The organism is Ornithinimicrobium kibberense, from assembly GCF_006519705.1.
GTDB classification, from domain to species: domain Bacteria; phylum Actinomycetota; class Actinomycetes; order Actinomycetales; family Dermatophilaceae; genus Ornithinicoccus; species Ornithinicoccus kibberensis.
The window spans coordinates 1-55,433 of record NZ_VFXM01000015.1 but is presented as its reverse complement, the minus strand read 5'-3'; the positions used below and the strand labels follow the sequence as shown (position 1 = coordinate 55,433).

The 55,433-nt window shown below is 73.8% G+C and carries 58 protein-coding genes (1 of these 58 running past the window's edge); 47 read left to right on the top strand and 11 right to left on the bottom strand.

Annotated elements, in window-relative coordinates:
* The 7 genes in view from FJR00_RS13145 to FJR00_RS13115 are tightly spaced (at most 51 nt apart) and all read left to right on the top strand, a layout consistent with a single transcriptional unit that may run on beyond the window.
* A protein-coding gene (locus tag FJR00_RS13145; RefSeq protein WP_141339115.1) for a hypothetical protein crosses the window boundary here: on the top strand, positions 1-206 show its 3' portion. 115 nt of this gene lie to the left of the window's left edge; only the last 206 of its 321 coding nucleotides appear in the window; its start codon lies beyond the left edge, outside the window; the stop codon is at positions 204-206.
* A 3-nt stretch (positions 207-209) separates the two neighbouring features.
* Positions 210-1,262 (top strand): LLM class F420-dependent oxidoreductase, encoded by a 1,053-nt coding sequence (locus tag FJR00_RS13140; protein ID WP_141339114.1) that lies wholly within the window; start codon positions 210-212, stop codon positions 1,260-1,262.
* Between the two features lies 1 nt (position 1,263).
* Complete coding sequence (locus FJR00_RS13135) at positions 1,264-1,992, top strand: MSMEG_4193 family putative phosphomutase (RefSeq protein ID WP_141339113.1); 729 nt, start codon at positions 1,264-1,266, stop codon at positions 1,990-1,992.
* A gap of 10 nt (positions 1,993-2,002) precedes the next feature.
* The gene (locus FJR00_RS13130; RefSeq protein ID WP_141339112.1) at positions 2,003-2,554 is read left to right on the top strand and encodes a DUF3090 family protein; all 552 of its coding nucleotides are present in this window, start codon (positions 2,003-2,005) and stop codon (positions 2,552-2,554) included.
* Between the two features lie 16 nt (positions 2,555-2,570).
* A complete protein-coding gene (locus tag FJR00_RS13125; protein WP_083664021.1) occupies positions 2,571-3,443 on the top strand; it encodes an SCO1664 family protein in 873 nt (290 codons plus the stop codon).
* Positions 3,444-3,494: 51 nt separating this feature from the next.
* Entirely contained in the window at positions 3,495-4,793 is a 1,299-nt protein-coding gene (gene mshC, locus FJR00_RS13120; protein WP_141339111.1) for a cysteine--1-D-myo-inosityl 2-amino-2-deoxy-alpha-D-glucopyranoside ligase, read from the top strand.
* Positions 4,790-5,212 carry an ectoine synthase gene (locus FJR00_RS13115; protein WP_141339110.1) on the top strand — a complete coding sequence of 141 codons (423 nt, stop codon included), beginning with the start codon at positions 4,790-4,792 and terminating at the stop codon, positions 5,210-5,212. Before mshC ends, FJR00_RS13115 begins: the two co-directional genes overlap by 4 nt.
* A gap of 7 nt (positions 5,213-5,219) precedes the next feature.
* On the opposite strand, the gene FJR00_RS13110 is transcribed toward FJR00_RS13115, so the two are convergent.
* The gene (locus tag FJR00_RS13110) at positions 5,220-5,957 is read right to left on the bottom strand and encodes an HAD family hydrolase (protein ID WP_237770052.1); all 738 of its coding nucleotides are present in this window, start codon (positions 5,955-5,957) and stop codon (positions 5,220-5,222) included.
* A gap of 59 nt (positions 5,958-6,016) precedes the next feature.
* Between FJR00_RS13110 and FJR00_RS13105 the strand changes: the two genes are divergently transcribed.
* Positions 6,017-6,874, top strand: a complete 858-nt coding sequence (locus FJR00_RS13105; protein WP_141339109.1) for a PAC2 family protein — start codon at positions 6,017-6,019, stop codon at positions 6,872-6,874.
* On the opposite strand, the gene FJR00_RS13100 is transcribed toward FJR00_RS13105, so the two are convergent.
* Positions 6,803-7,678 carry a RecB family exonuclease gene (locus FJR00_RS13100; protein ID WP_141339108.1) on the bottom strand — a complete coding sequence of 292 codons (876 nt, stop codon included), beginning with the start codon at positions 7,676-7,678 and terminating at the stop codon, positions 6,803-6,805. The two genes, FJR00_RS13105 and FJR00_RS13100, sit on opposite strands and share 72 nt — an antisense overlap.
* A 68-nt stretch (positions 7,679-7,746) precedes the next feature.
* Between FJR00_RS13100 and FJR00_RS13095 the strand changes: the two genes are divergently transcribed.
* The 11 genes from FJR00_RS13095 (at position 7,747) to FJR00_RS13045 (ending at position 19,437) form a co-directional block, all read left to right on the top strand.
* Entirely contained in the window at positions 7,747-8,862 is a 1,116-nt protein-coding gene (locus FJR00_RS13095; protein WP_141339107.1) for a site-2 protease family protein, read from the top strand.
* 9 nt (positions 8,863-8,871) lie between these two features.
* The gene (locus FJR00_RS13090; RefSeq protein ID WP_238330486.1) at positions 8,872-9,900 is read left to right on the top strand and encodes a tRNA (adenine-N1)-methyltransferase; all 1,029 of its coding nucleotides are present in this window, start codon (positions 8,872-8,874) and stop codon (positions 9,898-9,900) included.
* Positions 9,897-11,549 carry a proteasome ATPase gene (gene arc / locus FJR00_RS13085; protein ID WP_141339106.1) on the top strand — a complete coding sequence of 551 codons (1,653 nt, stop codon included), beginning with the start codon at positions 9,897-9,899 and terminating at the stop codon, positions 11,547-11,549. The genes FJR00_RS13090 and arc overlap by 4 nt, the downstream gene beginning before the upstream one ends.
* Before the next feature lie 10 nt (positions 11,550-11,559).
* Positions 11,560-11,919 (top strand): DUF3054 domain-containing protein, encoded by a 360-nt coding sequence (locus FJR00_RS13080; RefSeq protein ID WP_075957524.1) that lies wholly within the window; start codon positions 11,560-11,562, stop codon positions 11,917-11,919.
* Positions 11,920-11,929: 10 nt separating this feature from the next.
* A complete protein-coding gene (locus FJR00_RS13075; RefSeq protein ID WP_141339105.1) occupies positions 11,930-14,056 on the top strand; it encodes an MFS transporter in 2,127 nt (708 codons plus the stop codon).
* A complete protein-coding gene (locus FJR00_RS13070) occupies positions 14,053-14,628 on the top strand; it encodes a TetR/AcrR family transcriptional regulator (protein WP_141339104.1) in 576 nt (191 codons plus the stop codon). The genes FJR00_RS13075 and FJR00_RS13070 overlap by 4 nt, the downstream gene beginning before the upstream one ends.
* A 9-nt stretch (positions 14,629-14,637) precedes the next feature.
* The gene (dop, locus tag FJR00_RS13065) at positions 14,638-16,206 is read left to right on the top strand and encodes a depupylase/deamidase Dop (RefSeq protein ID WP_141339103.1); all 1,569 of its coding nucleotides are present in this window, start codon (positions 14,638-14,640) and stop codon (positions 16,204-16,206) included.
* Between the two features lie 12 nt (positions 16,207-16,218).
* Positions 16,219-16,416: a ubiquitin-like protein Pup gene (locus FJR00_RS13060; protein WP_141339102.1), complete on the top strand. Its 198-nt coding sequence runs from the start codon at positions 16,219-16,221 to the stop codon at positions 16,414-16,416.
* 5 nt (positions 16,417-16,421) lie between these two features.
* Complete coding sequence (pafA, locus tag FJR00_RS13055) at positions 16,422-17,828, top strand: Pup--protein ligase (protein WP_141339101.1); 1,407 nt, start codon at positions 16,422-16,424, stop codon at positions 17,826-17,828.
* A gap of 126 nt (positions 17,829-17,954) precedes the next feature.
* A complete protein-coding gene (locus FJR00_RS16385; RefSeq protein ID WP_141339100.1) occupies positions 17,955-18,986 on the top strand; it encodes an FKBP-type peptidyl-prolyl cis-trans isomerase in 1,032 nt (343 codons plus the stop codon).
* 52 nt (positions 18,987-19,038) lie between these two features.
* Entirely contained in the window at positions 19,039-19,437 is a 399-nt protein-coding gene (locus FJR00_RS13045) for an FKBP-type peptidyl-prolyl cis-trans isomerase (RefSeq protein WP_141339099.1), read from the top strand.
* Positions 19,438-19,646: 209 nt separating this feature from the next.
* Here FJR00_RS13045 and glsA read toward each other — a convergent pair whose 3' ends face one another.
* Genes glsA through FJR00_RS13030 form a run of 3 tightly spaced genes read right to left on the bottom strand, consistent with a single transcriptional unit; the run spans position 19,647 to position 22,339 of the window.
* The gene (gene glsA, locus FJR00_RS13040; protein ID WP_202876670.1) at positions 19,647-20,582 is read right to left on the bottom strand and encodes a glutaminase A; all 936 of its coding nucleotides are present in this window, start codon (positions 20,580-20,582) and stop codon (positions 19,647-19,649) included.
* Positions 20,583-20,591: 9 nt separating this feature from the next.
* The gene (locus FJR00_RS16560; protein WP_141339098.1) at positions 20,592-21,230 is read right to left on the bottom strand and encodes a hypothetical protein; all 639 of its coding nucleotides are present in this window, start codon (positions 21,228-21,230) and stop codon (positions 20,592-20,594) included.
* A complete protein-coding gene (locus FJR00_RS13030) occupies positions 21,227-22,339 on the bottom strand; it encodes a DUF3866 family protein (protein WP_141339097.1) in 1,113 nt (370 codons plus the stop codon). The genes FJR00_RS16560 and FJR00_RS13030 overlap by 4 nt, the downstream gene beginning before the upstream one ends.
* Before the next feature lie 114 nt (positions 22,340-22,453).
* Between FJR00_RS13030 and FJR00_RS13025 the strand changes: the two genes are divergently transcribed.
* Genes FJR00_RS13025 through FJR00_RS12995 form a run of 7 tightly spaced genes read left to right on the top strand, consistent with a single transcriptional unit; the run spans position 22,454 to position 30,744 of the window.
* Positions 22,454-23,470: a helix-turn-helix transcriptional regulator gene (locus FJR00_RS13025; RefSeq protein ID WP_141339096.1), complete on the top strand. Its 1,017-nt coding sequence runs from the start codon at positions 22,454-22,456 to the stop codon at positions 23,468-23,470.
* A complete protein-coding gene (locus tag FJR00_RS13020; RefSeq protein WP_141339095.1) occupies positions 23,470-24,450 on the top strand; it encodes a helix-turn-helix transcriptional regulator in 981 nt (326 codons plus the stop codon). Before FJR00_RS13025 ends, FJR00_RS13020 begins: the two co-directional genes overlap by 1 nt.
* A gap of 48 nt (positions 24,451-24,498) precedes the next feature.
* On the top strand, positions 24,499-24,837 hold the full coding sequence (locus FJR00_RS13015) for a Sec-independent protein translocase subunit TatA (RefSeq protein WP_075957535.1): 339 nt from the start codon (positions 24,499-24,501) through the stop codon (positions 24,835-24,837).
* A gap of 29 nt (positions 24,838-24,866) precedes the next feature.
* Positions 24,867-25,691: a twin-arginine translocase subunit TatC gene (gene tatC, locus FJR00_RS13010; protein WP_237770055.1), complete on the top strand. Its 825-nt coding sequence runs from the start codon at positions 24,867-24,869 to the stop codon at positions 25,689-25,691.
* Positions 25,688-26,596: a diacylglycerol/lipid kinase family protein gene (locus FJR00_RS13005; RefSeq protein WP_141339094.1), complete on the top strand. Its 909-nt coding sequence runs from the start codon at positions 25,688-25,690 to the stop codon at positions 26,594-26,596. The genes tatC and FJR00_RS13005 overlap by 4 nt, the downstream gene beginning before the upstream one ends.
* Before the next feature lie 9 nt (positions 26,597-26,605).
* Positions 26,606-29,506, top strand: a complete 2,901-nt coding sequence (locus tag FJR00_RS13000) for a DEAD/DEAH box helicase (protein WP_141339093.1) — start codon at positions 26,606-26,608, stop codon at positions 29,504-29,506.
* Positions 29,507-29,535: 29 nt separating this feature from the next.
* The gene (locus tag FJR00_RS12995) at positions 29,536-30,744 is read left to right on the top strand and encodes an acetyl-CoA C-acetyltransferase (protein WP_141339092.1); all 1,209 of its coding nucleotides are present in this window, start codon (positions 29,536-29,538) and stop codon (positions 30,742-30,744) included.
* 13 nt (positions 30,745-30,757) lie between these two features.
* Here the strand turns inward: FJR00_RS12995 and FJR00_RS12990 are convergent, their stop codons facing one another.
* Positions 30,758-31,702 (bottom strand): 5'-3' exonuclease, encoded by a 945-nt coding sequence (locus FJR00_RS12990; protein WP_141339091.1) that lies wholly within the window; start codon positions 31,700-31,702, stop codon positions 30,758-30,760.
* A 33-nt stretch (positions 31,703-31,735) separates the two neighbouring features.
* Between FJR00_RS12990 and FJR00_RS12985 the strand changes: the two genes are divergently transcribed.
* The 5 genes from FJR00_RS12985 to ybaK are packed head-to-tail and all read left to right on the top strand — an operon-like array spanning position 31,736 to position 34,692.
* The gene (locus FJR00_RS12985) at positions 31,736-32,098 is read left to right on the top strand and encodes a hypothetical protein (RefSeq protein ID WP_141339090.1); all 363 of its coding nucleotides are present in this window, start codon (positions 31,736-31,738) and stop codon (positions 32,096-32,098) included.
* Between the two features lie 9 nt (positions 32,099-32,107).
* The gene (locus FJR00_RS12980; protein WP_075957541.1) at positions 32,108-32,566 is read left to right on the top strand and encodes an Lrp/AsnC family transcriptional regulator; all 459 of its coding nucleotides are present in this window, start codon (positions 32,108-32,110) and stop codon (positions 32,564-32,566) included.
* 14 nt (positions 32,567-32,580) lie between these two features.
* Complete coding sequence (locus tag FJR00_RS12975) at positions 32,581-33,270, top strand: phosphatase PAP2-related protein (RefSeq protein ID WP_141339089.1); 690 nt, start codon at positions 32,581-32,583, stop codon at positions 33,268-33,270.
* Positions 33,271-33,278: 8 nt separating this feature from the next.
* On the top strand, positions 33,279-34,172 hold the full coding sequence (locus tag FJR00_RS12970; protein ID WP_075957543.1) for a hypothetical protein: 894 nt from the start codon (positions 33,279-33,281) through the stop codon (positions 34,170-34,172).
* Positions 34,173-34,197: 25 nt separating this feature from the next.
* Positions 34,198-34,692: a Cys-tRNA(Pro) deacylase gene (gene ybaK / locus FJR00_RS12965; RefSeq protein ID WP_141339088.1), complete on the top strand. Its 495-nt coding sequence runs from the start codon at positions 34,198-34,200 to the stop codon at positions 34,690-34,692.
* Positions 34,693-34,712: 20 nt separating this feature from the next.
* Here the strand turns inward: ybaK and FJR00_RS12960 are convergent, their stop codons facing one another.
* Complete coding sequence (locus FJR00_RS12960; RefSeq protein WP_141339087.1) at positions 34,713-36,173, bottom strand: KamA family radical SAM protein; 1,461 nt, start codon at positions 36,171-36,173, stop codon at positions 34,713-34,715.
* Positions 36,174-36,257: 84 nt separating this feature from the next.
* Between FJR00_RS12960 and kdd the strand changes: the two genes are divergently transcribed.
* From kdd to FJR00_RS12910, 10 genes are all read left to right on the top strand, one after another.
* Complete coding sequence (kdd, locus tag FJR00_RS12955) at positions 36,258-37,352, top strand: L-erythro-3,5-diaminohexanoate dehydrogenase (protein WP_141339086.1); 1,095 nt, start codon at positions 36,258-36,260, stop codon at positions 37,350-37,352.
* A complete protein-coding gene (locus FJR00_RS12950) occupies positions 37,349-39,007 on the top strand; it encodes an amidohydrolase (RefSeq protein WP_202876669.1) in 1,659 nt (552 codons plus the stop codon). The genes kdd and FJR00_RS12950 overlap by 4 nt, the downstream gene beginning before the upstream one ends.
* The gene (gene kamD, locus FJR00_RS12945) at positions 39,008-40,657 is read left to right on the top strand and encodes a lysine 5,6-aminomutase subunit alpha (protein WP_238330485.1); all 1,650 of its coding nucleotides are present in this window, start codon (positions 39,008-39,010) and stop codon (positions 40,655-40,657) included. It begins immediately after the preceding gene.
* Positions 40,654-41,406, top strand: coding sequence for a lysine 5,6-aminomutase subunit beta (kamE, locus tag FJR00_RS12940; RefSeq protein WP_075957546.1), 753 nt, complete (start codon positions 40,654-40,656; stop codon positions 41,404-41,406). The genes kamD and kamE overlap by 4 nt, the downstream gene beginning before the upstream one ends.
* Positions 41,403-41,816, top strand: coding sequence for a 3-aminobutyryl-CoA ammonia lyase (gene kal / locus FJR00_RS12935; protein ID WP_141339085.1), 414 nt, complete (start codon positions 41,403-41,405; stop codon positions 41,814-41,816). The genes kamE and kal overlap by 4 nt, the downstream gene beginning before the upstream one ends.
* Before the next feature lie 353 nt (positions 41,817-42,169).
* On the top strand, positions 42,170-43,780 hold the full coding sequence (gene lnt, locus FJR00_RS12930; RefSeq protein WP_238330484.1) for an apolipoprotein N-acyltransferase: 1,611 nt from the start codon (positions 42,170-42,172) through the stop codon (positions 43,778-43,780).
* A complete protein-coding gene (locus FJR00_RS12925; protein ID WP_141339083.1) occupies positions 43,777-44,607 on the top strand; it encodes a polyprenol monophosphomannose synthase in 831 nt (276 codons plus the stop codon). Before lnt ends, FJR00_RS12925 begins: the two co-directional genes overlap by 4 nt.
* Positions 44,604-45,167, top strand: a complete 564-nt coding sequence (locus FJR00_RS12920) for an FxsA family protein (RefSeq protein WP_238330483.1) — start codon at positions 44,604-44,606, stop codon at positions 45,165-45,167. The genes FJR00_RS12925 and FJR00_RS12920 overlap by 4 nt, the downstream gene beginning before the upstream one ends.
* A gap of 200 nt (positions 45,168-45,367) precedes the next feature.
* Positions 45,368-45,724: an RNA polymerase-binding protein RbpA gene (locus FJR00_RS12915; RefSeq protein WP_075957548.1), complete on the top strand. Its 357-nt coding sequence runs from the start codon at positions 45,368-45,370 to the stop codon at positions 45,722-45,724.
* Positions 45,725-45,876: 152 nt separating this feature from the next.
* Positions 45,877-46,059 carry a CsbD family protein gene (locus FJR00_RS12910; RefSeq protein ID WP_141339082.1) on the top strand — a complete coding sequence of 61 codons (183 nt, stop codon included), beginning with the start codon at positions 45,877-45,879 and terminating at the stop codon, positions 46,057-46,059.
* A 113-nt stretch (positions 46,060-46,172) separates the two neighbouring features.
* Here the strand turns inward: FJR00_RS12910 and FJR00_RS12905 are convergent, their stop codons facing one another.
* The 3 genes from FJR00_RS12905 to FJR00_RS12895 form a co-directional block, all read right to left on the bottom strand.
* Positions 46,173-47,654: an AI-2E family transporter gene (locus FJR00_RS12905; protein ID WP_141339081.1), complete on the bottom strand. Its 1,482-nt coding sequence runs from the start codon at positions 47,652-47,654 to the stop codon at positions 46,173-46,175.
* Between the two features lie 106 nt (positions 47,655-47,760).
* Positions 47,761-48,618, bottom strand: coding sequence for a D-hexose-6-phosphate mutarotase (locus FJR00_RS12900; RefSeq protein WP_141339080.1), 858 nt, complete (start codon positions 48,616-48,618; stop codon positions 47,761-47,763).
* A gap of 10 nt (positions 48,619-48,628) precedes the next feature.
* Positions 48,629-49,015 carry a single-stranded DNA-binding protein gene (locus tag FJR00_RS12895; RefSeq protein ID WP_141339079.1) on the bottom strand — a complete coding sequence of 129 codons (387 nt, stop codon included), beginning with the start codon at positions 49,013-49,015 and terminating at the stop codon, positions 48,629-48,631.
* Positions 49,016-49,126: 111 nt separating this feature from the next.
* Between FJR00_RS12895 and FJR00_RS12890 the strand changes: the two genes are divergently transcribed.
* Both FJR00_RS12890 and FJR00_RS12885 read left to right on the top strand, forming a co-directional pair.
* Positions 49,127-49,873, top strand: coding sequence for an NUDIX hydrolase (locus FJR00_RS12890; protein WP_141339078.1), 747 nt, complete (start codon positions 49,127-49,129; stop codon positions 49,871-49,873).
* Positions 49,874-49,916: 43 nt separating this feature from the next.
* On the top strand, positions 49,917-50,735 hold the full coding sequence (locus FJR00_RS12885; RefSeq protein WP_141339077.1) for a class I SAM-dependent methyltransferase: 819 nt from the start codon (positions 49,917-49,919) through the stop codon (positions 50,733-50,735).
* A 17-nt stretch (positions 50,736-50,752) separates the two neighbouring features.
* Here FJR00_RS12885 and FJR00_RS12880 read toward each other — a convergent pair whose 3' ends face one another.
* Entirely contained in the window at positions 50,753-51,106 is a 354-nt protein-coding gene (locus FJR00_RS12880) for a hypothetical protein (protein WP_141339076.1), read from the bottom strand.
* A gap of 91 nt (positions 51,107-51,197) precedes the next feature.
* On the opposite strand from FJR00_RS12880, the gene FJR00_RS12875 reads away from it, so the two are divergent.
* The 4 genes from FJR00_RS12875 (at position 51,198) to FJR00_RS12860 (ending at position 55,321) form a co-directional block, all read left to right on the top strand.
* Positions 51,198-52,088, top strand: a complete 891-nt coding sequence (locus tag FJR00_RS12875; protein ID WP_141339075.1) for a hypothetical protein — start codon at positions 51,198-51,200, stop codon at positions 52,086-52,088.
* A gap of 278 nt (positions 52,089-52,366) precedes the next feature.
* Positions 52,367-53,473 (top strand): tyrosine-type recombinase/integrase, encoded by a 1,107-nt coding sequence (locus FJR00_RS12870; protein WP_141339074.1) that lies wholly within the window; start codon positions 52,367-52,369, stop codon positions 53,471-53,473.
* On the top strand, positions 53,470-53,802 hold the full coding sequence (locus tag FJR00_RS12865) for a helix-turn-helix domain-containing protein (RefSeq protein ID WP_141339073.1): 333 nt from the start codon (positions 53,470-53,472) through the stop codon (positions 53,800-53,802). The genes FJR00_RS12870 and FJR00_RS12865 overlap by 4 nt, the downstream gene beginning before the upstream one ends.
* 13 nt (positions 53,803-53,815) lie before the next feature.
* Positions 53,816-55,321, top strand: coding sequence for a recombinase XerD (locus tag FJR00_RS12860; RefSeq protein WP_141339072.1), 1,506 nt, complete (start codon positions 53,816-53,818; stop codon positions 55,319-55,321).
* Positions 55,322-55,433: the final 112 nt, after the last annotated feature.

The window sequence follows — 55,433 nt, the reverse complement described above, 5'->3', positions numbered from 1 at the left end:
AACGGGTGGCCGAGGCGTTCGCCGCCTACGACGACGCGCTGATGGACGCCTACGGGGAGGTCACCCCGCTGGAGGTCTACGACGAGGAGCTCGTCGACGACGAGGACGACGACGACGAGGACGACGACGACGAGGAGGACGACGGCGAGCCCTACCTGGGCCTGGACGACGAGGAGTACGACGTCGACCCCACGCCGCGGGGCTGAGCGGTGCGGCTGGGCCTGAGCTGCGGATTCTGGGGGCAGGGCCGCGACGAGGAGAACCTCGCCCTCGTCGAGCGGGCCGACGAGCTGGGGGTCGACGTCTTCTGGGCGGCGGAGGCCTACGGCCCTGACGTCGTCAGCGTCCTGGCCTGGGTCGGGGCCCGGACCCGGCGGATCGGGCTGGGCGCGGGGGTGATGCAGATCCCCGCCCGCGCCCCGGCCGCGACGGCGATGACCGCCGCGAGCCTGGACAGCCTCTCCGGTGGACGGTTCCGGCTCGGGCTGGGCGTCAGCGGCCCCCAGGTCTCCGAGGGCTGGCACGGGGTGCGCTTCGACGCCCCGCTGGCGCGGACCAGGGAGTATGCCGACATCGTGCGGCTCGCGCTGTCGCGCCGCCCCGTCAGCCACCAGGGTCGGCACTTCGAGCTGCCGCTGCCGGACGGACCCGGCAAGCCGCTGCGGCTGGCGCACACGCACCGGCGGGAGATCCCGCTCTACCTGGCCGCGGTGGGCCCCCGCAACATGGAGCTGGCCGGGGAGATCGCCGACGGCTGGCTGGGGGTGTTCGTCTCGCCCGACCACTTCGTCGAGCAGCGCGCCTCCCTCGAGGCCGGGTTCTCCCGACGGCCGGGCGGCGGCCCACCGGAAAGCTTCGACACGAGCGCGACCGTGGCCCTGGCCACCGGGGACGACCTCGAGGAGTGCGTGCGCACCGTCAGCCCCTACCCCGCGCTCTACGTCGGCGGCATGGGCAGCCGCCGGCAGAACTTCTACCACCAGCTGGCCTGCCGGATGGGCTACGAGAAGGAGGCCGACCGGGTGCAGGAGCTCTACCTCGACCGTCGCTGGGGCGAGGCGGCCGCGGCGCTGCCCCCGCAGTTCGTCGACGACACCTCCCTCCTCGGCGACGTGGACCGGATCACCGAGCGCATGCGGCGCTACGCCGACGCCGGCATCACCACGCTCACCGTGGCCCCCTGGGGCAAGGACGCCACGGCCCGCCGCGAGGCCCTGGAGGTCGCCGTCGAGGCCCACGCACGGCTCGGACGGGCGGGCTGAGGTGGCGGTCTGCCTGCTCGTGCGCCACGGCCGGACGGAGGCCAACGCCTCCGGCGTGCTCGCCGGCTGGACCCCCGGCCTGGCGCTGGACACGACCGGACGGGAGCAGGCCGCCGCCGTGGCCGCCCGGCTGCGCACCACCGGGGTGGTCGCCGTCGTCGCCAGCCCGCTGCACCGGTGCCAGGAGACCGCCGAGGTGCTCGTGGACGGCATACCCGCGGATGCCCGCCCCCCGGTCCACACCGACGAGCGGCTCGCGGAGGCCAGGTACGGCGCCTGGACGGGGCGCCGGCTCGAGGACCTCGCCCGGGAGGACCTGTGGCGGCAGGTGCAGGACCGGCCGTCCACGGTGACCTTCCCCCCGCACCCGGAGCACGAGCACGAGTCGATGGCCGCGATGCAGGAGCGGGCGGTCGCCGCGGTGCAGGAGTGGGACGCGCGGCTCGAGGCCGAGCACGGGGCGGGCGCGGTCTGGGTGGCGGTCAGCCACGGCGACGTCATCAAGGCGGTGCTGGCGCACGCCCTGGCCACGCCGCTGGACGAGTTCCAGCGGATCGTCGTCGACCCGGCCTCGGTGAGCATCGTCCACCGCACGCCCCGCCGCCCGTTCGTGCTGCGCACCAACGACGCCGGGACCGGTCCGGTCGACCTGTCGGCGCTCCGGGCGGCCCTGGAGTCGCAGGGGGCCTCCGGCGACGCGGCGGTCGGTGGGGGAGCGGGGGCGACGTAGGGTTGTGACCATGCCCGAACACGTCTACGACCCGCCCGAGCGGTTCGTCGCCGGCAGCGTCGGCCCCCCGGGGCAGCGGACGTTCTTCCTCCAGGCCGGGGACGGGGACCGGCGGACCACGGTGTCCCTGGAGAAGGAGCAGGTCCGCCTCCTGGGCGTCTCCCTGGGCGAGCTGCTGGACGAGGTGTCCCCCGAGGAGGGGTCGGAGGACGCGGCGGCCCCGTTCGTCGACAACGCCCCGCTGGACGGGCCCTTCGACGACGACTTCCGCATGCAGCGTCTGTCGGTCGCCTGGGACGCCGGCCGGGAGCGCGTCGTGCTGGAGGCGTTCGACCGCCCCGAGGCCGAGGACCTCCTCGAGCTGGACCCCACGGAGGACTACCCGTGGACCGGTCGGGTCCCCCAGTCGCTGACCGTCGTCCTGGGTCCCGCCCGGGCCAGGGCGTTCGCGCTGCGCTGCACCGCGTCCCTGGAGGGCGGCCGACCGTCGTGCCCGTTCTGCGGGCAGCCGCTGGACCCCGGCGGGCACGTCTGCCCGCGGGCCAACGGCTACAAGCGCTGAAGGCCGGACCGTCCGGATGACCGCCCAGGTCGGGCCCGGCGGACGGGGCGGCGACGAGCCGGTCCCCGCCCCGCCGGACGACGAGGACGCGCAGGTCCTGGACCTGCTCTCGCGCAGCAGGATCGAGCTCGTCGGCCGCCTCGTCGAGGCCTCCAACCTCACCCTGCTGGTCGACCTGTGCGACGACGACGGCCGCCCCACGGGTCATCAGGCCGTCTACAAGCCGGACCGGGGGGCCCGTCCCCTCGCCGACTTCCCCCCCGGCACGCTCGCACGGCGGGAGGTGGCGGCATACCTGGTCTCCCGCGCCGGCGGGTGGGACGTCGTGCCGCCCACCCTGCTGCGCGACGGGCCCCTCGGCCCCGGCTCGGTCCAGGCGTGGGTCGAGCAGGACGCCGGGCGGCGGGCCGACCCCAGCGCAGGGCTCGTCGAGGTGCTGCCCGCCGACGTCGACGACCCCGCGTGGATGCCCGTCGTCCAGGGGGAGGACCAGACGGGCCGGCCGGTCGTCGTGGCGCACGCCGACCGGGCCGACCTGCGCGCGGTCGCCGTGCTCGACGTGGTCCTCAACAACGCCGACCGCAAGGCCGCCCACCTCACCGTGGACGTGCACGGCCGCCTCCGGGGCTTCGACCACGGCCTGACGCTGCACGCCGACGACAAGCTGCGCACCGTGCTGTGGGGATGGGCCGGCCAGGCGCTCGACGGGACCGACCGGGCCCACCTCGAGCGGCTGGTCGCGGCCCTGGACGAAGGCACCGGTGTGGAGCGGCTCCTCGCCGAGGACGAGGTGGGGGCCCTGCGGGCACGGGTCGTCGCACTGCTGGCGGCCGGGCACCTGCCCGCGCCGCCGGTCACCCGCTACCCGCTGCCCTGGCCGCTGTGGTGAGACGGGCGCCGTGGTGAGGGCCCGTCCCGCCGACGACTAGGCTGGCCCGTCGTGAACACCTGGACCGCCGACCCCGTGCCGACCGTCCCGACCGCCGAGCGCGGCGGACCCCTCGTCGTCCACGACACCGCCACCCACGGGCCGGTGACGCCGGAACCGGTGGACGGACGTGCGCGGATGTACGTCTGCGGGATCACCCCCTACGACGCCACCCACATGGGACACGCCGCCACCTACGTCACCTTCGACCTGGTGAACCGGGTCTGGCGGGACGCCGGCCTGGAGGTCCTCTACGTCCAGAACGTCACCGACGTCGACGAGCCCCTCCTGGAGCGGGCCGACCGCGACGGGGTGCACTGGGAGGACCTGGCCGCCCGCGAGATCGACCTCTTCCGCCAGGACATGGAGGCGCTGCGCGTGCTGCCGCCCGACCACTACGTGGGGGCCGTCGAGGGCATCCCCGACAACGTCACCGCGGTCACCAAGCTGCTCGACGACGGTGTCGCCTACCACGTGCCGGTGCCGGACGAGGAGCAGACCGTGCCGGGGGCGGAGCGCTCCGACGTCTACCTGGACCTGTCCACCCAGCCCACCTTCGGCGCGGTGTCCGGCTGGACCCGCGAGCAGATGATGGCCGTGTTCGCCGACCGCGGCGGGGACCCCGACCGGCAGGGCAAGCGCGACCCCTTCGACCCGTTGCTGTGGCGCGCCGGCCGGGTGGGCGAGCCCCACTGGGACGGTGGTCCTCTCGGGCAGGGACGCCCCGGCTGGCACATCGAGTGCTCCACCATCGCCCAGCGCTACCTCGGCCCCGGCTTCGACGTGCAGGGCGGCGGCGACGACCTGGTCTTCCCCCACCATGAGATGAGCGCCGTCGAGGGCACCGCGCTGCAGGACGGCGCCCCGTTCGCCCAGGCCTACGTGCACCAGGCGATGGTCGGGCTGGACGGCGAGAAGATGAGCAAGTCCAAGGGCAACCTGGTCCTCGTGTCCCGCCAGCGGGCCGCGGGGGTCGACCCCATGGCCCTGCGCCTGGTCCTGCTCGGCCAGCACTACCGGCGGTCCTGGGAGTGGACCGACGAGCTCCTGCACCGGGCCGAGGAACGGCTCTCCCGGTGGCGGGCGGCCGCCTCCGTCGCCCGCGCGGCGGACGCGGAGCCCGACGCGCAGGACCTCGACGTCGTGCGCGAGGTCCGCCGCCACCTGGCGGACGACCTGGACAGCCCGGCGGCCCTGCTGGCGGTCGACCGCTGGGCCGCCGCCGTCCTCGAGCGCGGCACCGGCTCCCTGCTGGTGCCCACCGCCGTCGACGCCCTGCTGGGCGTCCTGCTGACCGAGGAGGCCGCATGATCGTCCGCACCACGGCCGGGATCACCGGCACCGACCGGGACGTGACCAACGAGGCCGGGACCTGGCGGTCCAAGCGGATCGTCCTGGCCGAGGACCGGGCCGGCTTCTCGTTCCACGAGACGACCATCCCGGCAGGTACGCGCAACGTCTTCCACTACGCCCACCACGTGGAGGCGGTCTGGCTCGTGGAGGGCAGGGGGGTCCTGCGCGACCTCGACCACGGCGTCGAGCACGAGCTCGGACCGGGCAGCATGTACCTGCTCGACGGCCACGAGCGGCACGAGCTGGTCTGCGAGGAGCAGATGCGGATGCTCTGCGTCTTCTCCCCGCCCGTCACCGGGCGCGAGGTGCACGACGAGGAGGGGATCTACCCGCTCCTGCGGCTGCAGGACGACGGGTCGGTCGTCCGCGAGCGCTGACCCCCGGTCAGGTCCCGGCGGCCAGCAGCGGCAGCAGGTCCTCGGCCGTCACGTCGACGAGGCTGCCGAGCCGCACCGCCCCGGCCAGGCGGGGGACCTCCACGACGTTGGGGACCACGAGCGTCGGGACGCCGGCCGCGGTCGCCGAGGTCGCGCCGGTGGGGGAGTCCTCGAGCGCCACGCAGTCCTGCGGCTCCACGGCCAGCCGACGCGCCGCCTCGAGGTAGGGGTCGGGGTGCGGCTTGCCCCGCTCGACCTGGTCGCCGGTGACCACCGCGGCGAACGTGCCGGCCGGCAGGTGCTCGAGCAGGACGTCCGCCAGCGCCGTCCAGGACATGGTCACCAGGGCGCACGGGACGTCCTGGCGGCGCAGGTCGGCCAGCAGCTCCGGGGCGCCGGGCCGCCAGGGCAGGCCGGTCCGCATCCGCGCCGCGACCCCGGAGACGAGCGCGTCGACGACCTGCTCGCGGGTCCCGGTCACCGGCGTGCGCTCCAGCAGGACCTGGGCCGAGACCATGAGGTCGTTGCCCACCAGGCCCAGGGCCTCCTCGTGGCTCCAGGTGCCCCCGGCCGCCTCGACCAGCGCCGTCTCCTCCGCCATCCAGTAGGGCTCGGTGTCCACGAGCGTGCCGTCCATGTCCCACAGGACCGCGGCCGGCAGCGCCGGCTGCCCGGCCGGGTCCGACGACGGGACGGGCCCGGTCGCGGGGGTCGTCGGGGTCGCGGGGAGGGGAGAGCTCGGCACACCCCCACGGTAGCGGCCGTGGACGTAAGGTGGGCCAGGAGCCGAGGAGGAGCATGTCGATGATCGAGCTGCGCGAGACGGGCGACCTCGTCGACCCCGTCGTCATCGCGGCCTTCGAGGGGTGGAACGACGCCGGCGAGAGCGCCTCCGGCGTGATCGAGCACCTCGTCGAGGTGTGGGGGGCCGAGCTGGTCGCCGCCGTCGACCCCGAGGACTACTACGACTTCCAGGTCAACCGCCCCCAGGTGCTCGGGACGGACGAGGGGCGGGTCGTCCGGTGGCCCACGACGCGGGTCTTCCTCGCCAAGGACACCCCGTCCGGACGCGACGTCATCCTCGTCCACGGGATCGAGCCGTCCATCCGGTGGAGGCACTTCACCGCCGACATCCTCGGCCTGGCCCTGCACGAGGGCGCCCAGCTGCTGGTCCTGCTCGGGGCGATGCTGGCCGACGTGCCGCACACCCGGCCGATCCCGGTGGGCCTGTCCTCGGAGGACCGCGACCTGCGGTCCGCGCACGAGGACATCGAACCGAGCACCTACGAGGGGCCGACCGGCATCGTGGGCGTGCTCGCGGACGAGGCGCGGCAGGCCGACCTGCCGACCGTGTCCTGCTGGGCCGCGGTCCCGCACTACGCCGGCGGCCCGCCGTCGCCCAAGGCGTCCCTGGCCCTGCTGGGCCAGCTCGAGGAGCTGCTCGACTGCGTCATCGACGACTCCGGGCTGGCCGACGCGGCGCGCGCGTGGGAACGGGGGGTCGACGAGCTCGCGGCGACCGACGACGAGGTGCGCGACTACGTCCGCCAGCTCGAGGAGTCGCAGGACGCCGCCGACCTGCCGGAGGCGTCAGGGGACGCGATCGCCCGGGAGTTCGAGCGCTACCTGCGCCGGCGCGACGACGGCGGGCCCCTCGGCTGACGGCACCGGTGGCGGGGTGCCGCCCCACGCCGGGCAGAGCGCCCGGTGGGCGCACCACGAGCAGGCCCGGGACGGCCGTGGGCGCCAGTCGCCCGTCCGGCCGGCCAGGTCGATCGCGGCCCACAGCGCCCGGACCTTCCGCTCGGTGGCCAGCACCTCGCGCTCGGTCGGGTCGGTCCACAGCAGCACCCCGTCGCCCAGGTAGACCAGCTGCAGCCGGGACGGGAGCACCCCGGTGGAGCGCCACAGGGCCAGCGCGTAGAACCGCAGCTGGAACAGGGCGGGCACCTCGAAGGCGGGTGACGGTGCCCGGCCGGTCTTGTAGTCCACCACGCGCAGCCGCCCGTCCGGCGCCCGGTCGAGGCGGTCCACGTAGCCGCGGACGGTCAGCCCGGGCAGCGAGGCCTCGACGTAGAGCTCGCGCTCGGCCGGCTCCAGACGGCTCGGGTCCTCGAGGGTGAACCACCGCTCGACCAGGCGGGCGGCCGACCGGTGCCACCCGTCGAGGTCGGGGGCCGGCAGCGGTCCACCGCTCCCGGGCGTGACCTCGGCCAGGACCTGCGCCAGCTCCGGGTCCTCGCCCACCAGCTCCTCCCACGTGCCGGGCACCAGGCTGACCGCCTCCTCCACGGTGCGGCGGGAGGCGGGCAGGTCGAAGACGCGCTCGAGGACGGCGTGCACGAGCGTCCCCCGCGCCGCCGGGGCCGACGGCGGCTCGGGCAGGCGGTCCACGGTGCGGAACCGGTAGAGCAGCGGACAGGTCAGGAAGTCGGCCGCCCGGGAGGGGGACAGCGTGGGCTCCATGGCCCCGACCCTAGAGGGCCGCACCGACAGCCCAGCGCGCTGTCAGTCCGCACCCCTACCCTTGCGGGATGGCAGCGACGGTCGGCGGGTGGCGCATCGGCTCGGTGTCCGGCGTGCCGGTCTACCTGGGCCGCAGCTGGGTGCTCATCGCCCTCGTCATGGTCGCCCTGTTCGGCCCCTCGGTGCAGCGCAGCCTCCCGGGGCTCGGAGTGCTGGCCTACCTGGTGGCCGCCTCCTACGCCCTGCTCCTGCTGGTCTCCGTGCTCGCCCACGAGGCGGCGCACGCGCTCGTGGCCCAGCGGGTCGGCTACCGCGTGCACCGGATCGTCGCGGACTTCTGGGGCGGGCACACCGCCCACGACGGCGCCGGGGGCACCCCGGGAGGAAGTGCCGCCGTGGCGGTCGTGGGCCCGTTGGCCAACGCGGTGCTGGCCGTCCTCGGGTGGGGCCTGCTGCAGGTGCTCGACGGCGGCGTGCCCCTGCTCCTGGCCCTGGCCTTCACCTGGGCCAACGCCGTCGTCGCCGTCTTCAACCTCGTGCCCGCCCTGCCCCTGGACGGCGGGTTCCTGCTCGAGTCGCTGGTGTGGCGGGTCACCGGCGACCGGCACCTCGGGACGCTCGTGGCCGGCTGGGCGGGGCGTGGGGTGGTCGTCGTGGGCCTGCTCTGGGCGCTGTCGCCCCTCCTGCTGGAGGGCGAGCGGCCCAGCCTGTTCCGGCTCCTGTGGGTGCTGCTGCTGGCCGGCTTCATCTGGCAGGGCGCCAGCGTCGCCGTGGGCGCGGGCCGGCGCGGCATGACGGCCGCCCGGGTGCGCGTCGGGCAGGTGGCCCGACGCGTCGGGGTCGTGCGGCCGGACGTGCTGCTCGCCGAGCTCGACTGGCAGCGGGGCGGCCTGTGGCTGACCGAGGACCCTCGAGGGGGCGTCGACGGCATCGTCCACCCCGCCTCGGTCCGCCAGGTCCCCCAGGAGGCGTGGGCCTCCACCCCGGTCTCGGCGGTGGCCGTCCGGCTCCCCGACGGGTGGGCCGTGCGGATGGACCCGGACGCCCCGTTCGCGGACGTGCTCGCCGTGATGGGCAGCACGGGCTCGGGGGTGGTCGGGCTCCTGGCGGAGGACGGACGGCCCTGGGGGGCCGTGCTGGCCGGCGACCTGGACCGCACCGGGGCCCCGCGGCCGCGCTCGTAGACTGACCCGGTGAGCACCCCTGCGACCGGCGCCGACCTGCGCCGCGGCCCCTTCCGCCCCGGCGACCGCGTGCAGCTGACCGACCCCAAGGGGCGGCTGCACACCATCACCCTGGAACCGGGCAGGCAGTTCCACACCCACCGCGGGCACCTGCGGCACGACGACCTCATCGGCGCCCCCGACGGCAGCGTCGTGCGGCACAGCTCGGGCGCCGACTACCTCGCGCTGCGGCCCCTGCTGTCCGACTACGTGCTGTCCATGCCGCGCGGCGCCCAGGTCGTCTACCCCAAGGACGCGGGGATGATCGTCACCTACGCCGACATCTTCCCCGGGGCCACCGTCGTGGAGGCGGGGGTGGGTTCCGGCGCCCTGTCGCTGTCCCTGCTCCGCGCGGTGGGCGACTCCGGGCGCCTGCTGTCCATCGAGCGGCGGCAGGACTTCGCCGACATCGCCCGGGCCAACGCCCGTGCGTTCTTCGGCCAGGACCACCCGGCCTGGACCGTCACGGTCGGCGACCTCGTCGAGACGCTGCCGGACGCGGTCGAGCCGGGCACCGTGGACCGCGTCGTGCTGGACATGCTCGCCCCCTGGGAGTGCCTCGACGTCGTCGGCGACGCGCTGGCCCCCGGCGGCGTGCTCATCTGCTACGTCGCCACCGCCACCCAGCTCTCCCGCGTCGCCGAGGCCGCCCGCACGCACGGCGGCTGGACCGAGCCGCAGGCCTGGGAGTCGCTCGTGCGGGACTGGCACCTCGAGGGCCTGGCGGTCCGCCCGCAGCACCGGATGCACGGCCACACCGGCTTCCTGCTCACCGTCCGGCGGCTGGCCCCGGACACCACGCCCCCGCTGCGCAAGCGCCGCCCGGCCAAGGGGGCCTACGGGGAGGACTACGAGGCCGCCGACCCGGGGGAGTGGACCCCCGAGGACCTCGGCGAGCGGCCCGTGTCCGACAAGCGCCTGCGACGGACCCGCCGGGACGCCGAGGCGACCGCGGACCGCCGCGACCCCGCACCCCCCACCGCAGAGGAGCCCGAGTGAGCGAGCAGCCCTTCCGCGAGCGGCACCTGCAGCAGCAGGTGCAGTCCCTGACCTCGCGCCTGACCGACCTCAAGGCGCACAACGACCAGCTGGTCTCGACCCTGCGCACCGCCCGGGAGCAGATCGGCGGACTGCGTGAGGACCTGGACGCGCTGGCCCGTCCGCCCCTGACCGTGGGGCAGGTGCTCCGGCTCGTCGGGGACGGCACCGTCGACGTGGCGGTCGCCGGCCGGAAGGTGCGCACGCACGTGACCGCGGGCGTCTCCACCGAGGAGCTGCGCCCCGGCCGCGAGGTCCTGCTCAACGAGTCGCAGGCGGTCGTCGGCGTGGCCGGCTACGAACGCGCGGGCGAGGTCGTCGTGTGCAAGGAGCTGCTCGGGGAGGACCGTGTCGTCGTGCTCGTGCGGGGCGAGGACGAGCGGGTATGCCGTCGCGCCGGTTCCCTGCGCGACGAGCCGGTCCGCGTCGGGGACGGGCTGCTGCTCGACCCGCGCAGCGGCTTCGTCACCGAACGGATCCCCCGGCCCGAGGTGGCCGAGCTGGTCCTGGAGGAGGTGCCGGACATCTCCTACGACGACATCGGCGGCCTGGCCGGCCAGATCGAGCAGATCCGGGACGCCGTCGAGCTGCCCTTCCTGCACGCCGACCTCTACGCCGCGCACCAGCTGCGTCCTCCCAAGGGGGTGCTGCTCTACGGCCCCCCGGGCTGCGGCAAGACCCTCATCGCCAAGGCGGTCGCCGCCTCCCTGGCCCGGCAGTCGGCGCAGCGCCGCGGACGGGCCGACGACTCCTCCCGTGCCTACTTCCTCAACATCAAGGGTCCGGAGCTGCTCAACAAGTACGTCGGCGAGACCGAGCGGCACATCCGGTCCATCTTCCAGCGGGCCCGGGAGAAGTCCGCCGACGGCGACCCCGTGGTGGTCTTCTTCGACGAGATGGAGTCGCTCTTCCGCACCCGCGGCTCCGGGGTGTCCTCGGACGTGGAGACCACGATCGTGCCCCAGCTCCTCGCCGAGATCGACGGGGTGGAACGGCTCGACAACGTCATCGTCATCGGGGCCTCCAACCGGGAGGACATGATCGACCCGGCCATCCTGCGTCCGGGACGGCTCGACGTGAAGATCAAGATCGAGCGGCCCGACGCCGACGGTGCCCGGGACATCTTCACCAAGTACCTCACCCCCGACGTGCCCCTCCACGCCGACGAGCTGGCCGCCCACGACGGGGACCGGCGGGCCACCGTGGACGCGCTCATCGAGGAGGTGGTGGGGCGGATGTACGCCGTGCGCCCGGAGAACGCCTTCCTGGAGGTCACCTACGCCGGTGGTGACAAGGAGGTCCTCTACTTCAAGGACTTCGCCTCGGGCGCGATGATCCACAACATCGTCGACCGGGCCAAGAAGCTGGCGATCAAGGACCTCCTGACCGACGGCCAGGAGGGACTGCGGGCGGACCACCTGGACCGGGCCTACCTCGACGAGTTCAAGGAGAACGAGGACCTGCCCAACACGACCAACCCCGACGACTGGGCCCGCATCTCGGGCAAGAAGGGGGAGCGGATCAGCTACATCCGCACGCTCGTGGGCAGCAGCACCGGCACCTCGCCCGGCCGGGCGGTCGACCCCGAGCCCCCGGCCCACTACCACTGAGGGGCCGGTGATGAGACGGTTCGCGTTCTGGCTCGACCTGGGCGTCGTCCTGGTCCTGGCCGCGGGCGGCCGGCGCAGCCACGACCTGGACGGTTCGGTCCTGGGCGTCCTGGAGACGGCCTGGCCCTTCCTCGTCGGGCTGGCCGTGGGCTGGGTCGCGGTGGCCCGGCAGCCGCGGACCCGCCGGGTGTGGTGGCTCGACGGCACGGTCGTGACCCTCTCCACCGTCGTGGTCGGCATGCTGCTGCGGCTGGCGAGCGGTCAGGGGGCGGCGGCGGCCTTCGTGCTCGTGGCGACCGCGGTGCTCGCCGCGGGGATGCTGGGCTGGCGGGCGGTCGACGCCGCGCTGGAGGTGCGACGGGGCCGGTAGCATGGTGAACATGCGTTCACCCGGTGGCACCGAGCAGACGCGGTCGGCCCCGTCCACCGGACTGGTCATCACCGTGCTGGCCCTCTGCGGGACGCTCGTCTCGCTGCAGCAGACGCTCGTCCTGCCGCTGCTGCCGGACTTCCCCGAGATCCTCGGCACCACCAGCGACAACGCGTCCTGGCTGGTGACGGTCACCCTGCTCACGGCCGCGGTGGGCACCCCGATCGTCTCCCGCCTGGCGGACATGTTCGGCAAGAAGCTCATGCTGGTCGTCTGCATGGGGGCGGTGATCCTGGGCTCGGTCGTGGCCGCGCTCAGCACCAGCCTGGCGGTGGTGGTCCTGGGCCGCGGGCTGGCCGGCCTGGGGGCCTGCCTGGTGCCGGTGGGGATCAGCATCATGCGCGACCACCTCCCGGCCGAGAGCGTCGGCTCGGGCGTGGCGCTGATGTCGGCGACCCTGGGCATCGGCGGAGCCGTGGGGATGCCGCTGGCCGGGGTGATCTACGACAACTTCGACTGGCACACGCTGTTCTACGTCTCCGGCGGCTTCGCCGTGGTCATGCTCGTGGCGGTCCTGCGCGTCGTGCCCGAGTCGACCGTGCGCACACGCGGCCGCTTCGACTACGTCGGGGCCCTGCTGCTGTCGGTGGCGCTGACCTGCTTCCTGCTCGCCGTCAGCAAGGCCGGCAGCTGGGGCTGGGGCTCGCCGCTGACGCTCAGCCTGCTGGCCGCGGCCGGTCTGGTGCTGGCCGCCTGGGTGCCCTGGGAGCTGCGGGTGGGCCAGCCGCTGGTGGACATCCGCACCTCGACCCGGCGGACGGTGCTGCTGACCAACTCGGCCTCGGTGCTCGTCGGCTTCGCCATGTTCGCCAACTTCCTCACCTCCGTGCAGCAGGTGCAGATGCCCGCCAGCACCGGCTACGGCTTCGGCCTGTCGGTGGTGGAGACAGGTCTGTGGATGCTGCCCAGCGGCGTCCTCATGGTCGCGATGTCCCCCGTCTCGGCCCGGTTGATCCGCCTGTTCGGCCCGCGCCTGATCCTCATCGTCGGCGCGGTCGTCATGGCCGTCGGCTTCATCGGCCGGTCCCTGCTGCACGGCTCGGTGCTGGAGGTGATGGCCAGCGCGGCGGTGGCCTCGGTGGGCACGGCGATGGCCTTCGCCGCGATGCCGACCCTCATCATGCGGGCGGTCCCGCTCACCGAGACCGCCTCGGCCAACGGGCTGAACACCCTGCTGCGCTCCATCGGCACCTCCTCCGCCTCGGCCATGGTCGCGGCGGTCTTCGCCGCCGGGATGGTCGTCACCCCGTCGGGGGAGGCAGCGCCCACCTTCGGCGCATACCAGCTCGTCTTCTGGTCGGGCACCGCCGCGGCGCTCGGCGGGGCCCTCATCGCCGCCTTCATCCGGCGGCCGGCCCCGGTGGGCGAGCGGGCACCCAGCCGCACCGGCGTCCCGGCCCCGGCGGGGGAGCGCACCCACGTCAAGGTGGAGGGGGAACTGCCCGAGGTGCTCGTGCGCGGCCGGGTGCTGTCCCCGCAGGGACGGCCCCTGCGGCAGGCCGTGGCCACCGTCCTGCACACGGACGGGCGGCACGTCGACTGGGGCCGCACCGACAACGAGGGCCGGTTCGCGCTGGCCCTGCCCGAGGAGGGCCGCTACCTGCTCGTCGTGTCGGCCGACGGCTGGGCGCCGCAGTCGGGACTGGTGCACCTCGAGGCCGGGGAGACCGAGCCGGTCACGATGACGCGTCGGCTCCTGCTCTCCGGCCGGGTCACCGACGACGGGGTGCCCGTGGCCGGGGCGATGATCTCTCTCATCAAGCACTCGGGGGAGTACGTCGGGACGGCCTACGCCGAGGCCGACGGCGCCTACGAGATCGGGCTGCCGCCGCCGGGCCGCTACGTACTGACGGCCGTCGACCACGCCAGCGGACGGGCCCGCTCGCGCGCCCTGTCGGTGCTGTCGACGAGCACCACGCTCGACGTGGACCTGCGCACCGGCATCCCCAGGCCCTCCGAGCGGGTCCCCGCCGGTGCCCGCGGGGTCGGGACCGTGCTGCGGGGCAGCTCCGACGCCGGCCCCGCGTCGGCCCGCACGACGGACGCACCGACCCTGCCCTCGGGGACCCCGTCGTGAGCCGCCCCGGGGACGCGGCCGGCACCCGGGAGGTCGTCCTGCAGGTCGCCCGGCGGCTCTTCGGCGAGCGGGGGTACGCCGCCGTGACCATCCGGGAGGTGGCGGCGCAGGCGGGGGTGTCGGCCTCGATGGTCATGAAGGTCGCCGGGAGCAAGCAGCGGCTCTACGCCCTGGCCACCCCCGCCGAGCCGACGCCGCTGCCGCCCGACGTGCCGCTGGAGGGGATGGGCGAGCTGCTCGTCTCGCGCCTGCTGCAGCGCCGGGACGACGAGGCCGCCGAGCCGTGGCTGCGGGCCATCTACCTGCTCGTCGAGGCGCCCGACCCCGAGGCCGCCCGGGCCGAGTTCCGCGACCGCTTCCTGCGCCGGTTCCCGACCGAGGGGGACGGGCGCAGGCACGCCGACGAGGTGGCCTGCCTCATGCTGGGCCTGGCCGCCGGTGTCCGCGCCTTCCGGCTCCTCGACCCCGGGAGCACCGACAGGGAGGCGGTCGTGCGGGAGTATGGCGCACTCGTGCAGCAGGTGCTCGACCGGATCGACCTGGGTCGCACGGCGGGCGGGCAGGAAGCCTAGGGTGGCGACGTGAGCGTGCTGCGGGTCGTCGGGATCGAGACCGAGCTGGGGATCACCAGCACCCAGGTCGACGGGCAGGGGCGCTCGCTGAGCCCCATGGTGCTCTCCGGCCAGGTCGTGCGTGCCTACGCGGCCGGTGCCGACCCGGGGGCGGCGCTGCCGCCGACGGCCGGGTGGGACTACGCCGACGAGACGCCGCTGCGGGACGCCCGGGGCTACGAGATGGCCCGTGCGCTGGCCGACGTCTCCCAGCTGACCGACGTGGACGACCCGACGATCGCCACGACGGTCCTGTCCAACGGGGCCCGGCTCTACGTCGACCACGCCCATCCGGAGTACTCCTCGCCGGAGGTCACGTCCCCGCTGGAGGCGGTGCGCTACGACCGGGCGGGGGAGCTGGTCGCCCGGGGCGCCGTGCGCACCCTCGCCGAGCAGGGCGCCCAGGTGCGGCTCTACAAGAACAACGTGGACGGCAAGGGCGCCAGCTACGGCACCCACGAGAACTACCTCGTGCCGCGCAGCGTCCCCTTCGACCGGCTCGCCCGCCAGCTGCTCCCTTTCCTCGTCGCCCGGCCGGTGATCGCCGGGGCCGGACGGGTCGGTCTGGGCCAGGCCAGCGAGCGCCCCGGGTTCCAGCTGAGCCAGCGGGCGGACTACCTCGAGGCCCAGGTGGGCCTGGAGACCACGCTGCGCCGGCCTCTCGTCAACACCCGCGACGAGCCGCACGCCACCCCCGACCGTCACCGCCGGCTGCACGTCATCGTCGGCGACGCCACCATGGCCGACGTGACGACCTACCTGGCGGTGGGCTCCCTGTCGGCGGTGCTGCGTCTCGTCGAGACCTCTCCCGAGCTCGTGCCCGCGCTGGACCTGCGCGATCCGGTGCAGGCGGTCAAGGACATCTCGCACGACCCCACGTTGCGGACCACGGTGGAGACCGTCGACGGACGCCGGGTCACCGGCCCCGACCTGCTCGAGGCCTACCTGGAGGCGGTGCACCAGGCGGCCGGCTCCGGCCACGAGGCGTGGGCCGGGCCGGACGGGGCGGCCGGACCCGACCCCGCCACCGCCGACGTCCTCGACCGGTGGCAGGAGGTCCTCGACGACCTGCGGGACGACCCCGCCCGCTGCGCCGACCGCGTCGAGTGGGTCGCCAAGCTGACCCTCCTGGAGCGCTACCGCGAACGGGCCGGGGCCGGCTGGGGCGACCCCCGGCTGGCGGCGATGGACATCCAGTGGCACGACCTGGACCCCGAGCGTGGCCTGGCCCAGCGGCTGCGCGCCGCGGGCCGGCTGGAGCGGCTGGTGCCGCAGGAGCTGGTCGAGGCCGCGGTCGCCGAGCCGCCGGCCGACACGAGGGCCTGGTTCCGGGGCGAGTGCGTGCGCCGCTACGGCCCGTACGGCGACGTCCCGGCGGCCTCCTGGGACTCCGTCGTCATGCTGGACGAGGCAGGACGCCGCCACCGGGTCCGCACGCCCGAGCCGACCACCGCCACCCGGGAGCGGATCGGGCCGCTGCTGGAGCGGCATACCCGCACCGCCGGCCTGCTCACCGAGCTGGCCTCGGAGACCGTCTGAGAGGATCGGGACATGTCCGAGCAGCAGAAGTTCTCCCGTCGTCGCGACGACGACGCGCCCGAGCCGGAGACCCCGGCCCCCTCCGCCCCGCAGGTGCAGGGCGTCCGGCGCGACGAGGAGCTGGACTCCCTCCTCGACGAGATCGACGGGGTCCTGGAGACCAACGCCCAGGACTTCGTGCACGGGTTCATCCAGAAGGGCGGCCAGTAGCCCCCGTGGACGCCCGGGTGATGGGGATCGAGACCGAGTTCGGGGTCAATGCGACCTTCCGGGACGGTCCCCGCCTCGCGCCCGACGAGGTCGCCCGCTACCTCTTCCGCAAGGTCGTCGCCTGGGGGCGCTCCAGCAACGTCTTCCTCGTCAACGGCTCCCGGCTCTACCTCGACGTCGGGTCCCACCCTGAGTACGCCACCGCCGAGTGCACCGACCTGCTCGACCTGGTCGCCCACGACAAGGCCGGCGAGCTCATCGTCCAGGACCTCGCCGACGACGCCGAGCAGCGGCTGGCCGAGGAGGGGATGGACGCCACCGTCTACGTGCTGAAGAACAACGTGGACTCCCGCGGCAACTCCTACGGCTCGCACGAGAACTACCTCGTGCGCCGCACGCCCCGGCTGGAGCGGATCACCGACCCGCTCGTGCCCTTCCTCGTCACCCGGCAGCTGGTCAGCGGCACCGGCCGGCTGCACGTCGTGGGGGAGCGGGCCACCTTCCTGGTCTCCCAGCGTGCCGACCACGTGTGGGAGGGCCTGTCCTCGGCGACGACCCGGTCCAGACCGATCATCAACACCCGCGACGAGCCGCACGCCGACGCCGAGCGGTACCGCAGGCTCCACGTCATCGTCGGCGACTCCACGATGAGCCAGACCACGACGATGGTGCGCGTCGGCATGGTCGACCTGGTGCTGCGGATGGTCGAGGCCGGCACGATCGTGCCCGACATGGCCCTGGCCAACCCGGTGCAGGCCATCCGTGAGGTCAGCCGGGACCGGACCGGCCGGCGTCCGCTCGCGCTGGCCCGGGGCGGCACCATCAGCGCCCTCGACATGCAGACCGCCTTCCTGGCGCTCGTCCGCCGCTACGCCGAGGGCGCGGGCCTGGCGGACGTCAGCCCGCACCGGGAGGTCCTCGAGCTGTGGGAGCGCACCCTCCGGGCGGTGGAGACCGACGACCTGTCGCTGGTCGACACCGAGATCGAGTGGGTCATGAAGAAGACGCTCCTGGAGAGGTATGCCGCCCGGCACGGGCTCGAGCTGCACGACGACCGGCTCCAGCAGCTGGACCTCGCCTGGCACGACGTCCACCCCCGACGGGGCGTTCTGTCGGTGCTCGAGCGGCAGGGCCGGGCGCGGACCGTCGTCACGCCGGACCGTGTCGCCCGCGCCATGCACGAGCCGCCGCGGACCCGGGCCTGGCTGCGGGGGGAGTTCGTGCGGGCGGCCCAGGAGCACCGGCGGGACTTCACCGTCGACTGGGTGCACCTGAAGCTCAACGACACCGCGCAGCGCACCGTGGTCTGCAAGGACCCGTTCTCCGCGGTCGACGCCCGGGTGGACGAGCTGATCGAGTCGATCCGCCGGGCCGGCCCGCCCCGGAACGCGCCCACCGTCCGCGGGGTGTAGCCGGGCCGCCCCAGGGTGCTCCCACCGGGCACCCAGGTTGGGATGGTTACGCTTGCCCGGTTGCACCGGTCGCGCGGCCCTCCCGCCGCGGGCCCCCGACGAACCCGAGACTGTGAAGGAACGCGCGTGCGCTCTCCCCGACTGCGGATGGTGGCCCTGGCCGCCGCCCCGCTGCTGCTCCTGTCCGCCTGCTCCACGGACGGGGGGACCGACGGCGCCGACCAGAGCGACGACGCCGCTGCCACCTCGGCCGCCCCGACGGGCGACGTGTCCGAGCTGGCGGTCGACACCTCCGGCGACGCGCCCCAGATCACCCGGGACGGTGAGCCGATGGCCGAGGGCGAGCTGCCGTTCGGCGTCGCCGAGACCCAGGTCGAGGAGGTCGAGGCCGGTGACGGGGACGAGGTCTCCGAGGGCGACGAGGTGCGTGTGCGCTACCTCACGGTCAACGGGACCAGCGGCGAGGAGGTGCTGTCCACCTTCGAGCAGGAGGACCCGGTCACCCTCGACCTGTCCAACGAGCTGCTCTTCCCGGCCTTCCTCGAGGAGCTGCCGGGCCGCCGGGCCGGTGACGCCCTCCTCATGGCGCTGCCCCCGGCGGCGGCGTTCGGCAACCAGGGCAACAGCCAGCTGGGGATCGGCGCCGAGGACACCCTGGTGTTCTACATGGAGATCGTCGACAGCGCCGCCCCGCTGACCAAGGCGACGGGCGAGGAGGTCGAGCCGGAGGACGGGCTGCCCGAGGTGGAGGCCGACGGTGAGAGCGCCGCCACCATCACGATCCCCGACGACGCCGAGGCTCCCGACGAGCTGGTGGTGCAGCCGCTCATCGAGGGCGAGGGCGCGGAGGTCAAGGCCGGCCAGTCCATCAAGGTGCACTACACCGGCGTGAAGTTCTCCGACGGCGAGGGCTTCGACAACTCCTACGACCGGGGCGAGCCGGCCGAGTTCCCCATCGGTGTCGGCCAGGTCATCTCGGGCTGGGACGAGGGGCTGGTCGGCCAGCCGGTCGGCTCCCGCGTCCTGCTCGTCATCCCGGCCGAGCAGGCCTACGGCGAGGCCCCCGAGCAGGACGACGAGAGCCAGACCACCGCGCCCGCGCACGAGCTGGCCGGCGAGACGCTCGTCTTCGTCGTAGACATCCTCGGCGCCTACTGAGGGCCATCCCCGCAGACCAGCAGCACCCCTACCAACGTCAGGAGAGCACCGCATGTCCGAGTCCCCCTTCGGCCAGGTCCGCAAGGCCAAGCCCGAGATCGACTTCCCCGGCGACACCCCGCCGGCCGAGCTGGTCGTCGAGGACATCGAGGTCGGCAAGGGCGCCGAGGCGACCGCCGGCTCGCAGATCTCGGCCCACTACGTCGGCGTGGCCTGGTCCACGGGCGAGGAGTTCGACGCCTCCTGGAACCGTGGCCAGCCGCTCGACTTCACCGTCGGCGTCGGCCAGGTCATCCAGGGCTGGGACCAGGGCCTGCTGGGGATGAAGGTCGGCGGTCGCCGCAAGATCGTCATCCCTCCGCACCTGGGCTACGGCGACCGCGGCGCCGGCGGCGCGATCAAGGGCGGCGAGACCCTCATCTTCGTCGTCGACCTCGTCGACGTGCGCTGAGACCCGTCCGCGCAAGCGGCGCCCCGTCGGTCCGACCGGCGGGGCGCCGCTGCGTCCGCCCGGCCGGCGTGTCGCGCACCGGCTGACCTTCCCGCGCCCGGCGTGTCGCGCACTGTGCTGATGCCGTTGCGGCGTGTCGCGTGCCAGGGCGCGGATCGTGCACAGAGCCGCCGCGGGAGAACGCCCCGGCAGCGCCCACCACCAGCCCTTCAGATCTTGGCCAGCCCCGGCCGCAGCAGGTGCAGGTTGAGCTCGCCCGAAAGCTGCTCGAGGGCCAGGATGCCCCGGACCGAGCTGCCGTGCCGGTCGAGGCGGGGGGAGTAGGCCGCGATGCCGCAGCGGCCCGGGACCGCCGCGATGATGCCGCCGGCGATGCCGCTCTTGCCCGGGAGCCCGACGTCGGTGACCCACTCGCCGGCGTCGTCGTACATGCCGCAGGTCATCATCACCGACAGCACCTGCCGGGCCGCGAGGGGGCTGAGCACCCGCTCGTCGGTGCCGGGGACGAGCCCGTCGTGCGCCAGGGTGGCCGCCATCCGGGCGAACTCCACGGTCGTCGCCTCGATCGCGCACTGCCGGGTGTAGCCCTCCACGACGTCGTGCGGGTCGCCGGGCAGCACGCCGAGGGCCTTGAGCAGGTGGGCGATCCCGAGGTTGCGGTGCGCGGCGGCCAGCTCCTGCGCGACGAGGTGTTCGTTGACGCCCAGGTCCCGGCCGGCCATCCGGGACAGCAGGTCGTGCAGCGCGCGGAAGCGTTCCTCCCCCGAGTCCCCGGGCAGCAGGGCGTGCACGGCGAGGGCGCCGGCGTTGATCATCGGGTTGTCCGGGCGGTCGCCGGCCTCCAGCGAGATCCGGTTGAAGGCGTCGCCGGAGGGCTCGACGTCGACGTGCTCGAAGACCTCCTCCAGACCGACGGTGTCGATGGCCAGCCCGTAGGCGAACGCCTTCGACATCGACTGGATCGGGAAGGGCACGTCCGCGTCGCCCGCCCCGACGCGCTGGTCGTCGCTGTCCACGAGGGCCAGGGCCGTCAAGGACAGGTCGGCCTCGCGGTGCACCGGCAGCTCGTTCGGCTCACCGTCGTCCACCTCCCGGACGCGCTCGACGATCCGGTCCAGCAGGGCCTGCAGCTCGGGGGTGTCCACCGCGCCAGACTAGGGCTCGGAGGCCGTCCCCTCCGACGGGGGCCTGGGCCCGGGCACCCCGGCCGTGAGGCGGAGGTCCTCGACGAGCTCGCGCCACACCTGCTCGCAGGAGTCCCGGTCGTCGTCGGCGATCCACGCCGGGTCCACGGCGGCCCGCCCCAGGGCGGCGCCGAACCGGGCCCGGTAGCCGAGCAGCCGCGTGATCCCGACCTCCCGGCACCAGTGCTCGAACGCCTCCAGGAGGGCCCCCGGCCCGCTCAGCTCCTGGAGCACCTCGGCGGGAGCAACGGGTGGGGCCGCACCCAGCCGGCCGAGCCGCCACCGCCCCAGGGCCGAGCTCACGGTCGCGTCGCACGGGCGCAGGGCGTCCTCCATGTCCAGGACCTGTGCCCTGAGGTCGGGATCCTGCTCGGGGAGGGCGTCGAGCTCGGCGGCCAACGCCCCCTGCAGGACCGACCGGCCCGCCGGCGTGAGGCACCATCCGCGCTCGTCCCCCCGGACGAGCTGCTCGGCCCAGCCCTCCTCGGCCGCCAGCCCGAGGTGGGCGAGCACGTCCTGCCGGGGCTCCTCGGCCCGTCGCACGACCCGTCCGACCTCGGCGAAACGGAGGACCGCGAGGGCGTGCAGCACGCCCAGCACGCCGGTCACGCGGACCCCAGGACGGCCGCCCTCCGCCCGGCCACGGCGGCGGCCACGAACGAGGCGGTGTCCTCCTCCAGGCCACGGCCCATCGTGGCCAGCGGGACCGGCGAGCCGTGCAACGCCTCGACCACGCCCTCGACGGCGACGTCCACCGGCCGGAGGTGGGGCGCGGCGTGCACGAGCTCTCCCACGGCCGCCCGCACGTCCGCCAGGCAGCCGTCGGTGGCGGCGTGCCCGGTGGTGCCGTGGGGGAGGGGCACCTCGGCCGGGTGCGCCAGGACCCGTCCGTAGGCCGTCGCGCTGTGGTGGGACAGGCCGCGGTGGCGGGGCCGCGGGTCGGCCTGGGAGACGCGGAGGGAGGCGACCGGACGGCCGCCCAGCACGGCGGCGGCGTTGAGGGCCTCCCCGGCCGAGACCCCGGAGAAGCCCCATCGGGTGCCCGTCCCCAGGTTGCCCGGTCCCTGGGTCACGACCACGAGGTCGGCCCCGACGACGTGGTGGGCGGCCAGGAGGGCGCTGTGCACGGTGACCGCCTCGAGGTCGCCGCCGTAGGCCTGCCCGGCGGTGACGACCGCCTCGAGCCAGCCCCGCTCGCGCAGCACGGCCACGGTCCGGGAGTATGCGGCGGGCAGGGCGCCGCCGTCGGTCATGACGTAGACCACGCGAAGACCCTCGTCCTCCAGCCGGACCCCGGCCAGCACCGCCGGCAGCGCCGAGTGCAGGTCTGCGGCGACCACCGGCATACCCCCGAGGTCGTCGGCGTCGGCGAGACGCCCGTGGTGCGCGCCCTCGGGGTCGTCGACCCCCAGCACCATCGTCTGCAGCGGCGTGTAGCGCGCCTTGACCAGGTGGCCCGGCTCCTCCGCCTCCCGGGCGGGCCAGGCGTCGGGGCGGTCGGGGACGGCCACCACGAGCGCGAGCCCGCCGGTGCCCAGGGATCGGTCCAGGGCCGTGGTGTTGAGCAGCACCCGGTCGCCGGTCCGGGGGGTGCCCACCACGTCGGGGTAGGCCAGCGCCCGCAGGCTCTCCCCGTCGGAGGTGTCCACGTCCAGGAGCAGCACGCCCGGCCACCCCGGGCCGGTCGCCCGCACCACGCCCTGCCGCCACCGGATCACGCAGGCAGCCTAGTGGGCGGCACCCACGGACCCGCCGGCGCCGACCGCGGATCGACGTGGGGCACCCCGCGGTCCCGGTGGGTGTTCGTACAGGTGTCGAGTAGCGTGTCCGCCATGGCGTCCCGCAGCACCCCGGCGAAGAAGGGGCCCAGCCCCGCCGCGGCCAAGACCGAACGGCTCCTCAACCTCGTCATCGCCCTGCTGTCCACCCGCCAGCCGCTGTCGCGGGCCCGGATCCGCCAGGCCGTGCCGGACTACGCCGCCGGCAGCGACGAGGCCTTCGAGCGGATGTTCGAGCGGGACAAGGACGAGCTGCGCGCCCTGGGCATCCCGCTGCGGACCGAGCCCATCGACCCGTTCTTCGACGACGAGCCCGGCTACCGGATCGACCAGCGGGAGTACGCCCTGCCGCAGATCGAGCTGGAGCCGGACGAGGTGGCCGTCCTGGGGCTGGCCAGCCGGATGTGGTCGCAGGCGTCGCTGGCGGGCCCGGCGGCCCAGGCGCTGCGCAAGCTGGACGCCGCCGGCCTCATGCGCGACGAGGCGTCGGTGGCCGGGCTCGAGCCCCTGCTGCACACCACCGAGCCGGCCTTCGACCCCGTCCGGGACGCCGTGCTCACCCGCACCGCCCTGTCCTTCGACTACCGCCGGGCGGGGGAGGCCGAACCGGTGACCCGGCACGTGCAGCCGTGGGGCCTGACGAGCTGGCACGGCCGCTGGTACCTCACCGGCCACGACGTCGACCGGGGCGCCTCCCGCGTCTTCCGCCTCGACCGGATCGTCGGGGCCCCCCGGCGCACCGGCCGGGCGGGGGCCTTCGAGGTGCCCGACGGGCACGACCCCCGGGCGATGATCCGGACGGCGTACGGCGACGACGCCGGCGAGCGGACCGAGGTGGTGCTGCGGGTGCGCGGGGGCAGCGCCTCCTCGCTGCGCCGGCGCGGCGAGGTCGAGCCGGGCGACGACGGCTGGGACGAGCTGCGCGTCCGCGTCTCCGGCACCGCCTCCCTGGTCCAGGAGGTCGCGGCCGCGGGACCCGACGTGCGGGTCCTCTCGCCCGCGGAGGTCCGCGACCAGGTCGTCGAGGCGCTGCAGGCGGTGGCCGCGGCCCACGAGGGGGAGGAGTCCTGATGGTCACCTACGAGAGCGCCACCAGCAGGCTGGGCCGGCTGCTGACGATGGTGCCGTGGCTGCTCAACCGGCAGGGCATCGACCTGGCCGAGGCCGCCGACCAGCTGGGCACGAGCGTGGACCAGGTGGTCGATGACCTGCAGCTGCTCTTCGTGTGCGGGCTGCCCGGCCACTACCCGGACGACCTCATCGAGGCCTCGTGGGAGGACGGCCGGGTCCACGTGGCCAACGCCGACACCATCGCCCGTCCGCTCCGGCTGGGGCGCGACGAGGCCCTGGCGCTCATCGTGGCCCTGCGGGCCCTGGCCGACACGCCGGGCCTGACCGACCGCGACGCCATCGACCGCGCCCTGGCCAAGCTGGAGTCGGCGGCGGGCGACGCGGCCGCCTCCGCCGACCAGGTCCAGGTCAGCCTCGAGCAGCCGCTGCCGCCGGAGCTGGCCGACCGGCTGCGCCGGGCGATCGGCGGACGGCGACGCGTCCACCTGCGCTACACGGTGGCCAGCCGGGACGAGACGACCGAGCGCGACGTGGACCCGGTCCGGGTCGCCGCCGTCGACGGCCGGTGGTACCTCGAGGGCTGGTGCCACCGCGCCGGCGGCGTCCGGCTGTTCCGGCTCGACCGGGTGGAGGACCTGCAGGTCCTCGACGTCGACGGCACCCCGCCGCCGGACCTGCCCCTGCGCGACCTGGGGTCCGGCGTCTACCGGGCCGCGCCGGAGGACCTGCGCGTGCACCTGGAGGTGGACCCCCGGGCCGCGTGGATCACCGAGACCCTCCCGGTCGAGGAGGTGCGCCGGCGCGACGACGGCGTGCTGGAGGTGGTCCTGCCGGTCGCCGACCCGGTCTGGCTGCACCGGCTGGTCCGGCGCGAGGCGGGGGCCGTCCGGGTGACGGCGCCGGCCGACGTCGTCGCGGACGTCGCGCGGGAGGCCCGCGAGGCCGTGGCCGGGCACCGGGGGACCACCCGGATAGACTGAGCACGACCGCGCCCGGCGCCGTGACCGCTCCCGGAAGGGGAACCCACCATGCGCATCCAGATCTGGCACATCGTCGTCCTCGTCATCGCCTTCGTCCTGCTCTTCGGCTGGAAGAACCTGCCCAACGTCTCCCGGAGCCTGGGGGAGTCGATGCGGGTCTTCAAGTCCGAGGTCGACCAGATGAAGGACGAGAATGAGGCCCGCAAGGGCCGCGGCCAGGACACGGCGCTGCCGGGGGGCGACGACGCCGACCGCCCCGCCGCGGGCACGTCCCGCGACGAGCCCGTCGACGACCGCTACCGCGACACGGCGCGCGAGGAGTACCGCCAGGCCCGTGAGGCCGAGCCGGACGTCGACGGTCGCGACGGCCGCGACCCGCGCGTCTGACCTCCCGGACCGAGGCGTCCCACCCGAGCGTGGCCCGCGGACGGCGGTCGACCAACCCCGAGGGACGGATGTCCCTCGGGGAGCACTTCCGTGAGCTGCGCAACCGGCTGCTGATCTCGACCCTCGCTGTCGTGGCCCTCAGCGTGGTCGGCTGGTACTGGTACCAGGACATCATCGACGTGGTGGCCGCCCCCGTGCAGCGGGTCGCCGAGGAGCGCGGCGACGAGCTGGTCACGCTCCGCTTCCAGAACATCACCGAGCCGTTCGCCACCCAGCTCAAGGTCGCGATCTTCAGCGGCATCCTGCTGGGCAGCCCGGTCTGGCTGTGGCAGGCCTGGGCCTTCCTCCTGCCCGGGCTGACCCGCCCGGAGAAGCGGATCGCGCTGGTCTACTTCTTCGTCAGCATCCCGCTGTTCCTCGCCGGCGCGGGCCTGGCGGCCTTCACCTTCCCCCGGCTCGTGGCCATCCTGCTCAGCTTCACGCCCGAGGGCGTGGCCAACATCCAGGGGATGTCGGAGTTCCTCTCCCTCGTGCTCTACTTCATGCTCGCCTTCGGGCTGGCGTTCCTGCTGCCCGTCGTGCTGGTGGCGCTCAACCAGATGCGCATCCTGTCGGCCCGGGCGATGCTGCGCAGCTGGCGGGTCACCCTCTTCGCCATCCTGGTCTTCTCGGCCTTCATGACCCCCGACCCCTCCGCGTGGACGATGCTGGCGATGGCCGCCCCGGTGTTCTTCCTCTTCTGGTGCGCCGTCGCCGTGGCCTTCCTCCTGGAGCGGCGCCGCCGTCGCCGCGGGGACGACCCGGCCGACAGGTACGCCCGGCTCTCGCCCGGCGAGGCCACCCCGCTGTCATGAGGTATGCCGTCGCGCACGGGCGGCGCTCGGGGCGCGGCGGGGCGGCGGCACTCGGGGCCGAGGCGGTCCGGCGGCTGCGGTCCGACGGGCACGACGTGGTCGAGATCGCGGCGGGCACGCGCGAGGAGGCCGCCGACCGGTGCCGTGCCCAGGTGGAGGCGGGGGTCGACGTGCTCGTCGTCGCCGGCGGGGACGGCATCGTCAGCCTGGCTGCAGACCTGTGCGCCGGCACCTCCACCGCGGTCGGGATCCTGCCGGCCGGCACCGGCAACGACAATGCCCGCTCGCTCGGCCTCCCGCTCGGGACGGGGAAGGCCCTCGACGTTCTCACGTCCGGCCACCGGCGCACCGTCGACGTGCTCCACGTGGCCGAGCTGGACCGGCACGTGCTGGGTTCGGTCAACGCCGGGCTGGACGCCCGGATCGCCCACCGGGCCACGCTGCTGCCGCGCCAGCTGGGGGCGCTCACCTACACCGTGGCCGCCCTCGTAGAGATCGCCCGCCTGCCGCGCACCCCGCCGCTGCGCTACCGGCTGACCCTCGGTCCGGAAGGAGCCGGGCAGCGGGTCGAGCAGCTGGACGCCCTCGTGGTCGTCCCGGCCAACATGCCGTTCGTCGGCGGGGGGCTGCAGGTGGCTCCGGACGCCGACCCGGCCGACGGCCTGCTCGACCTGGTCGTCATCCGTCCCGTGGCCCCGGCCCGGGCCCTGGCCCTGCTGCGCGCGGTCCGCGCGGGACGGCATACCCGGCTGCCGGAGGTGGAGGTGCACCGCACCGCGCAGGTGCGGATCGAGGGGCCGGCCGACGTGCTCGCCCACGGGGACGGGGAGGCCCTCGGTCCGCTGCCGCTGACCGTGCGGGTGGTGCCGTCGGCCCTGCAGGTCGTCGTCCCCGGCCTGACATAGCCTGGGGCCATGTCCAGCCCCGCAGAGCGATACGCCCAGGCCCGCGTCCGCGCCGCCCGGCAGGCGACCGCGGCCGGGCGGTTCGCCGACGGCCTGGGCTTCGAGCTCGACGACTTCCAGGTCCGGGCCCTCGACGCCGTCCAGGAGGGGGACGGGGTCCTGGTGGCCGCACCGACCGGGGCCGGCAAGACGGTCGTGGGGGAGTTCGCGGTCTTCCTGGCGCTGGAGACCGGGCGCAAGGCGTTCTACACCACCCCGATCAAGGCGCTGTCCAACCAGAAGTACCACGACCTCGTGGCCCGCCACGGCCCCGAGAACGTCGGCCTGCTCACCGGCGACTCCTCGATCAACGGGGAGGCCCCGGTCGTCGTCATGACCACCGAGGTGCTGCGCAACATGATGTACAGCTCCTCGCCCACCCTCACCGGCCTCGGCTACGTCGTCATGGACGAGGTGCACTACCTGGCCGACCGGTTCCGGGGAGCGGTCTGGGAGGAGGTCATCATCCACCTGCCCGAGTCGGTGCAGGTGGTCTCCTTGTCGGCGACCGTGAGCAATGCCGAGGAGTTCGGCGACTGGCTGCGCACCGTGCGCGGCAACACCGAGGTCATCGTGGCCGAGCACCGGCCCGTCCCGCTCTGGCAGCACATGATGGTCGGCACCCAGATGTTCGACCTGTTCGTCACCGACGGTGGGGCGGAGGGCAGCACCCGGGTCAACCCTGCCCTGCTGCAGCGGATCGAGCAGGCCGAGCGGGCCACGGGGTGGACCCGGGAGGACGCGGGCGGACCCCGCGGGCGGCGGGGGGCGGTCCGGGGCCGGTATGCCGACCACCGCGGGCGCGACGACCGGCGCGGGGGCAGGGGCGGGCGCGGGCGCGCCGACCGGTCCGACCGGGGCCGCCGCCCCGACGACGTCGTGCCGCTGGCCGACCGGGGGGCCCTGCCCGGTGGCGTGGCCAGCCGTGCCCAGGTGGTCGACCGGCTGGACCGGGAGGGCCTGCTGCCGGCGATCACCTTCATCTTCAGCCGGGCCGGGTGCGACGCCGCCGTCGGCCAGCTGCTGGGCCGCGGGATGCGCCTGGTCCCCGAGGAGGAGGGCCGGCGGATCCGCGAGCTGGTCGCCGAGCGGATCGCCGAGGTGGACCCCGCGGACCTGGGGGTGCTGGGCTACCACGACTTCGTCGAGGGCCTCGCCCGCGGGTTCGCCGCGCACCACGCGGGGATGCTGCCGCTGTTCCGGGAGATCGTCGAGGAGCTGTTCACCGCCGGACGGGTCCGGGCCGTCTTCGCCACCGAGACCCTGGCGCTGGGGATCAACATGCCGGCCCGCAGCGTCGTGCTGGAGAAGCTGGTCAAGTTCAACGGCGAGACGCACGCGCCGGTCACCCCGGCCGAGTACACCCAGCTCACCGGGCGCGCCGGCCGACGGGGCATCGACGTCGAGGGCCACGCCGTCGTGCTCTGGCGGCGGGGGGTGGACCCGGTCGAGGTGGCCGGCCTCGCCTCGACGCGCACCTACCCCCTGCGCAGCTCCTTCCGGCCCAGCTCCAACATGGCGGTCAACCTCGTGGCCCAGTACGGCCGCCCGGCCGCCCACGAGCTGCTGCAGAGCAGCTTCGCGCAGTTCCAGGCCGACCGGTCGGTCGTGGGGCTGACCCGGCGGCTGAAGGAGAACCAGGAGGCGCTCGACGGCTACGAGGAGGCGATGGCCTGCGACCGCGGCGACTTCCGGGAGTACGGCCGGCTGCGGCACGAGCTCAGCGAGCTGGAGAAGAAGCAGGCCCGCCGCCGCCAGGCGTCCCGGCGGGCCGACATCGCCGTCGCGCTCGACGAGCTGGGCGTGGGGGACGTCGTCCGGCTGGAGGGTTCCCGCAAGGGCACCATGGCGGTCGTGCTGCCCACCTCGCGGGCCAAGGGCACGGGCGAGCCGACGGCGTTGACCTCCAACGGCAGCCTGCACACCCTCACCGTGGCCGGCTTCCGCGACGTGCCCGACGTCATCGGCACGCTCAAGGTGCCGTCCTCCTTCAACGCCCGCAGCCCGAAGGCACGCAAGGATCTGGCGTCCGCCCTGCGCGAGAAGGTCAGCGAGCCGCTGCCCGGGCGGAGCGGGCGGGGCGGCGGCTCCCGGGGCGACGGGGGCGACGACGGCGACGCACCGGCATACCGCTCCTCGCTGGAGACGCGCGTGGACGAGCTGCGGGCGCAGCTGCGGGCCCACCCCTCCCACACCTGCCCCGACCGGGAGGAGCACGCCCGGTGGGCCGCGCGGTGGTGGCAGCTGCGCCGCGAGACCGACGACCTGCAGCGCAGGGTGTCGGAGCGGACCAACACCGTCGCCAAGACCTTCGAGCGGATCTGCGACCTGCTCTCGACCCTGGGCTACCTGACGCCGGACGGGCTGGCGGTCACCGAGGAGGGCCAGCGCCTGCGGCGGATCTACACCGAGCTCGACCTGGTCGTCGCCGAGGCCCTGCGCCGCGGCAGCTGGCAGCGGCTGTCCGGGGCGGACCTGGCGGCGGTGGTCTCCGCGCTCGTGCACGAGGCGCGGGGCGACGACGTGGGCGAGGCCCGGATGCCGGGGGTCGAGGTCGAGGAGGCCCTGGGGGAGATCGGCGCGATCTGGCGCGAGGTGAGCACCCTCAAGGTGGAGCACCGGCTCGAGCCGGACCGCGAACCCGACCCGGGCATCGCCTGGATGGTCCACCGGTGGGCCTCCGGCCGCGGTCTGGAGGAGGTGCTGCGCGACGGCACCCTGTCGGCCGGCGACTTCGTCCGCCGGTGCAAGCAGGTCGTCGACCTGCTCGGCCAGATCGCCCAGGCCGCCGACCCGCCCGTCGCCCGCACGGCCCGGCGCGCCTCCAGCGCGGTCCTGCGCGGCGTGGTCGCCGCCGACCGGCTCGACTGACCCCGACCACCCGACCCGAGGAGAACCCCGTGACCGAGATCGTCGTCTGCTCCCCGCTGCGCACCCCTGTCGGCGGCTTCCTGGGCTCGCTGGCCGACCTCTCCGCCGCCGACCTGGGCACCCAGCTGCTCACCGCCCTGCTCGAGCGCACCGGCCTGCAGGACGGCGACGTCGACGACGTGGTCGTCGGCAACGCCAACCCCTCCGGCGAGATCCCCGCCCTGGGCCGGATCCTGGCGCTGAACGCCGGGCTCGACTCCGCGCCCGGCATGCAGCTGGACCGCCGCTGCGGCTCCGGCCTGCAGGCGGTGCTCACCGCGGCCGCGCACGTCGCCTCGGGAGGGGCCCGGCTCATCGTCGCCGGGGGAGCGGAGTCGATGAGCCAGGTCGAGCACTACGCGCTGCTGCGCCAGGGGGTCAAGGGCGCCGGGGTCGAGCTGGCCGACCGGCTCGCCCGGGCACGCTCCACCGCCGGCGGCGAGCGGCACCCGATCCCCGGGGGCATGATCGAGACGGCGGAGAACCTGCGGCGCGAGTACGCCATCTCCCGGGAGGCCCAGGACGAGTACGCCGTGCGTTCCCAGCGGCTCGCCGCGGCGGCGCAGGCGGAGGGACGCTTCGCCGAGGAGATGGTCCCCGTCGAGGTGACCACCCGCAAGGGCACGACCGTGGTGGACGCGGACGAGCACATCCGCCCCGGCACCACCCTCGAGGTGCTCTCCGGGCTCCGGCCGATCATGGGCCGGCAGGACGACCAGGCCACCGTGACCGCCGGGAACGCCAGCGGCCAGAACGACGCCGCCGCCCTGTGCGTGGTCACCACCCGGGAGCACGCCGAGGCCACGGGCCTGACCCCGGTGCTGGCGCTGCGCTCCTGGGCCGTGGCCGGGGTCGCCCCCGAGACGATGGGCATCGGTCCGGTCCCCGCCTCGGCGGCCGCCCTGGAACGGGCCGGGCTGACCCTCGACGACATGGACCTCATCGAGCTCAACGAGGCCTTCGCCGCGCAGGTGCTCGCCGTGCTCACGGAGTGGGGGATGAGCGACCCCTCGGCCTGGGACCGGCTCAACCCCAACGGGTCGGGCATCTCCCTGGGCCACCCGGTGGGGGCCACCGGTGCCCGCATCCTGGCGACCCTGGCCCAGGAGCTGCACCGGCGCGAGGGCCGCTACGCCCTGGAGACCATGTGCATCGGCGGTGGTCAGGGGCTGGCCGCGGTGTTCGAACGGGTGGTGTGAACGGCCGGCCGGCTCAGGAGGGCCGCAGCTCCAGCGCCTTGAGCAGCCGACCCACGGGGCTGCCGAGGTCGTAGGCCTCGACCAGCTGCTGCAGGGTCTCCGGGTCGGCCAGCTCGCGGGGCACGGTGAGCGGGACGTCCGGCAGCGGCGCGTCGGGCGCGACGGTGACGACGAGGGGTGCGGCGTCGAGGTAGTCCGAGGCGGCCTCCAGGTTGGCCCGGCGGGCGCCCTTCAGCGCCGGGTCGCCGTCGGCCACCGCCTGCCGCAGGGCGGCCAACGAGCCGTAGGTGCGGATGAGCTGGGCGGCCGTCTTGTCGCCGATCCCCTTCACGCCCGGGAGCCCGTCGCTGGTGTCCCCGCGCAGCATCGCCATCTCGGCGTAGGCCGTGCCGGTGGGCACCCCGTAGCGCTCCTGCAGGTCGGCCTGGCGCACCACCTCCGCGTCGCGGACCCCGCCGCGGGCGGTGTAGACGACGCTGACGTCGGCCTCGTCGTCGACCAGCTGGAACAGGTCCCGGTCGCCGGTGACGACCGAGACCGGCATCCGGCCCCGGTGTCGCGCGGTGAGGGTGCCGATGACGTCGTCGGCCTCGTAGCCGGGGGAGCCCAGCACCGGGATGCCGAACGCCTCCAGGGCGCGGCGCAGGACCGGCACCTGGACCTCCAGCTCAGGTGGAGCCTCCTCCTTCTCCTGCGAACCCTCGACCAGCCGGTGAGCCTTGTAGGTGGGGATGGCCTCGACCCGGAACGCCGGCCGCCAGTCGTCGTCCCAGCAGGCCACCAGGTGGGTCGGTCGGAACCGGGTGACGAGGGTGGCCACCATGTCGAGCAGCCCACGGGTGGCGTTGGTCGGCGTGCCGTCCGGGGCGGGCCGCAGGTCCTTGACGCCGAAGAACGCACGGAAGTAGAGGCTCGCGGTGTCGAGGAGAAGGAGCCGGCCCGGGGCGCTGTCGTCCATGAGGTCCCACCCTAGGGCTGCTAGCGTGCCGACGTGCCGCGCCCCGTCCCCCTCCTGCTGCCCTGGGCCGCCGTGCTGGTCACCCTGGCCACGGCCGGGCTGCTGCTGCTCGGTCCGCTCTGGGACACCGCGGAGGGGGAGAACCCGCTGACCCGGCCCGACCCCGCCCTGGCCGACGTGCTCCGGCTGGCGCTGCCGACGGTGCTGGTCGCCCTGGCCGTCGCCGTCGCGCTGCTCCTGCCCCGTCGCCGGGCGGCGGCAGGCGTCGTGCTCCTGGTCCTGGCCGTCGGTGTGCTGCTCGCCCCGCCACCGCTGCCGCTGTGGTTCCTCCCCGCGCTGCTGCTGACCGCCGTGGGGTATGCGGTGTCCCTCCGGGCGGGTGCGCCCGCCCACTAGGGTGGCGCCATGGAAGCCCTCGACCGGAACATCGTCCAGGTCCTCGCCCTGGACGGCCGGATCTCCTTCGCCGACCTGGGCCGGCAGGTGGGGCTGTCGACCTCCGCGGTGCACCAGCGGGTCAAGCGGCTCGAGGAGCGGGGGATCATCAAGGGCTACCGGGCCGTGGTCGACTACACCGCGGTGGGCCTGCCCCTGACGGCCCTGATGTCGGTCACCCCCTTCGACCCGGCGGCCGACGACGACATCCCCGAGCGGCTCGCGGACATCGACGAGATCGTGGCCTGCTGGTCGGTGGCCGGGGACGAGAACTACATCCTCCTCATCCGGGTGCAGCGCCCGCAGGAGCTGGAGGAGCTGCTCGCCCGGATCCGCCAGCAGGGGTCCTGCTCGACGAACACCACGATCGTGCTCTCCACCCCGTGGGAGGACCGGCTGGGGCGGCTTCCTGAGAACCCGGTCGGCTGAGCCCCTCGTCGCGGATGGACCACGCCCCGGTCGGCGCCCGGCCCCGCTCCCTGGCCGCCGCCTGGACCCTCGCCCTGACGCTCGGCCTGCTGGCCCTGACCGCCACCCTCCTGGGCAACCAGCTGATCGTCACGCGGTTCGCCGACGCGGTGCGCCCCGACGACCTGCTCTTCGAGCTGCTGCCCTACGTCCGACCGGCGCGGTGGCTCACCCTGGCCACCCTCGTGGTGGGGTTCGGTGCCTTCCTGGGGGACCTGGTGCGCTCCGGCCGCACCGCCCTGCTGCCCGCGGTCGGGGCGGTGTTCGCCGTGATGTACCTGCTGCGGGCCGGGATCATGGTGCTCACGCCGTTGGCCCCGGCGCAGGGGGAGGGCCCGTTCCTGTTCTCCCCCCAGCAGTACGGCATGTTCCCCTCCGGGCACGTGGCCGCCCTGACGCTGCTGGCCATGCTCACCCCGGCCGACCGGCCACGCCTGCGCACCCTGCAGCGCGTGCTGGTGGCCCTCATGGCGGCCGCGCTCGTGCTGGCCCACGGCCACTACTCCATCGACGTCGTCGGCGGCCTGCTGCTGGCCTTCTTCGTCGTCCGCGCGTGGGGGTCGGGCCCCGTCCTGGGGCCGGTCGCGCGCGTCACCGGCCCCGGGACCGTCGCGCACCGTAGGCTCGGGACGGGCCGGGCACCGGACGGGTGCGACGGCCCCTAGGAGGCACGATGTTCCTGCGCGGACGCCGACTCGTCCCGGGCCGACGGGACGCCCGTCCGGTGCCCGCGCTGCCGGCCCTGCGGCGGGTGGTGCCCCACCTGATGCCGACCCGCCTGGAGTCGACCGTCTACTACCGCCAGCACCTGGACGTCGACCGCCTGACGGCCTGGCTGGAGGAGGTCAACGCCGGGCGGGCACCGGAGGACCGGATCCGTTTCTTCCACGTCTTCCTCACCGCGTGGGCCCGGCTGTTCCGGCTCCGGCCCGAGCTCAACCGGTTCGTCTCCGCCCGCCGGACCTACGAGCACCGGGACATCACCTTCGCCTTCACGGTCAAGCAGGAGATGAACGACGAGGCCGAGGAGGTGCAGGCCCTCATCCCGTTCACCGGCACCGAGACGGTCGAGGAGGTGCGCGCCCGCGTCGACGAGGTCCTGCACCGCGCCCGCACCGGCGGGCGCACCGGCAACGACCGCCTCGTGGAGACCCTCGTCCGCCTGCCCCGACCGGTGGTCGCCGGGGTGGCCAGGACCATCTGGGCCCTGGACGCGGTCAACCTGCTGCCACGCGCCCTCGAGGACGCGCTCCCGGTCTACGCCAGCTCCTACCTGGTCAACCTCGGGTCGCTGCACGCGGAGGCGCCGTTCCACCACCTCTACCAGCGGGGGACCGCCAGCATCTTCGTCTCCATCGGCACGATCCGGCCCGAGCCGGTCGTCGACGACGCCGGGGCGGTCGTGGCGCGCCGCCGGGTGGACGTGGTCTACACCATCGACGAACGCGCCACCGACGGGTTCTACCTGGTGCACAGCTCCCAGGTCCTGCAGGCGATGGTCGACGACCCGGACTCCCTGACGCGGCCGCCCGACGACGGGCCGGCGGGCACGCCGGGCGCGACCTGAGCGCACGCGGCATACCCTGGGCGTCGTGGGACGCAGGAGGACGAGGGCGGGCACGCCCGCGACGGTGGCCCTGGAACGGGCGGGCGTGGCCTTCGAGGTGCGCGCCTACGAGCACGACCCGGGGGCGGAGAGCTACGGCCTCGAGGCGGCCGCCGCGCTGGGGGTGGATCCGGCACGGGTGCTCAAGACGCTGCTCGTGGAGGCCGACGGCGGGTTGGCGGTCGGGATCGTGCCGGTCGACACCCTGCTGGACCTCAAGGCGCTGGCCGCGGCGCTGGGGGTCAAGCGGGCCGTCATGGCCCAGCCGGCCGACGCGGAGCGGGCGACCGGCTACGTGGTCGGGGGGATCAGCCCCATCGGCCAGCGGCGCCGGCTGCCGACCGTGCTGGACTCCTCGGCCCTGGAGCACCCCACCGTCCTGGTCAGCGGCGGCCGGCGCGGCCTGGACCTGGAGCTCTCGCCCGAGGACCTGCTGGCCCTCGTCGACGGCACCAGCGCCCCGGTCGCCCGCCGGGGCTGACCGGCCTCGGCGTCGGTCGCTCAGACCAGCTGGTCCACCGACGCCTGCCGGGACGCCGCGGCCTGCCGGGCGGCGGCGTCGGCGTCCGCCTCGGCGGTCTCCGCGGAGTGCTGGCGCCACCACTCCTGGCCGCTGGGCGGCAGGGTGTCGATCGGGTCGTAGTAGACGTACTCGGCGCTGGTGACGTCGACGTCCTCGCCCTCGATCGAGGTGCGGTAGTTCTTGCGCCAGTAGGAGATGCCGCGCTCGGTGTCGTAGGTGTCGACCTGGTGCACCCAGCGCTTGCCGACGAACGGCACGTCGCAGACGATCCGCGGGGTGGCGAACCCGGGCAGGTAGCCCAGGATCGAGTGCTGCAGGTGCTGGGCCTGGGCGAGCGAGACCCGCCAGTGCTCGGCGTGGGGGATCATGTCGCACATGTAGAAGTAGTACGGCGTGATGTTGGCGTCGTCGGACAGCGCGAAGCACAGGTCGAGCAGCTGCTCGCTGGTGTCGTTGACCCCGCGCATGAGCACGCCCTGGTTGCGCACGTCGCGCACCCCCGCGTCGAGCATCGCCCGGGACGCCTGCGCCACCGCCGGCGTGACCGACTGGGCGGCGTTGACGTGGGTGTGGATGGCCAGGCCGACCCCCCGCTCCCGGGCCTTGCGGGCGACGCGACCCACACCCTCGACGACGTCGGGGGCCAGCCAGTGCTGCGGCATCCCCATGAGGGCCTTGGTCGCCAGCCGGATGTCGCGGATGCTGTCGATCTCGAGCAGCTGGTCGAGCCAGGCCTCCAGGTTCTTCCATGGCATGTTGGCCACGTCGCCGCCGGAGACGACGACGTCCCGGACCCCGGGGCTGGTGCGCAGGTAGTCGAGCATGGCGGTGTGCCGGTCGACCGGCTTGCCGGCGAGCTTGAGCTTGGTGACGGTCGGGGTGGAGTTGCCCACGAGGTCCATCCGCGTGCAGTGGCCGCAGTACTGGGGGCAGGTCGGCAGCATCTCGGCCAGCACCTTGGTGGGGTAGCGGTGGGTGAGTCCCTCGGCCACCCACATGTCGTGCTCGTGCAGCGAGTCGCGGGCCGCGTGCGGGTGGGAGGGCCAGTCGGTGCGGCGGTCGGAGAAGACCGGCAGCATGTAGCGGCGCACGGGGTCGGCGTAGAACGCGGCCGTGTACTCCTCGCCGGCCGACGGCATCCGCCCGTCCGCCCACGTCTGCTCGCTGACCATCGTGTTGAGCATCTGGGGCGTGACCAGCATCGACATGGTGGCACGCTCGGCCTGGTCGCGCTCCAGGTCGGCGTAGAAGTCGTCGGTCAGCAGGTCGCCCATGACGGCGCGCAGCTGCCGGATGTTCTTCACGCAGCTGACCCGCTGCCACTGCACGTCCGCCCACTGCTCGGGGGTGATGTCCTTCCACCCCGGCAGGCGGGTCCAGTCGGGCTCGACCAGCTCACGGCGCCGGTAGGAGTACGGCTGCTCGATCTCGATGCTCATGCCGTGGCATGCTACGGGAGAACGTCCTGTCGATGGAAGAAGACGCGGGAAGATTTCTTGTCAGATGGTGATTTGGGAGGACAGATGACGGTCACGACCGGGTACTCGCCGTTCGGGCTGCACCGGGTGCTCGAGCCCTCGGGGGACGCGGTGACCCTCCCGCAGGCGGCCTACCGGCTCGACGCCTCGCCGCAGCTGGCCCCCGACGAGGTGCGGGTGGACGTGGAGGTCCTCAACCTCGACGCGGCCTCCTACCGCCAGCTGCGGGAGAAGCACACCGGCCCGACGGGGCACGTGCACGGGCACGGCATCCGCAGCGACGTCCTGGAGATCGTCGAGGACCGCGGCAAGATGCAGAACCCGGTCACCGGGTCCGGCGGCATGCTGATCGGGACCGTCGCCGAGGTCGGGCCCGAGAGCCCCCTGGGCCTGGCCGTGGGCGACCGGATCGCCACGCTGGTCTCGCTGTCCCTCACCCCGCTCGTCATCACCGACCGGCTGACCCGCTGGGACGGGATGTCGGAGCGCGTGCCCACCTCCGGGCACGCCATCCTCTTCGGCCGCTCGATCGCGGCCCGGCTGCCCGAGGACCTCGAGCCGGACCTCGCGCTCATGGTGATGGACGTCTGCGGCGCCCCCGCCCTCGTGCAGAAGGTCGTGCGGGGGTATGCCGAGCGGGGGGCGGCCCCCACCGTCGCCGTACTCGGAGGCGCGGGCAAGTCCGGCTCCCTGTCCCTCGCGGCCGCCCGGGAGGCAGGCGCCGGCCGCCGCATCGCCGTGGTGCCGACGGAGGCCGAGGCCGGGCTGCTGCGGGGGACCGACCTGGCCGACGAGGTCGTCGTCGCCGACGCCCGCTCGCCGATCGCCCTGGAGCGCGGGGTGCGGGCGGCGGGGGGCCCGGCCGACGTGACGGTCGTGTGCGTCGACGTCCCCGGGTGCGAGCAGCCGGCGATCATGGCCACCGCCCAGGGCGGCACGGTCGTCTACTTCTCCATGGCCACGTCCTTCGCCGCGGCGGCCCTGGGGGCCGAGGGCCTGGCGGCCGACGTGACGATGCTCGTCGGCAACGGCTACACGCCCGGGCACGCCGAGCTGGCGCTGTCCCTGATCCGCACCGACGACACGGTGCGTCGCCTGTTCGAGTCCAGGCTCGGACCCGACCACACTGGGCAGGCGTGAGCACCCTCCAGCAGCCCCCCGCCCACCTCGCCCCCCTGCCCGGCGGGAGGGTCCTGCTCCGCGGGGGCGTCCTCGCGGGCGCGAGCGCGGACGACGACGGCACCGGGGGGGTGCCGAGCGCCCTCGTCCTGGACGGCTCGACGGTCGCGTGGGTCGGGGACGAGGAGGGCGCCGCCGCCTGGGCCGACCGGGTGGACCGGGTCGTGGACCTGGGCGGGCTGCTGGTCACGCCGGGCTTCGCGGACGCCCACGTCCACCTCACCATGACCGGCCAGGGCCTGGACGGGGTGGACCTGTCCGGCACGCGGTCGGTGGGGGAGGCCCTCGACCTGGTCGAGCAGGCGGTCCGCCGGCGGCGCGGGCGCCCCGTCTACGCCCACTCCTGGGACGAGACCCGCTGGGCCGAGGGTCGGCCGGTCACCTCGGCCGAGCTGGACCGCGCCTCCTACGGCGGGGTCGTCTACATGCCGCGCGTGGACGCCCACTCGGCCAGCGTGTCCACGGCCATGGCCACGATCGCCCGGGTCCGCGACATCGACGGGTGGGACGGCACCGGCGTGGTGCGCCGGGACGCGTTCGCGGCGGCCACCAACGCGTTCACCACCACCCTGACCCCGGCCGACCGGGAGCACCACGTCTCGCTGGCCCTGGACGCCGCCGCGGCCGTCGGGGTCACGCTGCTCCACGAGATGGGGGCCTCCCACCTGACCAGCCACGACGACATCCGTGACGTGCTGGCCCACGGGGAGGGGGCCGGGGTGCCGGACGTCGTCGCCTACTGGGGCGAGCTCGCGGTGGACGCCGAGGCCGCCGCCGAGCTGGCCGGCTTCCTCGGCGTGCTGGGCCTCGCGGGCGACCTGTGCGCCGACGGCTCCTTCGGGTCCTTCACCGCCCACGTGGAGCAGCCCTACCTGGGATCGCCCTCCGGCGGCCGTGAGGACGGCCATCACGTCGGCTTCGGCTACCTCGGGGTCGACGAGGTGCGCGACCACGTGCTGGCCTGCACCCGTGCGGGGCTGCAGGCCGGTGGCCACGTCATCGGCGACGCCGCCCTGCGGACCATGGCCACCGGCTTCCGCGCCGCCGCCGACGAGCTGGGGGTCGAGGCGGTGCGCGCCGCCCGGCACCGCTGGGAGCACGTCGAGCTGCCCTCCCCCCGGGTGCTGGCCACGATGGCCGAGCTGGGCGTCTGGGCCAGCGTCCAGCCCGTCTTCGACGCGCTCTGGGGCGGGTCCGGGGGCATGTATGCCGCCCGCCTGGGCCCGGAGCGCGCGCTGGCCGCCCTCCCGCTGCGCGACATGGTCGACGCCGGGGTCCGGCTGGCGTTCGGGTCCGACAGCCCGGTCACCCCGCTGGGACCGTGGGCGGCGGTGCGCGCGGCCGTCCTGCACCACAACCCCGACCAGCGGCTCACCCCGGCGGAGGCCTTCGCCGCCCACACGGTCGCCGGCCACGAGCTGGCGGGACGTCCCGGAGGCCACCTGCGCGCCGGAGCCCACGCCACCTACGTGGTCTGGGACGACGGCGACGGGGCCCCCGTCGCCACCGATCCCACGACCGGCCTGCCCGTCCTCGACGACCCCGACCTCCCCCTGCCCGTCGCACGGCTCACCGTCGTGTCCGGCCAGGTCGCCCACGACCGCGAAGGAGCCTGAGTGAGCCCCCGCACCGGCACGAAGACCCCGCCCCGCGCCCCGGCACGCGTGGTGGCGCCACCACCACCCCTGGAGCTGGACCCGAAGGTGGTGCGCCGCGCGCGCACCCTGGCCCGGCGCCTGGGGGAGCCGGTCGTGGAGATGACCCGCAGCCGCACCACGGTCTCGGTCGAACGTGCGACCCTGCGCCTGGCCGGCCTGGCCGGTGCCGACCACGAGCGGGTGCCCTGGGTCAACCACCTCGTCGACGCCGTCCGCGACCAGGTGGGCCTGGAGCACGGCGTCACCACCCCCGTCTGGGACGCGCTGCGCCGCGAGGAGGCGCCCGACCTGCTCACCCTGGCCCAGAAGGCCTCCGCGGGAGCGGTGAACTTCCGCATACCCGACCGGCGCCGGGAGCTCACCGCCGCCCGTCGGGCCGCCCGCGCGGCCGTCCGCCCGGGCCTGCGCTGCATCGATCGGCAGCGGGCCACGAGGGAGCGGCTGATCACCCGGCTGGGCGACCCGCCGCAGCGTCCCTGGGTCTACCTCATCGTGGCCACCGGGGACATCCACGAGGACATCCCCCAGGCCCAGTCCGCGGCCCGGGCCGGTGCCGACGTCATCGCCGTCATCCGGTCCACCGGCCAGTCGCTGCTCGACTACGTGCCCGAGGGGGCCACCCGGGAGGGCTTCGCCGGGACCTACGCCACCCAGGAGAACTTCCGGCTCATGCGCGAGGCACTCGACGAGGTGAGCAAGGAGCTGGGCCGCTACGTCCGGCTGACCAACTACGCCTCCGGCCTGTGCATGCCCGAGATCGCCACGCTCGCGGGTCTGGAGCGCCTCGACATGATGCTCAACGACTCGATGTACGGCATCCTCTTCCGCGACATCAACCCGGTGCGCACCTTCGTCGACCAGCGGTTCTCGCGCCAGATCCACGCCCGCGCCGGCATCATCATCAACACCGGCGAGGACAACTACCTCACCACCGCCGACGCCGTCGAGGCGGCGCACACGGTCACCGTCTCGCAGCTGATGAACGAGTACTTCGGCACCGAGGCGGGGCTGGCGGACTGGCAGCTGGGCCTGGGCCATGCTTTCGAGATCGACCCCGACCTGCCCGACTCCTTCCGGATGGAGCTGGCGCACGCCCTGCTGGCCCGCCAGCTCTTCCCGGACGCCCCGCTGAAGTGGATGCCGCCCACCAAGCACATGACCGGCGACGTCTTCCGGGGTCACCTGCTCGACGGGTTCTTCAACCTCGCCGGGGTGATGACCGGCCAGTCGATCCTGCTCGTGGGGATGATGACCGAGGCCGTCGTCACGCCCTGGCTGTCGGACCGCGACCTGGCCCTGCAGAACGTGCGCTACGTCCTGGACGCGGCCGGCGGCCTGACCGAGGACTTCCGGCCACCGCCCGACGGGTTCATCCAGACCCGGGCCCGCCAGGTGCTCTCCGAGGCCGTGGACCTGCTGGAGACGATCACCCGCGACCGGGGCGCGAAAGGCTCCGGGTCGATCCCCCTGCTGGAGGCCATCGGCGACGGCACCTTCGGCCTGATGAAGCGTCCCGCGGACCGCGGCAAGGGCCTGGACGGCGTGGTGGTGCGGGCCGACGACTACGACAACCCGGCCATCACGATGCTCGAGGAGGGGTCCCGGTGAGCCAGCCGACCGTCGTCCGACCCTACGGGGACACCACCGGGGACGGCATGGTGCAGGTCTCCTTCACCCTGCCGGTCCCGCACGACAAGCGTGCCGAGGGGGCGGCGCTGCAGCTGGCCGGCAAGATGGGCCTGGCCCCCGCGCTGCTCGTGCACGCCAGGGCGGTCGGACCGGCGCACACCTTCTTCATCGTCTACGGCAGCGTGTCCCACCTGGTCGACCTGGCCCAGGTGCAGGTCGTCGAGCGGGACCACCCCCTGCTGACGCCCAAGGAGGTCAACGCCGCCATCCGCGAGCGCCTGCGCCGTCCCCTCGTGGTCGTCGGCGCCTGCATCGGCACCGACGCCCACACGGTGGGGATCGACGCGATCCTCAACATCAAGGGCTTCGCGGGGGAGAAGGGGCTGGAGTACTACTCCGAGGTCCGGGTCGTCAACCTCGGCGCCCAGGTGCTCGTGCCCGAGCTCGTGGAACGGGCCCGCGAGGAGCAGGCCGATGCCGTCCTGGTGTCCCAGGTCGTCACGCAGCGGGACGCGCACATCTCCAACACCACCCAGATGGCTGCCGCCTTCCGGGAGGCCTACCCGGCCGGGCAGGTGCCGCTCCTCGTCGTCGGGGGACCCCGCTTCGAGGAGGGGTCGGCCGGTCAGCTGGGGGTCGACCGCATCTTCGGCCGGGGGACCACCCCCGGGGAGGTCGCCTCCTACCTCGTGCACGCCCTCGTCGAGAACGGAAGGTCCAGCGCATGACCACGCAGCAACCCGCCGCCCGCCCCGCCACCGTGGGGATGGGTGTCACGCACGCCCGTTACGTCCCCTACTCGCACGCCCACTACGCGGGCAACCTGGTGGACGGCGCCTACAGCCTGGCGCTGTTCGGCGACGTGGCCACCGAGCTGTGCATCCGCACCGACGGCGACGAGGGGCTGTTCGCCTCCTACAGCGACGTCCAGTTCCTCGCCCCCGTCCGGGCCGGCGACTGCGTGGAGGTCAGCGCGACGCTGGTCCGGGTCGGCAGCCGCAGCCGGGAGATGGAGTTCGAGGTCCGGGTCGTCGCCCGCGGGGACGCCGCGCGGGGAGGGTCGGCCGCCGAGGTTCTCGACCCGGTCGTGATGGCCACGAAGGCCCGGGGCACCGTCGTCGTCCCCCCGCAGGGCTGACCGGACGGCCGCAGGGCAGCACCCCGGCGTGTCCAGCGCGACACGCCGGAAGGAGACCGTTCGAGGTGCGGATCACGTTGTCCGGATCGGTGCGCATGACCTGCACGTTTGCCTCGTCCTCGCAGGTCAAGGGGCTGTTGACAGGGGAGCGGGCGGCCGCCTACGTTCTTCAGGTCCCCACGAACGCGACGCAAGTCGTCGGGGAGCCACGGCCCCGCGCACCGAGTAGACAACGGTCGGGGGACGGCCACCAGCCGTCTCACGACCGGCCCCAAAGGTGCCGGGGCCGGGCCGCGTCCTGGGCGGCCTCGGAGAGTTTCCGCGACGGCCCCAGGGACACCTACCCTGGGCTCGTGCTCCTCCCGGTCCGCCTCCTCCTCTCCGTGCTGGGGGGAGTGGCGCTGTGGCTGGCCTTCCCGGGCTTCGACCTCTGGCCCCTGGCGTTCGTGGGCACGGCAGCCCTCACGCTGGCCACCGTCGGCACGCGCTGGTGGGTCGGCGGTCTGGCCGGTCTCGGGCTCGGACTGACCTGGTTCACCCCGATGTTCACCTGGGCCAGCACCTACGCCGGCCTGGCCCCCTGGATCGCCATGAGCGTGGCGTCCGCCCTCTACCCCGCGGCGCTCGGCGTGGTGCTGGCCCTGCTGCAGCGGGGCGGTCGGGTCCGGCCGTTCGTCGGCGCAGCCGCCTGGGCGGTCATGGAGCAGGCCCGGGCCGTCACCCCGTTCGGCGGCTTCCCCTGGGCACGGCTGGGGTTCAGCCAGGCGGACTCGACCCTCCTGGGGGCGGTGTCCGTCGTCGGCGTCGAGGGCCTGGGGCTGCTCGTCGCCCTGGTCGGAGGGCTGCTCGCACTCGGCGCCCACCGTCTTATCGCCCGTCGGACGGCGGCCGCCGGGGAGGCGCACCGGCCCCCGGCCCGGGCGGGCCGGCCCCTCGGACCGGCCTGGCTCCCGCTGGTCGGCGCGACCGCGCTCGTGCTGGTCCCCGTGCTCGTCCCCCGGCCGACCGCGGGGGAGCCGGTCACGGTCGCGGCCGTGCAGGGGGACATCCCGGAGGGGTTCACCCGGACCCTGACGGCCGAGCGCGGGACCATGCTGCAGCGGTACACCGAGCAGACCACCGACCTGGCGCAGGACGTGGAGGCGGGTCGCCGGCCGGCCCCCGACCTGGTGGTCTGGCCGGAGGGAGCCACCGACCTGGACCCGTTGCACCCCGAGGGGGGCGAGGGCACGACGGCCCGCATCATGGACGCCGTGGAGGCCGTCGACGCCCCGGTCGTCCTCGGCGGCATCTCGCGGCAGGGCGGCGAGGACCCCTACAACATGGTGTTCAGCTACCTGCCCGGGGAGGGGCTGGACCGCACCTACAGCAAGGTCTACCTGGCCCCGTTCGGGGAGTTCATGCCGTTGCGTCCGCTGCTGCGCCACCTGAGCCCGTGGGTGGACCGGATCAGCGACCTGTCCGCCGGCACCGAGCCGGGCACCATGCCGGTCCCGCTGGCGGACGGTCGCACGGTCGACCTTGGCCTGGGGATCTGCTTCGAGGTGGTCGTCGACCCTGCCGTGCGGGACGTGGTCCGCGGCGGGGCCGACCTCCTGGTCGTCCCCACGAGCAACGCGTGGTTCGGGGAGGGGCACCAGTCCGTCCAGCACATCGCCGCCTCCCGGGTGCGGGCGGTGGAGCACGGCCGGTCGGTCGTGCACATCAGCAACGTCGGGGTGTCCGGCCTCATCACCCCCGACGGCCGCGTGCACGAGCGGACCGACCTCTACACCCGGGCCACGCTCCTGGGGGAGCTGCCGCTGCGCTCGGGGACCACCCCGGCCCTCCACGTCGGTCCGTGGGTGCCCCCCGTCGCCGCGGCCGTGGTGGTGGTGGCCCTCCTCCTGGGGCTGCGCCGCGGGCCGGCCCGGACGCGCGCGGCCGGGGCGGGCAGCCGGCCCGCAGCTAGGCTGCCCCGGTGACCACGACCCCCAGGCCGGCGATCCGGCGCGTCTGCGTGTGCGTGCCCACCTACAACGAGGCCGGCAACATCGAGGCCATCGTCCGACGGATCCGCACAGCCGTGCCGTCCGCCGACGTCGTGGTGCTCGACGACGACAGCCCGGACGGGACGGGGCGGATCGCCGACCGGCTCGCCGCCCAGGACCCGCAGGTGCACGTGCTGCACCGGCCGGGCAAGCAGGGCCTGGGGCCGGCCTACCTGGCCGGCTTCGCCTGGGCCCTGGCGCGCGGCTACGACGCGGTGGTGGAGATCGACGCCGACGGCTCCCACCAGCCCGAGCAGCTGCCCGACCTGCTGGCGGCGGCCGCGGACGCCGACGTGGTCGTGGGTTCGCGCTACGTGCCCGGTGGCACCGTGCGCAACTGGCCCGTGCACCGACGGGCGCTGTCGGTCGGAGCCAACACCTACGCCCGGCTCCTCCTGGGCATCCCCGTGCACGACGCGACGGCCGGCTTCCGGGTCTACCGGGCCGACGCGCTGCGCGCCATGGACACCGCCGCGGTCGCCTCGCAGGGTTACTGCTTCCAGGTCGACCTCACCCTCCGTGCGCTCGACCAGGGTCTGCGGGTGGTGGAGGTGCCGGTCACCTTCGTCGAGCGCGAGGTGGGGACCTCCAAGATGGACGACGCCATCGTGCGGGAGGCCGCCGTGCGCGTGGGGGTCTGGGGCGCGCGACGCCACTGGCGTCAGGTCCGCCGGATCCTGGGTGGCACGGGGGCCGGGGAACGTCGGGGCGGTCCGCGGCGTTCACCCAGGTGGCACCACCTCGAGGAGGACCACCTGTGACCACCCGTCCCACCCCGCCCCGTCGCCGCGGCGCCCTGCGTTGGCTGCTGATCGGAATGCTCGCGCTGCCCCTGGTGGAGCTCGTCGTGCTCGTCCTCGTGGGCCAGCAGATCGGGTTCTGGTGGACCCTGGCGCTGGTCGTGGGCGTGGGCCTCGTCGGGGCCTGGCTGGGCCGTCGCGAGTCCGGCCGGACCTACCGGGCCCTGCAGGAGGCGGTGCGCTCGGGCAGGCCGCCGGCCGACGAGGTGACCGACGCCATCCTCGTGATGATCGGCGCCTTCCTCCTGGTGCTGCCCGGATTCGTCAGCGACCTGCTGGGCCTGGCCGCGGTGCTGCCCTTCACCCGACCCACGGCCCGGCGGCTGTTCCAGGCTGCCGTCGCCCGCCAGGCCGACAGGGTCACCGCCGGCATGGTCGGCGGCCCCGGGGCCGCGGGCACGTCGTGGGGTTCCCCGACGCGGACGCGCCGGGGCGGGGGAGAGGTCATCGAGGGCGAGGTGGTCGAGGAGACCCCGCCACCGGGAACCACCGCCCCGGGACGCCCACGCCTGGAGGAATAGGCCTCCGACCAGCACGACTGGCCCCGCGGCAGGGGCGCCGCTATGATGAAATGTCCCCCTGCAGCCGACCCGGACGTCCCGGGCGCACCTTCATGCGGGCAGCCGAGGGGAACACCGTGACCGTGGCAGGCGTTGTCACCCACAGAGTCACACGACCGACCCGATCCTAATCACGTGTCCCGGACACGAGGGGAGTGCACATGGCTGAGAGGTCCCTGCGCGGAACCAACCTGAGCTGGTTGTCGTTCGAGAGCGACGAGGGCGTCACCTTCAGTGAGCGCCAGATCACCCGTTACGTCTGCCCCGACGGGCACATCAGCGAGCTGCCGTTCTCGGTGGAGGCGGAGATCCCGCCGCTGTGGGAGTGCCGCTGCGGCCTGGACGCCAAGCTCGTCGACGGCCCCGAGCCGGAGGCCAAGGCCACCAAGCACCAGCGCACCCACTGGGACATGCTGCTGGAACGGCGCTCGATCCCCGAGCTGGAGGAGCTGCTGGAGGAGCGCCTGGACCTCCTGCGCACCCAGCGGGGCGAGAAGCCCCGGCGCCGCAGCGCCTGAGCCAGCCCCACCGCATACCCCCACGGCCCCGGACCTGACGGTCCGGGGCCGTCGTGATTCCCGGGGCAGAGCTGCGCTCGTCTCGGGTTGCGCCCCGCCCAGGATGGGGCAGGCTAGGACGGTACGTTCCGCCCACCTGAGAGGAATGAACCATGAGACTGGGAGACAAGATCTCGAACGCCGCCGAGGACGCCAAGGGCAAGGTCAAGGAGGGCGTCGGCGACGCCACCGACAACGAGCGCATGGAGGCCGAGGGCAAGGGGGACCAGATGTCCGCCAGCGCCAAGAAGGCCGGCGAGAACCTCAAGGACGGCTTCAACGACGCCACCCGCTGAGCGACTCGTGCGTCCGGCCCGACCGGACGCACGGCCCGCCAGGGCCGCAGGAGGACCCACCGCCCGTCAGGGCCGGTGGGTCCTCCTGCGCCCGGGGCCGCCTCGGCCGCAGGTCAGCGGGCGGGGGAGTCCTGCTCGTCGTCGGTGGAAGTCCGCTCGCCCGACGTCCCCGCACCGGTGGCCCGGGTCGCCCCGCGCCGCCGCAGCCCGGGGAGGCGGATGCGTCGCCTCTCCTCGGTGGTGGCCTCCTGGATGGTGCGCTCCTCCTGCTGCTCCTCCCGGGCGGCCATCGCCCGGTAGAGCGGCGCAGCATGCTCGGCGCGGGCGGCGGCCACCGCACCCTCGGGGGTGGTGACCGCGAGGTCCTCGGTGTGCAGGTCTCCGGTGCGCAGGTCGACCTGCTCGCTGAGGTAGCGCAGGAGCACCACGACCGAGGCGGCGACCGGCACGGCCAGGAACGCGCCGACGATGCCGAACAGCGTCCCACCGCCGGCGACCGCCAGCAGGATCACTCCGGGGTGCATCTGCATGCTGCGACCCTGCAGCATCGGCTGGAGCACGTTGCCCTCGATCTGCTGCACGGCCAGGACGAGCAGCAGCACCCAGACGGCGGTCGTGAAGCCCTGGGTCACGAGCGCGACGAGGATCGCCAACCCGCCCGCGATGAAGGCCCCGACGATGGGGATGAACCCGCCGAAGAAGGTCAGGACGGCCAGCGCGAGCGCCAGCGGGACCTGCAGGATCAGCAGGCCGATGCCGATGAGCACGGCGTCGGCGGCACTGACGATGGCCTGCGTACGGATGAACCCGCCCAGGGTGTTCCAGACGCGGGTGAGCGCCTCGGTGAGGTGACGGCCCGCCGTGCGGCCTGCGGTCCGGCGCAGCCACGGCAGGAAGTCCGGCCCGTCCTTGAGGAAGAAGAAGGTCAGCACGAGGACCATCGCCAGGGTCACGAGCGCGGAGCCCACGGCGCCCACCCCCGACGCAACGTAGCCGGCCGCCTGGGTGCTCTGCTCCCGCAGCCAGTCGATGCCCTGGTCGACGTAGCTCTCGACCTGGGCGGCCTCGAGGTTGAGCGGAGGGCCGTCCAGCCAGTCCTGGACCTGCCCGATGCCCTCGGAGGCCTGGTCGAAGATCTCCTGCGACTGGCTGGCCACCGACGGCGCCAGCGCGGAGATCACGCCGCCGACCAGCCCGAAGGCGAACAGCAGGGTGATCACCGTGGCAAGCGCGGCCGGGACGCGCTTGCGGCGCAGGAAGGCGACGACGGGCCACAGGACGGTGGAGACGATGAGCGCCAGGATGACCGGCAGGACCCCCACCCAGACCTTGCCGAGGATCCACCAGAGCACCCACAGCGCCGCCGCCACGAACAGGAAGCGCAGGCTCCAGTCGGCGACCGCCTTCATCCCCACGCCGATGACCTGGCCCCGGTCCACGCCGACGTTGGTCGTCTCCTCGGGCCGGCCCAGCGGCGGCTGCTGGCTGCCCGGCACGGTCGGCGGGCGGTGACCGGCCTCCTCGGCGGGTCGTTCCACGCGCACGCTGGCCGAGGAGACCTCCTGGGTCTCCTTGTGCAGGTCCGAATCGGGCATCCCCACTCCTGATCGCTCTCGGGCCGGCGGCCGCCGACGCCCCAGTGTCCCATCCGGACGGTGGCGGGGCTGCCGGGACCGGCTCGGGTGTGGACGATCCTGCGACTCAGCCGGCCTCGGTGCCGATCGGGGTGGGTCCGACGCGGGTGCCCACCTCCACGCTCTCCCCGGGGGCAAGGCGTAGCGATCGTTCGCCCCGGGCCGCGGTCTCCACGCACACGAACCGCAGCCACTCCTCCTCGCCCAGGTCCTCGATCTGGGCGGCCTTGTCGGCCCAGGGGTTCCAGAGCACGGTCTGGGCCGCACCCCTGGGCACGACGTGGAGGGCCCGCAGGGTGGTGCGGTCCTCGACCACCACCGGTCCGCTGCGGTCGTAGACCCGGTCCGTCTCGCCGCGAAGGCGTACCGGACCGTCCTGCGTCTCCACCCGGCCGGTCACCTTGTCCAGGTAGGTGGCCTCCTCCAGCCCGAGCACGGTGATCTCACGGACGTCCCCCACGTGGAGGTAGGTGTGCAGGGCCACCTCCACGGACAGCTCGTCGTCACCGGGGTTGTGCACCCGCAGCGCCAGGTCCAGGACCGGCGCCTGGGCGCTGCCGGCGACTGCGACGGCATACCGCAGCTCGAAGTTGCCCGGCACGTGCACCGCCCCGGCGGAGCCGGCGACGTCCTCCCGCGCGATCCGCCAGGCCCAGACCTCGCCGTCCTGGGGTTCGACGGAGGTCCACGAGGTGTTCCGCACCACGCCGTGGCTCGGGCTGAGGTCCCCGTCGGGCCCGTCTGCGAACCACGGGAAGCAGATCGGCACCCCGCCGCGGATCGGCCGCGAGCCGTCCAGGCGGGCGTGCCCGCTCAGCCAGACGACGGGCAGCCCGTCGACGGTCCACTCCGCGAGGTGGGCGCCGAAGTCGTAGGCCACGAGCCGGGAGGGGCCCTCGACGTGCAGGTGTGGGGTCAGCGTCATGGGACCCACACTAGGCCTGGTCCGCACGCACCCTGCGGACAGCCAGGGCCTCCACCTCGTAGCGCGACGCCCGGCCGCCGGCGGTACCGAAGAAGCGTCGGCGCAGGCTGCCGCGGACCTCCACCTCCTGACCGTCCGGCAGACGGAGTGCGGTGCGCCGGGTCCTGGCGGACCAGCAGGCGATGTCGATGGTGTCCACCTGTCTCCGTGCACCGTCCCCGTCCCTGCCCGGTCGCGGCACCACCAGCCGGAACTGTACGAGCTGGTCCCCGCTGGGCAGCTCGCGCGGGACGGGGACGCCGCTGACGCGCCCGACGAGGTGGACCTCGTTGACCTCGGTCGCCGCGCGCCCGGTCGTCCCTGCCGCCGTGCTCCCGGACCTCGTCGTGCGCGTCATGGGTCCAGCGTGCGCGGCCAGGTGCGCGCCGCGAAAGCGCAGGACCGTGGGTGTGGACGGGCGGCGACCAGGTGACGGGGCTGTGGACGTGGGTCGGCTACGGTGGCGCGGATGGAGGGTCAGCCGGCGGGGAGGAGGACGTGGCCGGCGCCACTGCCGTACGACGACGTCCTGCGCGACCGGGTGACCGGCCACCTGGCCGGACACCGGCGGCGGGTGGCCTCCCTCGGCGACCGTCGCCACGCGGCCGTGGCGCTGGTCCTGGTGGACTCGGTCCCCGGCGGCGCGCGGACGGAGGCACGGGACGCCGGGGGACGTCCGGTGCACGACCCGGCGCTGCTGGGGGACCGGCTGGACCGGGCGGACGGGGGAGCGGCGTTCCTGCTGTGCCGGCGACCGCCCCGGCTGCGCCGCCACGGCGGCCAGTACGCGCTTCCCGGTGGACGGCTGGACCCTGGCGAGGACGTCGTCACGGCAGCCTTGCGGGAGACCGAGGAGGAGGTCGGTCTGCGGCTGGGGGAGGAGGACGTGCTGGGGCTCCTGGACGACTACGAGACCCGGTCCGGCTTCGTGATGACGCCGGTGGTGCTGTGGGCCGGGGGAGCGGGGGAGCTGCGCCCCGACCCCGGTGAGGTCCAGGCGGTCTTCCGGGTCGGCCTGCACCACCTGCTGCGCGAGGACTCGCCCCGCTTCACCCGCATCCCGCAGAGCGAGCGGCCCCTCGTGGAGCTCGTCCTCGGGGACGAGGTCGTGCACGCCCCGACCGCGGCGGTGGTGCTGCAGCTGGGGTGGCTGGGCCTGCAGGGGCGCCCCGACCCGGTCCACCACTTCGAGCAGCCCGTCTTCGCCTGGCGCTAGACGCCCGGCCGGTGCCTCGGAGGCGCCGGTAGTGTCCAGACCCATGGGCGTCCAGCACCGTCTCGACGAGGCCATCCGGGAGTTCTACACCGGGACGTTCGACGAGGACGCCAGGACGGGCTCGTCCGTCGACGGACGGGTCGAGGTCGAGCGCACCCGGCGGCTCGTGCGACGCGTCCTCGCCCCGGGCTCACGGGTGCTGGACGTCGGTGGTGCGACCGGGGTGCACAGCCGGTGGTTGGCCGACGACGGGCACGAGGTCACCCTCCTGGACCCCGTCCCGGCCCAGGTGGCCAGGGCCGCCGAGGTGGACACCTTCAGCGCCCTCGTCGGGGATGCCCGCGACCTGCCCTCGGCGGACGCCTCCTTCGACGCGGTCCTGCTGCTGGGTCCGCTCTACCACCTCGTCTCCGCCGCCGACCGGGCTACCGCCCTGGCCGAGGCCCGCCGGGTCATGCGGCCCGGCGGGGCGCTGTTCGCCCAGGGGATCGGTCGGCTCACGGCGTTCACGGAGGCCGTGACCACCCGTGGTTTCCCCGACCTGGGCCAGGCCGACCTGGAGATCCTTCGAACAGGCGTCTGGTTCAGCATGCACGGCGGATTCCCCGGGGGACACCTGCACTCGGTCGCACAGCTGCGTCAGGAGGTGACGGCCGCCGGGTTCACGGACGTGGTCGTGCACGGTCTCGAGGGTCCGGGGACCGGGGCGCTGGAGCTCGTCGCCGAGGACGCCCGGCTCGTGGAGCTCGCCGTGGAGCTCGCCGAGCGACTGGAGGAGCAGCTCGTCGGACGGCCGTCGGCGCTCGACGCCCTGGCGGAGCGCAGCCCGCACCTGCTGGCGGTCGGCCGTCGGCCACCGTGACCGGGCGGTCGGCCACCCTACGCCGAGGACCCCGCGGGAGAACGTCGGGCCCAGTGCTTCATGGCCAGCACCACCGTGGTCAGCCCGCTGAGCCACGCCGCCTCGGCCGCCCAGGGCTGCTGCGTGGTGGTGCCGGCGACGGTCAGCAGGAGGAGCAGACCGATGCCGCCCAGCTCCTGGAGGCCGGACGCCGAGCGGCTCACCGCCGCCCAGCTGCCGGACATCCAGGCCGCCAGGAACGCCGGTCCGAGGAGGTCGTCGGACGGCCAGCCGGTCGACAGCACGAGGACCGCGGCCGCGGTCACCAGCCCTGCGGCGAGCAGCCCGTCGATGCCCACGGGCTGCTCTCGACGCTGGGTGTCGGGCGGCACAGCAACCACCGTAGCGCCCACGTGCGCGTCGGGTCCGGCCGGAAAAGGTCAGGATCTTGCGAGGGCCACTCCCGCGGTGCCACGGTGCAGCATGACCGTGCGACCCTGCCTCGTGTCCGACCTGCCCGTCGACGGTGCGCCGTGGATGGAGCCCGACGCCGACCTCGGCGAGAGCCGTAGTCTCGTCGAGGAGGTCGACGGCGAGGTGGTCGCCGCCGGATTGCGACGGCGCGGCGCTCCGGACGACGACGTGGACCTGGTCGAGCTGGCCTGCCGGCCGGGACGGGGCGCCGACCTGCTGAAGGCACTGGTCGCCGAGGACGATCGACCGGTGATGCTGCGCGTCGTGCCGGGCACGCCCAAGGCGGAGGCGGTCGCCGTGGTCGGCCACGTCGAGGTGATGCAGAGCCTGCCCCCGGGGGCGATCCCCACCGACCACCCGGACGTGCTCGCCTGGTCCCACGAGCGTCTGTCCGCGGCGGAACTGGAGCGGCTGACGCTGACCCCTGCCACGGACTTCACGGTGGAGCAGCTGCTCGACCTGTGGATGGTCGCCTACGTGCCGGCGCACGAGGGCTTCCTGCCCGTCAAGGACGCGGACGCGACGCGCGAGAAGTTCCGCCGGTGGTTCGCGGAGAGGCTCGACCGGGAGTCCAGCTTCGTCGCTCGTGACGGCGACGGCCACGTGGTCGCCGCCACCATGATGACCGCCGAGATCGACGGCGTCCTCGTGCCGAACCTGGTCGAGGTCTGGCCAGGACACCCGGTGGCCGAGACCGCCGCGTCCGCGTGCGTGGCCGCGACGGTCCTGGCCGTCAGCCCGCGCCCGGTGGAGTTCGAGGGCCACGTCGACCAGGCCCTCTACATGGGCGTCATGGAGATGGTCCCGCACCGCTCCGCCGGCGTGCTGACGCCGATGGACATGGTCCGCATCCAGGGCGTGGAGGGCGCCTCGGTGTCACGCTCCGGTCAGACTGAGTAAACGCCGATAAGCGACATTATGTAAAGTGGTAGTCTGCGTATTGCATCGGATGAATCACCTTGCGTGACCGATCCCCGGGTGCAGGCGTACGGGACCTGACCTGCTGCGATGCAGGGATAACTGGCGGCAGAGGCCCTGTGGCGTTACATGCGACGTGACTGGGCTGAGCATTGGGCGGCTTACGCGCGACACGACGTTGACCTGCGCACACTCAGGGCTTGTCTCATTCGATGCATCATAGAATCATCAGATGAAACTGAGATCTTGGGAGGAACCTGATGGAGGTTGATGGCTCTGGGCGGGTCCGCCTCGTTGAGGCTGTGCCGGTCCTCCGGCCCGACGAGCAGGTCCTCCAGAAGATGCTCGAGGGCTGGCGCAACCAGCAGTTGTCACGCAATCTTCAGTTCGCGACCATCGACCAGCGGCTTCGTATGGTGGAGCGCTTCATGGCCCATGTCAACGAGGACCCGTGGAACTGGACGCCGGCGCACGTCGAAGAGTTCTCTGCCGACCTGCGCACCCAGAAGCACGTCGCTCACTCAACTCTGCGGGGCTATCACTCAGCTCTCCGGGAGTTCACGAGCTACATCAGCAACCCTGACTACGGGTTCGTCGTGGTCTGCGAGGAGTTCTTCGGCACTCATCCGGCGCAGGTCTTCTTTGACTGGAACACCGCTCCGCACGTTCAGGAGCACGAGGCCCGCCCCGAGAAGCGCCCGTACACCCGCGAAGAGCTCAGCGCGCTGTTCGATCACGCCGACGACGAGGTTGAGCGCATCGGCGCGTCCGGTCGCAAGGGCTGGCAGGCAGCGTACCGGGACGCAGTGATGATGAAGATCGCCTACGCCTACGGGCTTCGCTTCAACGAGTTGCGACATCTCCAGACCGTCGACTTCGCCCGCAATCCGCACGCTCGTGAGTTCGGTCGCTTCGGCGTCTGCAACGTTCGCTACGGCAAGGCAAAACGCTCCTCCCCGCACAAACCCCGCAGCGTTCTGACGGTCTGGCGCTGGACTCCAGGCATCCTCGAGGACTGGCTCGCCAACGGCCGCGGCGAGCCGGACACCCTCGATCTCTTCCCCAGCGAGCGAGGCGGGCTCGTTGTCGAGTCGACCCTGAACCGGCGATTGCGTCGCTACTGCGAAGAGTTGGGTTTCTCCGACGGCCTCGACCTCCACTCGTTCCGTCGTTCGTATGCGACCCATCTACTGGAGGCCGGCTGGGATCCACGGTTCGTGCAGGACCAGATGGGTCACGAGTATGCGTCGACCACCGGAATCTATCAGTTCGTGTCCGACGAGTTCCGGCGCTGCACGCTTCGCAGCGCACTCGACCGTACGGTGAAGGAAGCCATGGCCCGCAAGCCAGAGGAGAGCACATCATGAAGCGCAAGGTCGATTACACGTGGCGCCTGGCCGAGCTGATGGCCGCTCGGGGCCTGCACAACACCACCGACCTCATCCCCCTCCTAGCCGAGCGAGACATCACGCTCTCCCGACCCCAGGTATATCGATTGGTGAACCAGCGCCCAGAGCGAGTCTCTCTGATGACGATCGCGGCACTGTGCGACATCTTCGACTGCGAATCGACCGACCTGTTCACCACCACGGCGAGGGACGCACGCGTGCGGAAGACCGGCACCGCTCCCCCACCGAACGTCGTCTCGCTCGACCGCACCGTGCGCCCCCGCCGGGCCAACATCCTCGACGAGTGATCCGAGGATCACTGTGGACCCGAAGCCGGCAGGCCTCTCCCCTCGCTCCACTGCGCGCGGCCGCCCGCGAACGACGACCTTGCGCGACGACCCGTGCGCACGCTGTGGACGAAACATCCCGCGACTTGCAGCGAACTGGCCAGAAGGCAGGCTCTGCTACGTCTGCTACTACAACGCCGTTCAAACCCGCGGCACCTGCCCGGCGTGCCTCCAAAGCCGCTTGCTGCCAGGGCTGCGCCGACCCGACAACGCGCCAATCTGTTCCACCTGCGCGTCGATCCCCGTCGACTTCCACTGCGAACGCTGCGACATCGAAGCCGGACACCATCGCGGCCATCTCTGTGCCCGCTGCGCCCTGCGCGACGACCTCCACGCGCTTCTCGGCCGCGAACCCGCCGACCTCGCACTGGCCGGACTCATCGACGCGCTCTGCGCATCGGAGCGGCCTGAGTCGATCCTCGTCTGGAAGCGCTCACCCAAGGTCCAGGCACTTCTCCGCAACCTGGGCGATGGAACCATCCCCGTAACCCACGAGGGACTCGACACTGTCCCCGGCAAGCCTACCGAGCACCTGCGGGCCATGCTCCAGCACCATGGCCTCCTCCCTCAGCGCGACCCCTACCTCCCCCGCTTCGAGCAATGGATCCTCGCCAAGCTCGACGGGCTCCCCGACGACGTGCGCCAGCCGGTGCAATACTTCGCGACGTGGCATCACCTGCGGCGAATCCGTGCCAAGGCGGCCGCAGGGGCGGCCACGCGTGGCCCGGTCCACTCCGCCAAACAGGAGATCACCGAGACGGTGAAGTTCCTCGTGTGGCTGCACGAGACCTACCAGCGCACGGCCGCCACCTGCACTCAGCAGGACATCGACGAGTGGCTTGCAGCCGGGCCGACAACGCGCAGCGCGATCAGGACCTTCTTCGTGCGAGCAAAGGCATCCGGTCTCAACACCCAGGTCACGATTCGGCCCCGAGCGGCCAAGACAAGCCCGACGTTGAGCCAGGACCAGCGACTCGCCTGGATCCACGAGCTACTCACCGGCACCAGCGAGTCTCTTCCCTACCGCGTCGCTGGGATGCTCCTGTTGCTTTACGCCCAGCCGCTCGTCAAGGTCGTCGCCTTCCCGACCAGCATCGTCGACGACCGTGACATGGGCATGAGCATCACGCTCGGTGCGCACGCGACAGACGTCCCCGAGCCGTTCGCTTCGCTCATCAGGGGGCACCTCGCGGCACGGCCCAACCTTCGCACGGGCGCCGGCTCTGACAGCTCATGGCTCTTTCCAAGCACCCTCGCTGGGCGCCACCTGCATCCGAACACAGTCATGGATCGCTTGCGCGACCTGGGCGTCAATCTCCTTGGCGCCCGCAACCGTGCCATCGGCGAACTAGTCCTCGAGTGCCCACCGGCACTCGTGGCGGACGCCCTCGGTTACAGCCACCAAGTCGCGTTCCTCCACGCCGACAAAGCTGCCGAACCATGGGCACGCTACGCAGGACGCCGCTTGGGTGGAAACTGAGCCCTATCAGTCAACGCACGTGCCTTCGCGCTCATGCCCATCTGCGGACGACCCGTCGATCCGGCGTCGACAGCCTCTACCGCGGGACTGTCCGCCAAACGGTGTTTCTGGC

Excerpts from the sequence above, each read along its gene's own strand:
- FJR00_RS13130 (WP_141339112.1), top strand. The coding sequence starts at position 2,003 with ATGCCCGAACACGTCTACGACCCGCCCGAGCGGTTCGTCGCCGGCAGC.
- FJR00_RS13125 (WP_083664021.1), top strand. The coding sequence starts at position 2,571 with ATGACCGCCCAGGTCGGGCCCGGCGGACGGGGCGGCGACGAGCCGGTC.
- FJR00_RS13115 (WP_141339110.1), top strand. The coding sequence starts at position 4,790 with ATGATCGTCCGCACCACGGCCGGGATCACCGGCACCGACCGGGACGTG.
- FJR00_RS13105 (WP_141339109.1), top strand. The coding sequence starts at position 6,017 with ATGATCGAGCTGCGCGAGACGGGCGACCTCGTCGACCCCGTCGTCATC.
- FJR00_RS13100 (WP_141339108.1), bottom strand. The coding sequence starts at position 7,678 with ATGGAGCCCACGCTGTCCCCCTCCCGGGCGGCCGACTTCCTGACCTGT.
- FJR00_RS13095 (WP_141339107.1), top strand. The coding sequence starts at position 7,747 with ATGGCAGCGACGGTCGGCGGGTGGCGCATCGGCTCGGTGTCCGGCGTG.
- FJR00_RS13080 (WP_075957524.1), top strand. The coding sequence starts at position 11,560 with ATGAGACGGTTCGCGTTCTGGCTCGACCTGGGCGTCGTCCTGGTCCTG.
- FJR00_RS13075 (WP_141339105.1), top strand. The coding sequence starts at position 11,930 with ATGCGTTCACCCGGTGGCACCGAGCAGACGCGGTCGGCCCCGTCCACC.
- FJR00_RS13060 (WP_141339102.1), top strand. The coding sequence starts at position 16,219 with ATGTCCGAGCAGCAGAAGTTCTCCCGTCGTCGCGACGACGACGCGCCC.
- FJR00_RS13045 (WP_141339099.1), top strand. The coding sequence starts at position 19,039 with ATGTCCGAGTCCCCCTTCGGCCAGGTCCGCAAGGCCAAGCCCGAGATC.
- FJR00_RS13025 (WP_141339096.1), top strand. The coding sequence starts at position 22,454 with ATGGCGTCCCGCAGCACCCCGGCGAAGAAGGGGCCCAGCCCCGCCGCG.
- FJR00_RS13020 (WP_141339095.1), top strand. The coding sequence starts at position 23,470 with ATGGTCACCTACGAGAGCGCCACCAGCAGGCTGGGCCGGCTGCTGACG.
- FJR00_RS13015 (WP_075957535.1), top strand. The coding sequence starts at position 24,499 with ATGCGCATCCAGATCTGGCACATCGTCGTCCTCGTCATCGCCTTCGTC.
- FJR00_RS13005 (WP_141339094.1), top strand. The coding sequence starts at position 25,688 with ATGAGGTATGCCGTCGCGCACGGGCGGCGCTCGGGGCGCGGCGGGGCG.
- FJR00_RS13000 (WP_141339093.1), top strand. The coding sequence starts at position 26,606 with ATGTCCAGCCCCGCAGAGCGATACGCCCAGGCCCGCGTCCGCGCCGCC.
- FJR00_RS12990 (WP_141339091.1), bottom strand. The coding sequence starts at position 31,702 with ATGGACGACAGCGCCCCGGGCCGGCTCCTTCTCCTCGACACCGCGAGC.
- FJR00_RS12980 (WP_075957541.1), top strand. The coding sequence starts at position 32,108 with ATGGAAGCCCTCGACCGGAACATCGTCCAGGTCCTCGCCCTGGACGGC.
- FJR00_RS12975 (WP_141339089.1), top strand. The coding sequence starts at position 32,581 with ATGGACCACGCCCCGGTCGGCGCCCGGCCCCGCTCCCTGGCCGCCGCC.
- FJR00_RS12970 (WP_075957543.1), top strand. The coding sequence starts at position 33,279 with ATGTTCCTGCGCGGACGCCGACTCGTCCCGGGCCGACGGGACGCCCGT.
- FJR00_RS12960 (WP_141339087.1), bottom strand. The coding sequence starts at position 36,173 with ATGAGCATCGAGATCGAGCAGCCGTACTCCTACCGGCGCCGTGAGCTG.
- kdd (WP_141339086.1), top strand. The coding sequence starts at position 36,258 with ATGACGGTCACGACCGGGTACTCGCCGTTCGGGCTGCACCGGGTGCTC.
- kal (WP_141339085.1), top strand. The coding sequence starts at position 41,403 with ATGACCACGCAGCAACCCGCCGCCCGCCCCGCCACCGTGGGGATGGGT.
- FJR00_RS12915 (WP_075957548.1), top strand. The coding sequence starts at position 45,368 with ATGGCTGAGAGGTCCCTGCGCGGAACCAACCTGAGCTGGTTGTCGTTC.
- FJR00_RS12910 (WP_141339082.1), top strand. The coding sequence starts at position 45,877 with ATGAGACTGGGAGACAAGATCTCGAACGCCGCCGAGGACGCCAAGGGC.
- FJR00_RS12905 (WP_141339081.1), bottom strand. The coding sequence starts at position 47,654 with ATGCCCGATTCGGACCTGCACAAGGAGACCCAGGAGGTCTCCTCGGCC.
- FJR00_RS12900 (WP_141339080.1), bottom strand. The coding sequence starts at position 48,618 with ATGACGCTGACCCCACACCTGCACGTCGAGGGCCCCTCCCGGCTCGTG.
- FJR00_RS12895 (WP_141339079.1), bottom strand. The coding sequence starts at position 49,015 with ATGACGCGCACGACGAGGTCCGGGAGCACGGCGGCAGGGACGACCGGG.
- FJR00_RS12890 (WP_141339078.1), top strand. The coding sequence starts at position 49,127 with ATGGAGGGTCAGCCGGCGGGGAGGAGGACGTGGCCGGCGCCACTGCCG.
- FJR00_RS12885 (WP_141339077.1), top strand. The coding sequence starts at position 49,917 with ATGGGCGTCCAGCACCGTCTCGACGAGGCCATCCGGGAGTTCTACACC.
- FJR00_RS12875 (WP_141339075.1), top strand. The coding sequence starts at position 51,198 with ATGACCGTGCGACCCTGCCTCGTGTCCGACCTGCCCGTCGACGGTGCG.
- FJR00_RS12870 (WP_141339074.1), top strand. The coding sequence starts at position 52,367 with ATGGAGGTTGATGGCTCTGGGCGGGTCCGCCTCGTTGAGGCTGTGCCG.
- FJR00_RS12865 (WP_141339073.1), top strand. The coding sequence starts at position 53,470 with ATGAAGCGCAAGGTCGATTACACGTGGCGCCTGGCCGAGCTGATGGCC.